This is a genomic window from Flavobacterium endoglycinae, assembly GCF_017352115.1.
GTDB classification, from domain to species: Bacteria; Bacteroidota; Bacteroidia; order Flavobacteriales; family Flavobacteriaceae; genus Flavobacterium; species Flavobacterium endoglycinae.
Map to the genome: position 1 here is coordinate 3,685,343 of NZ_CP071448.1, position 57,671 is coordinate 3,743,013.

Consider the following 57,671-nt stretch of genomic DNA (forward strand, 5'->3'; position numbering starts at 1 on the left):
AATTGAAATCCCTTCTTCATTGATCAAAATCTTGCGAAGGCGTGATATAAAAACGTCAAGACTTCTTCCCATAAAATAATCATCAGTTCCCCAAAGTGCGGTTAAGATCTGCTCTCTTTTTAGAACTAAGTTTTTATTGTCTAGAAAAAGTTTTAGTAATTCGGCTTCACGTTGTGTTAGACCAACTTTTTCATCGTCATTGAAAAGAATAAAATTTTTAGTGTCAAACTGATATTTTCCAATTTCATAAATTGATTTTTCAGTCTTATTATTTTTCTGGGAACGTTTTAAGAAAACTTCAATTTTCAAAATTAATTCTTCAATACTAAATGGTTTTACCAAATAATCATCGGCACCTAGACGAAGTCCTTTTATACGATCTTCTTTTAAAGTTTTGGCCGAAAGAAAAATAATCGGAATATCAATATCTATTTTACGAATTTCCGAAGCCAGTTCGAAACCATCCATTTTCGGCATCATAATATCTAGAATACAAATGTCGAATTCTTCTTCTTTAAAAGCTTCCAATCCCGCTTTTCCATTTAAACAATGCACTACCTCATAATTATTTTGCTCCAGATTATCTTTGGTCAAAAATGCTAAAGTTTCATCGTCTTCGGTATAAAGTATTCTGAATGGCTTCATTTTTTATAAGGAATTGAAAGAGTTATCGTAACTCCGTTTGTTACATTGTTTTCGGCTTTTATTTTCCAATTCTGCAAATTGCAGATTTCTTTTACGTAATACAATCCAAGTCCAAAACCATTCACTTCATTGCTTTTCTCGTTTTGTATACGATAGAATTTATCAAATATAAAAGATAATTTTTTAGGAGCAATCCCAATGCCATTATCTATAAACTCAATTTTTAGAGTTGAATTTTCTTCAGAAATTTTAACGGTAATTTCAGGTTTTTTATTGCAGTATTTAACCGCATTGTCAAGAAGATTGTAAACCAGATTTGCAAAATGAAAAACATCAGTTTCGAGAACATATTCATTAGAAATACTTTCTATTTTAATGCTTGCATCAGGATATTTTAGCTGAATATTTTCAATCGTTTCTTCAATAACAGGAATTATTAAGACATTTTCTTTTTTTAATTCCAGCGGAGTATGATCAGACTTGGCAACACTTAATATTTTTTCAACATGATGATTCAGTTTGTTTCCTTGATTCACAATGATTTCAGCATATGTGTGCAATTTTTTATTCTCTTTAATGAGATTTTGTTCGCTCAAATATTTTGAAGCAATTAAAATGGAAGAAAGAGGGGTTTTAAATTCATGCGTCATATTGTTAATAAAATCACGTTGCAGCTCCGAATATTTTTTCTGCTGTAAAAGTGTTACAATCGAATACACATAAATCAATAATATAAGAATCAATGCAATTGAAAGTACAAACCAGAAACGCATTGAACTAAATAAATACGTGGTTTCATTAGGAAAACGAACCGCGAAATAATAAACGAGATTTTTATGTTTAGGGAAATAAACCGTTTTTTTGCATTCTGCTTTTTTCTTCGAAAGCGAAATATAATCTCCATAAATCATTTCGTCGCTCTGGCAATTGTACATCGCATATTCAAAATCGGTCGTGATATTCATTTTTTTGAATTCCGTTTTTAAATAGAATTCCAAAATATCAGGTTCGAAATCATTATCGACATTTACAATATAATAGTCATTTGCAATTTTCTGAACCGGATTTTGCACCGGAAGTTCGTGATTTGTGCCTTCGTATAATTTTTTAGCTACTTCAAGAAGAGCGATGTGCGCTTTTTGACTCAGCTTTTTCTGCTCAATTGTAAACGCTTCTTTCGTCCAAAGTAATTGCGCAACCAAAATACTGATAATCGCTACCAGTCCTAAAACAATGATACTATTGAGTTTGTTTATTTTCAAGAATAAAGAGTTTTCAAGGTGTAATATTAAGCAATTTTATAGTGAAAATAGGCGATTAACAAGTCGTTAACAAACATTTGAAACCGCTTAACAGCGATTTGTTCAAAGCTGAATTACTTTTGAAATGTAAAATTCGAACTATAAACCATTAAATATTTTAACTATGAAAATTATCAAAATTTCTATGCTGGCTGTAGCGTTAAGTTTAATGTCTTTTTCAGCGATCGCACCAGTGAAATCTTTAGTTTCTGAAACTAAAAAAGTTGAAACAGCTTCTACAATTGTTTGGAAAGCTGAAACAATTGATGTTGGACAAATTCCGCAGGGAACTCCAAAAGCAATTGTATACGAATTTAAAAACACAGGAAAAACAGCAGTTGTAATTACAAATGTTCAGGGTTCATGTGGATGTACTGCAACAGATTACACAAAAGAACCAGTTTTACCTGGTAAATCAGCAAAAGTGACTGCCACTTATAATGCGGCAAACAAAGGCGCTTTTACAAAAACAGTTACAGTAACAACAAGTGCTGAAACGGCTCCAAAAATACTTACTTTAAAAGGAACTGTTATCTAAAATAAAGGTTGGTTATAAAGTGAAAAGCCCTGAATACGTAGTCTATTCGGGGCTTTTTTTATGACAAAATATTATTTTTAGAATCATTTGATTTTACCAAAACTTTTCTACTTTTATTAAAAAAATCATTATGAAAATTTGGTGCAGATTTGCTATTATTACGCTCCTTTTTACTATTGTTTCCTGTAACTCAAAAGGAGATAAAAAAGAAGAAAATCAGAAGAAAGCAAAAGTCGTTATTCCCGAATTAAAACTTGTAATTGACAGTACGGCGATTGCTAAATTTTATGAAGCATATCCGAAACTGCAAAACTTTCAAGGTGAAGTCGCGTCTTTATACACTAAAAAACAATCAACCCAATTGTGGCTGGATAATAAAGGTGTTGTCGAGTTTGGAAATACTTTATATAATAAGTACAAAGAATTAGAAACCGAAGGCTTAAAAGCAAATTTTCCGTACAAGGAAATCAATTCTATTTTTGAAAATAATACAGATAATAAACTCTCAAAAGTCAACACCGACTTGATGATTACGAATTTGTATTTCTATTATGCCGAAAAAGTATACCGCGGTTTTGATGAAAAAACATCTCTTTCGTTAGAATGGCTTTTGCCGAGAAAAAAACTCAACTATCAGGTTTTAACCGATTCGATCTTCAAAAAATCAACTATAAATGATGATAAGAAGAGCAAGATGTTCAGCCAGTATTACAAACTTCGTGATGCTCTTCATCAATATAGAGAAATTGAAAAGAAAGGCGGATGGAAAACCATTGAAACTGATGAAGATTATAAAAGTTTAAAACTAGGCGATTCTTCAGCTGTGATTGCTCAAATTAGAGAAAGGCTTTTTATAACCGGAGATATTAAAGAAGATACCAAAAGTGCGGTTTGTGATTCGACGTTAATCAGCGCGATGAAAAAATATGAATTTCATCACGGTTATGCACAAAAGAACACTATATTATTGGAACATATTAATGATTTGAACATTCCAGTTTCTGATCGAATCAAAACCATTATTGCCAATATGGAGCGTTGCCGATGGATTGATCCAGAACTTGAAAAAGGTCAGAAATACATTGAAGTCAACATTCCTGAATTTAAATTGTACATAATCGAAGATGGCAAAATTGCTTTTACATCGCCGGTAGTGGTAGGAAAAGCAATGACCAAAACCGTTATTTTCAGCGGCATGATGAGCAATATTGTTTTTAGTCCGTATTGGAATGTACCGCCGAGTATTATTGCAAAAGAAATAAAACCCGGAATGGCGAAAAACAAAAACTATCTCGCTCAGAAAAACCTAGAATGGAATAACGGAGCGGTTAGACAACTTCCGGGGAAAAATAATTCGCTTGGTTTGGTGAAATTTTTATTTCCAAACACCAGTAATATTTATCTGCACGATACTCCTGCAAAAAGCTTGTTCGAAAGAGAAAGCAGAGCCTTCAGCCACGGTTGTGTACGTGTAGCAAAACCACGTGAACTGGCAATTGAATTGCTAAAAGTAGATCCGCAGTGGAATCCTGAAAGAATCGACAAAGCCATGCATGCCGGAAAAGAAAGCTGGTATACGTTAAAGAAAAAAGTTCCAGTTTATATTGGTTATTTTACAGCTTGGGTAGATCGTGAAGGAAATCTAAATTTCTACAAAGATATTTACGACAGAGATGAAAGTCTAATTAAACTTTTAACGGAAGAATAAAGTTTAAATTCCAATTTATAAAAAACAAATTCCAAAGTTGGATGTAAAATTTAAGTTGCCACAAATTGCACAAATTACAATTTTTAATTTGTGCAATTTGTGGTTTAAAAGATAGCTAAAAAATAAATTCGTGAATTCGTGGCTAACAAAAAAAACTTATTCCGATAAAACATCCACACATTTATAAAAACGTTTGGTATAATGGTCTGTATCAAGTGCTGTTATAGTTACTTGCTGTGCTTTTCCAGAAGAAGCATGAATAAATTTCGACTGCATGCCGTTGGCTTCACAGATAATTCCAAGATGACCAATTATGGTTCTGTCTTTATACCCATAAAAAACTAAAATATCTCCAACTTTAAATTCTTCAGGTTTTAAAGTTTTGCCAATGTTTTTATAACCGCTTGAACTTCGTGGCAATGTCTTTCCAAAATGGCTGAAAACATAACTCACAAATCCAGAACAATCAAATCCTAAAGCTGGATTACTGCTGGCATATTTATATGGCGTTCCTAAATGTTTTTTTGCAAAAACAATAATCGAATCGCGATTGATTTCAGTTTGAAGTTTAGTGTTTTCAACTCGTATTTGAGATTCTTTCTTTTGTGGTTTAAACGAAGAGAAGAAAAATACAGGCAGTAAAAATAGCAATAGGAACGTTCTCATTTTTTTAGTTTTATCTAAATTAAAACGCTAAATTTAAATTGTTATTTTATTTTAAAAAGAACAGAAACACCCTAAAAAGTACAAATATGTATGGTTAGCCTCCAAACGATGTGTTTATGTGGTGTTTTTTTATTGCTTTTTGACATTTTAGTATCTTTTTAAATATTTTCTTTCTAATATATTTGTGAATTGTATTTATATTTTAACAAATAAATTATGTTTCCCAAAAAAATAGCACTTTTAATTTTATTTTTGCTGATTTCGATTATTTCGACTTCTCAAACGCTAAATTCAAATAAAACTTTCTTATATCAAGGCCGAGTAGAAAAATTACAAAACGATGAGGTCATTTTAATTGGAACCGCTTCTTCGGTTTCCTTTAATTTTACAGGAACAAAATGTTCGATTTCCCTTCAAAGCGTCGATTCGTATGAACATCATAATTATGTTTCTTTAGTTTTAGATGGAAAATACTTGGGTAAAATCAGGGTTGAAAAAGGAGCAGTCCAGTCATTTCCAATACAAGTAACTTCCAATAAAAAAGAACATCATTTAGAAATCTATAAAAATACAGAAGCGCAAAGTGGTAATATTTTGTTTGCCGGGACAACTGCAAAACTGACTTCAATTTCATTTAAAAAGAAAAAGAAAATCGAGTTCATAGGTGATTCTATTACATGTGGTGCCGCCAGTGATGGTTCTGATGTTCCTTGCGATCAAGGAGAATATTTAGATCATCATAACAGTTATTATGCTTATGGGCCAAGAATTTCCAGAGCTATTGGAGTTGATTATTTAATGAGCTGTGTATCTGGAATTGGAATGTACCGAAACTGGAACGACGAAAATAAAGACGAAGCTATAATGCCTGATGTTTATCAAAATTTATATTTAACCAAAGACGCTTCAAAACCTAAATATGATTTTGCTTTTCAGCCAGATATTATCAGCATAGCTTTAGGAACCAATGATTTTTCGGGTGGAGACGGCAAAAAAGAACGCTTGCCTTTTAATTCCGAAAAATACGTTTCGAACTACATCAATTTTATTAAGATGCTGTACAAGCATAATCCCAATGTGCAGATCGTAATTACCAACAGTCCAATGGTAAATGATGACAGATCTGTTGTTTTTGAAGATTGTTTGAACCAAGTAAAAAAAGCTTTTGATACTGATAAAACACACAAACCTATTCAGATTTTCAAATTCAAACCTATGAAACCAAAAGGTTGTATAGGACATCCAGATGTAGAAGATCATAAAGTTTTAGCTGTTGAATATGGACCATTTTTAAAGAAACTTTTAAATGAAAAATAAAATACTATTCCTTTTCTTTTTGATGATGTATGGTTTTGCAGAAGCAAATGTTACACTTCCGAATATTTTTGGAGATAATATGGTTTTACAGCGCAACTCTGAAGTGAAAATCTGGGGCTGGGGAAATCCAAAAGAAGAAATTAAATTAGTTTCGGGCTGGAACAATCAGGAATATAAAACCGTTGCAAGCAATCAAGCAAAATGGGAATTGACAATTAAAACTCCAGAAGCAGGAGGCCCCTTTACGATTTCTATAAAAGGGTATAATGAAGTGGTTTTAAAAAATATTCTCATTGGCGAAGTCTGGCTTTGTTCAGGTCAGTCAAATATGGAAATGTCGGCAAGCTGGGGAATCGATAATGGCGATGAAGAAGTGAAAAATGCTGCAGATCCGAATATTCGTTTTTTCACCGTTCCGAAATTAACCGCCGCAAGTCCGCAGAATAATTTACTCGGAAACTGGACGGAATCGACTCCAGAAACCATGAAATATTTTAGTGCTGTTGGTTACTTTTTTGCGAAACGCTTACGAGAAGATTTGAAAAATGTTCCAATTGGATTGATTTCTTCTAATTGGGGCGGAACTCCTGCGGAAATCTGGATGCCGGAAGAAGTAATAAATAGCGATCCCATTTTATTAGAAAATGCCAAAAAACTCAACGAACAGGAATATGGTCCGCATCAGCCGGGGCGTGCATACAATGCAATGATTCATCCAATTGCAGGATTTAAAATTGCAGGAACGCTTTGGTACCAAGGAGAATCAAATGTAGGTTCGCTGGTTTACGATAAAACTTTAGGAGCTTTAATTACTTCTTGGCGAAAAGAATGGAAAGAAAATTTCCCATTCTATTATGTTCAGATTGCGCCTTATAAAACGGGAACGAATAATTTTTCGAACGTAATGGTTCGTAATTCTCAACGAAAATTATTAAAAGAAGTTTCAAATACAGGAATGGTCGTGATTAGCGACATTTCAGATACGATCGATATTCACCCAAAGAATAAAAAATCTGTTGGAATTCGTTTGGCGAATCTGGCTTTGGCTGAAACCTATAAAACCAATTCTAATTTGGTAAACGGTCCATTGTTTACCGATTTTAAAATTGAGAAAAACAAAGTAATCGTTTCTTTTGATTATGCTGACGGATTGTATTTCAAAGACAAAAAATCAAATCAATTTGAAGTAGCTGGAGCAGATGGAGTTTTTGTTCCCGCCCAAGCTTCGATAAAAAATAATCAGGTGATTTTGACCAGTAAAAAAGTTGTAAATCCAGCGAAAGTGAGGTTTGCATGGGGAAATACAACGCAGTCGGATTTGTTTAACAAAGCAAACCTGCCTGCTTCTTGTTTTACGAGCGAATTTTAGAGTGTAGATTTTAGATTTTAACCACTTGTCAGGCTGAGCGAAGTCGAAACCCGCACAGCATAATTTAATCTCGCAAAGTCACAAAGGCGCAAAGTTTTTAAAACTTAGAACCTTAGTACCTAAGAAAAAACTAACTAACCATGAAAAATAAAAAAATAATAATTATTGGGGTCTTGTCCCTGTTTACAGTTGGAAACATGAATGCACAAAAAAAGCCGTATCTGGATAAAAATAAAACTATTGAGCAGCGTATTGATTTGCTTTTGCCTTTAATGACTTTAGAAGAAAAAGTGGGACAGATGAATCAATACAACGGTTTTTGGGATGTTACCGGACCTGCGCCAAAAGGGGGAACAGCCGAATTAAAATACGAACATTTGCGAAAAGGATTAGTGGGTTCAATGCTGACGGTTCGTGGCGTAAAAGAAGTTCGTGCGGTACAGAAAATTGCAGTAGAAGAAACTCGTTTGGGAATTCCGTTGATTATTGGTTTTGACGTCATTCATGGTTATAAAACATTAAGTCCGATTCCGTTGGCAGAAGCGGCGAGCTGGGATTTAGAAGCCATTAAAAAGTCGGCAGCGATTGCAGCTGATGAAGCTTCGGCATCTGGAATTAACTGGACTTTTGGTCCAAATGTCGATATTGCAAATGATGCGCGCTGGGGTCGTGTGATGGAAGGCGCAGGCGAAGATCCGTATTTAGGAAGCAAAATCGGTTATGCGCGTGTGAAAGGTTTTCAAGGAGAAACCGTTGCTGATTTGGCAAAAGTAAATACGATCGCCGCTTGTGCGAAACACTTTGCGGCTTACGGTTACGTTGAAGCGGGATTGGAATATAATATTGTAGATATCAGTAATTCTAAATTATACAATTCGGTTCTGCCTCCTTTTGAAGCAACGGTTCAGGCAGGAGTTCGTACGTTTATGAATTCGTTTAATACTTTGAACGGCGTTCCGGCAACAGGAAATGCTTTTTTACAAAGAGATATTTTAAAAGGAAAATGGAAGTTTGACGGATTTGTAATTTCTGATTATGCATCGATTCGTGAAATGATTGCACACGGATATGCCAAAGACGAAGCTGATGCCACGGCAAAAGCTGTAATGGCAGGTTCTGATATGGATATGGAATCTTATTTATATGTGGCAAAACTAGTGGATTTAGTAAAATCTGGAAAAGTAAAAGAAGATTTGGTTGATGATGCCGTTCGCCGAATTCTTCGTGTGAAATTTGAATTGGGATTATTTGATGATCCGTACCGATATTGTGATGAAAAACGTGAAAAAGAAGTTGTGGGAAGTAAGGCCAATAATGAAGGCGTTTTGGATATGGCAAAGAAATCGATCGTTTTATTAAAGAACGAGAAGAATTTACTGCCGCTAAAAAAATCAGGACAAAAAATCGCTTTGATTGGTGCTTTAGCAAATGATAAAAACAGTCCTTTAGGAAGCTGGAGAATTGCTGCTTCTGATGATACTGCAGTTTCGGTTTTAGAAGGAATGCAGCAATACAAAGACAATCAATTGGTTTTTGAAAAAGGTGCCGATTTATTAAAACAAAAAGCAACTTTTTTAACCGAAACAGTTTTCAATACTACAGATAAAACTGGTTTTGAAGCAGCGAAAAAAGCAGCAAAAAATGCAGATGTTGTCGTAATGGTTTTAGGTGAATACGGTTTTCAAAGCGGTGAGGGAAGAAGCAGAACTGATTTGAATTTGCCTGGATTACAACAAGAATTATTAGAAGAAATCTACAAAGTGAATCCGAATGTGGTTTTGGTTTTAAATAATGGACGTCCGTTGAGTATTCCATGGGCAGCCGAAAATGTTCCAGCAATTGTGGAAGCTTGGCATTTAGGAACTCAGACAGGAAATGCTGTGGCGCAGGTTTTATACGGAGATTACAATCCGAGTGGAAAACTGCCAATGTCATTCCCGAGAAATGTAGGGCAGGTACCAATTTATTACAACAAATACAGCACAGGAAGACCAACAGACAGCGATAAAAACGTTTTTTGGTCGCATTATATGGATGTAGAGAAAACGCCTCAATTTCCATTTGGTTTTGGATTAAGCTATACCACTTTCGATTATAAAAAACTGAAATTGAATAAAACGTCTTTTGCAAAAGGCGAAAAAGTTGAGGTAAGCGTTGAAGTTACAAACTCTGGAAATTATGATGGAAAAGAAGTCGTTCAATTGTATATTCATGATGAATATGCGAGTATCGTTCGTCCAATTAAAGAATTAAAAGGTTTTGAATTGGTGAATCTTAAAAAAGGAGAAACTAAAACCGTAAAATTTACTTTAACAGATAAAGAACTTGGTTTTTATGATAACGAAGGAAAATATCTTGTAGAACCAGGAACGTTTAAAATCATGGTTGGAGGAAGCTCTGATAAAGGATTGCAGGGTGGTTTTGAGATTCTCTAAGGTTCAAAAGCACAAAGTAACAAAGGTTCAAAGTTTTTTTAATCTCGCAAAGTCGCAAAGACGCAAAGATTTTTCAATAGCCCCTAGCTTTAGCTAGGGGAATAATAATAGAATTTGAAAAGGCTTTAGCCAAACTATTGTTAGTTTGGCTAAAGCCTTTTTCTTCTTTATTGTTTTTCTCATCCAGCTAAAGCTGGACGCAATTCAAACTTATATTTAAAAATTAAACTTTGCGTCTTTGCGACTTTGCGAGATTAAAAAAACATAACTTTTTAAATTAATAACTTTCGATATTTTTCTACCTTTAAAATCTATTAAAACTCCAACTTTTAAATAATAAACATGAAATATAACAGATGCGGCAGAAACGGATTATTACTGCCTGAGATTTCTTTAGGATTATGGCATAATTTCGGTTCAGTAGACAATTTTGAAAATGCAGAGAGTATTGCTATTGAGGCTTTTAATAAAGGAATTACACACTTTGATTTAGCCAATAATTATGGTCCAGTTCCGGGTTCTGCTGAAGAGAATTTCGGAAAAATACTTTGGCATAATTTTCAGGGAAATCTGCGTGATGAAATCGTGATTTCTACTAAAGCTGGTTATACGATGTGGAAAGGTCCTTATGGAGATTGGGGATCTCGAAAATATCTCCTTTCTAGTTTAGATCAGAGTTTGAAACGAATGAATATCGATTATGTAGATATTTTTTATTCACATCGTCCAGATCCGGAAACGCCAATTGAAGAAACGATGATGGCTTTAGATCATGCTGTTAGAAGCGGAAAAGCACTGTATGTTGGGATCAGTAATTATTCCGCAGAACAGACTCGTGTTGCGGTTGATGTTTTAAAACAATTGGGAACGCCATGTTTGATTCACCAAGCGAAATATTCGATGTTGGAACGTTGGGTTGAAGATGGTTTGTTAGATGTTTTAGAAGAAAAAGGAGTGGGATGTATTGCCTTTTCGCCTTTAGCACAAGGACTTTTAACCGATAAATATTTAAAAGGAATTCCTGAAAATTCACGCGCTCATAATCCAAACGGACATTTGAAGGAAGATGAGGTTACGCAAGAAAGAATTCAGAAATTAATTCAGCTGAATGAAATTGCTCAGAACAGAAATCAGTCTTTGGCACAAATGGCTTTGGCTTGGCTGCAAAAAGACAAACGAATTACTTCGGTTTTGATTGGTGCGAGTTCAGTAAAACAATTATGTAATAATATCGATTGTCTTGAAAATACGCAATTCACGCATGATGAATTAAATGCGATTGAGAAGATTTTAGCATAGTTTTTTGAAAAGTAAAATGTGATTGTAGAGACGCACCGCAGTGCGTCTTATGCGTATCGAATTTACAGAACCTAGACGCACTGCGGTGCGTCTCTACAAAAACAGGAAAAATAATATCGTTATTTCTTCAATTCTAAATTGTATTTTTTTACAATTTCTAAAGTTGATTTATCTCCGTTAAAAACAGAATTTAAACCTTGCGGTTCCTGCGGAGGATCTGTAGTTAACGGATCTCCAGGATTCCATTTTCCAGTTTCGTTTACTGCTTTTCCTTCACCGCCATAACCCCAAAAATTTGCTGCCTGCAACGGACCGCCATTTTTACGACTTTCAACTACTCTTCCAAAAATGTAGCTGTAAAATTGATCGCGGTAAACGGAAGGCGCACCAGCATTTAAATTTTCATTTTCTCTCGGAAGCCCAAATTCTTCAATAATAATAGGTCTTTTTAAGTTGTTGGCTACTTTAATATGGTCATCAATATATTTTCCTGTGTTTTCGATTGTTTTTGATATGGTTGCTTCGGCATTATCGGCTTTAAACCAGTTCCAGTTTTTTGGCCAAATGTGCATGGTTAGATAATCAATATTTGGGTTTTGATGCGTTCTTTCAAAAATTTCCATGCTGTCGTTCGAACTGTTTTTTCCTTCAGAACCTGTAGAAACCAAATGATTTTGGTCTAAACTGTCGATCAAATCGACAATATTGTTCAGCCATTTGGTGAATTTTGCTTCGTTTTCTGGCGTAAAAGTTCGTGGTTCATTTCCAACCTGCCACGCCATAATCGTATTGTCTTCGTTGTATTTCTTTTTAGAATAAACGTTAGTTCTTCCAATAATAAACTTCACATGATTGCTCAGTGCCTCCATACAAGGTTCGCAGCTGTGAAACTGTTCTGTATACGACATAAATTGAGGCCATGTATTCGGTGGAATATTTGGAACTGGAACTGGACCTTTGCCATTCCATTCTAAATATTGCGACATTCCTCCCGACCATTCCCAGTTATTGGTCAAGTACAAAACCGCATACATTTTGCGTTTGCTCATTTCGTTAATCAAGAAATCCAAACCGTCCAATAAATCTTCATCATATTTTCCTTGTTCGTATTGCAAAGCCGGACGAACGGTGAAATCATATTTTCCGCCATCGGCACCAACCAAAATACGTAAATTATCGATTCCGTTTTTTTTCATGAAATCCAATTCACGTAAAAGTCTTTTACGGTCACCTATTTTTTTAGAAGCCAGCATACTTCCGTACCAGTAATTGGTTCCAATATAAGCGTAAGGTGTATTGCCTTTGTAAAATTCGTTTCCTTTTACGGTAATTCTTTCCTGCGCCTGACAAGCCATTACAACAAAAATCAAGGCTGCAGAAAGTGTTTTGAAAAAATGGTTTTTCATAATTTATATTTTAAGGAGCTAATCCTGCTATCCGTTACAATCTTTTGTGGCGAACCCCTCCACAAAAGGATTTTCACTCCTATCAGGGCTAGGGCTATACGTTATTTTAGAAGTTTTGATTTTAACTTCAAACTTTAAACATGAAACAAAAACTATTTCGGCATTTCATACATTTTTGGCAGAGAATTTACCAATGCTGATTTTGTTTTTAAACTGTACGTTTTGAAATCTGCTGTGTTTGAAACCGAACCGTTTGGAACATAATAACCATCTGTATTATTATTCCAGAACATAACGTAACTTATTTGAATGTCATTTTTAGTTAAAGCACTGTACAATAAAGTCGAAAACCAATCAGTAATGGCTGGATTTGTGTTGGTTACACGATAACCAGTTTCGGTTAAGGCTGCGATTTTGACTTTTGCTTTAGCATAATCAGAAAGAATTTTTAACTTAGAATTCGCTTTGTCAGATCCAGTTTGTCCTTGATTATTGAAATCTCCGTAATTGTCCATTCCAATAATATCAACATATTTATCGCCCGGATATCGGCTTAAATAAGCAGTTTCCGTTGTATACGAATTGTCAGGAGAAAAGGCATATAAAATGTTATGAACGCCTTTTGTATTTTTTAAATAATCAACGGTAAACTGATACGCTTTTTTGTATTCATCGGCCGTGCAGTAATCCGCTCCCCACCAGAACCAGTTTCCGTCAAATTCGTGAAAAGGTCTGAAAATAATTGGAATCAATTCGCCGTTCGCACCTTTAAGATTTGAAACAACACTGGCAACTTTGTCTAATTTTTTCTTGTACCATTCGTTGTTGGCTCCGCCAGGTAAAATACTTTTAAAAGCCGTTGCCTTTTGTTCCGAAGTCATGTCGGCCGTATAGAAAGATTCATCATTATACGGTTCTCTCAAATGCCAGCTAAAGGTGTTGATTATGCCTTTTGCGTAAGCGTTTTTAACATCTGATGTAATTTTAAGTTCCTGTTGATAGAACCAGTTATTGGCTTGTTCGTTATTGTTTTTATCAGTGATGAACATAAAATCAGAACCCAGAACGGCAGGATCAAAACCCGTGTTTTTTTTGATATCAGATTCTCCGCCTGCATCTTGGTAAAAACTGTTGAAAGCATCCTGTTGTCCAATTGCAGTTTTGGTTTTCGCCAGTCTTTTTAAATTATAAAATAGGGCAACAGTCTCTTTCGTAGCATTGGCGTCGACCATGTAGGTTGCTGCATTTGATGTGGTTAAAGGATCGTCTTGCATAGGATAATCGATTATAACTTCGTCAGAATCTTCTTTGTCTGAGGAACAGCTTGCGAGGGTTAAAATCGAAAGACTGAGAAATGCTATTTTAAGAAATGTTGTTTTCATTTTACGTTTTAATTCGGTTAATAAGTTCCAAACAGGCTCTGCCGTTGTGATAAGGGCATTTCCAAAAACCTGCTTTGTCTTTTTGCATTACAGAATAATCGCTGTAAATTCCCCAAAACCATTCGCCGTTTTCTGTGTCGAGAATGTATTTTTTGGTGAATTCCCAGTTTTTGTACACAATATCCAGATATTCTTCTTTACCGGTTAATTGGTACGCATTATAAAAACCAATTAAGGCTTCGGCTTGCGGCCACCAATGTTTTTCGGCAATTAATTCTTTTTTTTCTGGATCGTATTCGTACCATAATCCGCCATCAGAATCGATTCCTTTTTTTGTGGCTTCGGCAATTTGGATTGCGTATTTTTTATAATTGGCAATTAAAGTTTCATCTCCAGAAATTTCAGCACATTGCTGTAAAAGCCAAGCTGCTTCAATATCGTGTCCGTATGAAATAACGTCTGGTTTTTCGACCCATTTTTCATCAAAAAACAAACGAAGATTTCCAGTTTCGGTATTAATAAAATGTTTTTCAATGGTTTCGAGAAGCTCAATCATACTATTTTGAAGCGTCTTGTTTTTCCACACTTTATACAAATTCGCATAGGCTTCAATAATATGAAGGTGCGTATTCATCGTTTTCTTCTCGTTGGCGTCTTTTTCGCTTAAACGCAAGTCATCAATGGGTTTCCAGTCTCTTGTAAAAGCTTCCAGATACCCTTTGTTTACAGGGTCATAACTATAATCTTGAATTTTAGAATATAAATTAATGGCAATTTCTAAAGCTTTTTCATTTTTAGAAATGGCATAAAATTCAGATAATGCGTAGATTGCAAATGCCAGCGCATAAATTTGGTTTTTGGTATCTTTTGGAGTTTTATCGGCATTGATGCTCCAAAAAAGACCGCCAAATTGATTGTCATAAAAGTGTTCAGACAGAAACTCAAAGGCTCTTTCAGCCAGTTTTTTGTGGTTTTCGTTTTTTGTGGTCTGATAACTGGCTGAAAACGTCCATAAAATACGGGCGTTTAAAACTGAACCTTTTTCTGAATCTGCTATAATGTGATCGTTAAAATCAATCTGGCCAATGAAACCTCCGTTTTGATTGTCGATGGTATTTTTTGACCAATATTTAAGAATAGAATCCAGTTCGGTTTCTAATTCTGATTTTAACTGTTTTAATTTTTTTGACACTTGGAATTATATTGCGTTGTTTTTTTCGATTTGGCTGATGATCGTTTCTACAGAACCTGCTGAAATAAAGGTGTCTGCTGGCGCATTCGTTACATAATCGACTAATTTTTCTACAGAAGAAACAGCAACATGCATTCTGGTATCTGATGAAGCGTAATACACATACACAGTTCCGTCTGCATCTTCAATCCATCCGTTTGAAAATAATACATTCGATACATCGCCGACTCTTTCTATTCCTTCCGGTCCCATAAAATGTCCAGCTGGAACGTGCGTCACTTTCGAAATATCATGTAAGTCAGTCATGAACATATATAAGGTGTAGCGTAATCCTGCAGCGGTATTGCGAACTCCGTGTGCCAGATGTAACCAGCCTTTTGACGTTTTGATAGGAGCAGGGCCAAGACCGTTTTTTAATTCATAAATCGTATGATATTGTTTTCCAAAAATTATTTTTTCGTCTTTTACAACTGGATTCGTCATATCGTCAACATATCCTAAACCAATTCCGCCGCCTGAACCAACATCAATAAATCCATCCTGCGGACGTGTGTATAAAGCGTATTTTCCGTTTACGAATTCGGGGTGTAAAACCACATTTCGCTGTTGTCCTGTATTTGAAATTAAATCAGGAAGCCTTTCCCAATTGATTAAATCTTTTGAACGCACGATTCCTGCATTGGCTACAGCCGAACTTGTATCGCCTTTTGGAGCTTTTGGATCTTTTCTTTCGGTGCAGAAAATACCGTAAACCCAGCCGTCTTCATGGTTAATTAAACGCATGTCATAAACGTTTGTATCGGGTTCTGCAGTCTGCGGAATCACGCAAGGTTTGTTCCAGAATTTGAAATTATCGATTCCGTTTGGACTTTCTGCAATAGCAAAAAATGATTTTCGGTCAATTCCTTCTACGCGTACGGCAAGAAGATATTTTCCGTTCCATTTCATTGCTCCAGCGTTAAAAGCGGCATTCATCCCAATTCGTTCCTGTAAAAACGGATTTGTTTTTTCGTTAAGATCAAAACGCCAGTTCAACGGAACGTGAGCAGCAGTTACTACAGGGTTTTTATAACGTTCATAGATTCCGTTTCCTGCTTTTTCTTCAGGAGTGTTTTTTTTCTCGATGAGCGCTTTATGTTCGTTTTCTAATGCCGTTTTTCTTTGTTGAAATGTGGCTGAAGAGGTTATTGTTGTCATATATTTTTGATTTCGGTATCTTATTTTTTAGTTTTTAGGTTCTCTTTTTTCGTTTAAATCTTGTTCTATCGTCTGCAGTTTTTCTTCAGATAAAGGATAGAACACAATAAAAGCGACTGATATGGCTGCTGCTATTGCAGGAAGTATGCTTAACATTAATTGAATTCCGTGTTGGGCTGTTGCGGTTTGTTCAACATTGGCTTTAAAACCGTAAAAACCTAAAAGCCATCCAGCGCCGGCTCCGCCAATTGTCCAGCCGAATTTTTGTGACATTGATGATGCTGAGAAAACTAATCCAGTGGCACGACGGCCTTGTTTCCATTCTGAGTAATCAGCGCTGTCCGCGTACATTGACCAGATTAATGGGAATATACATCCGGCACAAATGCTGATTAAAATTTGAAAACTCATGATTAGGAAAACATCTTCTTTCCCGAAGAAATAGAAAATTATACTCAAAATTGAAGCGAGTGCCATAGCGCCAAAAAAGGTTTTCTTTTTACCAATTTTATTAGCAATTGGTGTTGCAATAATAACTCCGATAATATTGGCGGCTTGTCCTAAAACCAAATAAATGGAAGTGGGAGTCATGTGAAAATCACTTCCGAAAAGTGAAAAATCAAAGTTTACAGCACTGCTTACATAATATTTGAAGTAATATACTGCTGCACCATCTCTGATAGAGTTGAAAACTAAAGTTCCTATTCCAGCACCTAATAAAATCCACCACGGTTTGTTTTTAATTAAGTCTTTTAAATCTTCTTTTAAATTAGATTGTTCGTTTTCAATAGGTTTTATTCTTTCTTTTGTGAAGAAGAAACAAGCCCAGAAAAAAACGGTGGTAATAATTCCGAAAACCGTAATGGTAGCCAGCCAGCCCGTTTTTGAATTTAAATTTCCTCCAAAATAGTTTACCAATGGTTCGATTAGCCAAAGTGCTAAAAGACTTCCGCCGAACGCGAAAACCATTCTGTAGGATGATAATGTGTTTCTGTCTTTTCTGTCTGATGACATTACTCCTAAAAGTGAAGCATACGGAACGTTGATTAAAGAATAAATCATCATCATTAGAGAATAAGTTACGTAGGCGTAGATGATTTTTCCTTTTTCGTCAAAATCAGGGGTATAAAAAGTTAAAACTCCAATTACGGCAAAAGGTATAGCTACCCAAAGTAAATAAGGCCTGAATTTTCCCCATTTTGTTTTGGTCCTGTCGGCAATGATTCCCACAATCGGGTCAAAACAAGAGTCCCAGATTCTGGTAATCAGGAACATTGTTCCCACTACAGCCGGAGCCAGACCGAAAACGTCGGTATAGAAAAACAGAAGATACATGCTGAAAATTTTCCAGAACATAGAGGAAGCGGCATCTCCAAGTCCGTAACCGATTTTTTCTTTTAATTGAATTTTGTCGTGCATTGGTTGGTTTTTAAGGTTTTAGTTTTGAGTTTAGTTTTAAAGTTTTTTGATGTCTTTTTCAAATAAGGTTTGTTTCAGATGGTAAAAATCAATGAAATCTTTTTCGCTGATCTGGCCTTTAAAAGGTGCATAATAATGCATTTTCTGTTCTTTTTCCTGCCAGCCGTGATTTCGCCACAATAAAACATATGAAATTTTATAATCGCCAATCGCTTTTAAAAGCGTTCCTGTCCACCATTTTGGATCTGGAACGGCTTCGTAACCTGCTTCGGCAAGAGCAATGGGTTTGTGTTTTTCAAGTCCAATTTCATTTAGGATTTTAAATTGTTTTTGCACTTCTTCAATAAATTTCTGACCGTCTTTATCATTATTATTTTGGTATGAATCAAAGCTCAGCATATCCACAAAATCATCACCGGGATAATTGGCTAGAAAATCTTCTTTAGAATTAAAACTGCTTGTGTTATAAATATAAATTAAATTATGAACGCCTTTTTGCTGCAGGTATTTAAAGGTAAATTTCCAAATTACTTTAAATTCTTCGGGAGTACAGTTTCCTTTTCCCCACCAAAACCAGCCTCCAGTTAATTCATGAAAAGGTCTGAAAACTATTGGAATTTGTTTTCCTTTTTTATCTTTTAAGGAAAGAAAAAAATCGGTGGCTTTGTCTAGCCATGAAAGGTATTTTTGATGGTTTTCTGCACCAGGTAAAATGGTTTTTACAGCATTTGGAGTGTTATCCCAAGCATTTTTTCCGGTTGCAGGATTATCAAAGTGCCAGCTTATGGTCGAAATTCCTCCTCGTTCATTGGCTTCAATAATATATTGTTTCATTTTGCCAAAAGGTACGCCGTCGATATTATTGCTGTCTCCTTTTTCTAAACCGGCAATATCCCATCCGTAAACGGCAGGATAATCGCCTACAACGTCTTTTATGTCACTTCTTCCGTTTTCGTATTTCCAGTTTACGCCATACGCAAGATCATCCTGATGTCCAAATAAGAATCCTTTTTGAGTAATACGGTTGAGTTTTTTGTATAACGAAACCGTTTCTAGTGTTGCTTTTTTATCTGAAAGTGACAAATTCGTATTACTTTTTATAGATTGAGCAGAACATGAAGTTCCTAGAAATGCGGTGATTAAAAACGTGTAAAAGTATTTCTTCATATTCGGAAATATTGGGCTTCAATGTACTTCTTTATGATTGCTTTTTGTGTTGCCAATCAGTTCTAAAGTTGGTTTTGGTTAGTTTGTAATTCAGTATTGTTTCTGGGATAAAATTATTAAAACTATAAAAAGATTAAGTATTAAAAATGATTAATGATTATTATTAATACAGTTTTTGTAAAGTTGATAATTCTATTTTTCAAAGATAATTGTATGTTTCTCGTGTAATTAATATTATTTTATCAATTATATATCATATTATTGCAGGACTAAACTAACTAAAACTAACTTTAATAATGGGCAACGATAAAAATTTTTATAGAGAGATCGCTCCTCTTTCTGCTGGAGACAGTTTTTTGGTGTTCGATCGAGTGAAAGACAGTTTTGATTTTCCGGTGCATTATCATCCTGAATTTGAGATCAATTTTATTTTGAACGGAAAAGGAGTCCGACGTGTTGTAGGAGATAATATTGAGGAAATAGATAATGTTGAACTCGTTTTGATTGGTCCTAATTTGTATCACGGCTGGGAATTAAATAAGTGTACCAATAAAAAGATACATGAAATTACTATTCAGTTTCATAATGATCTTTTTCATGAATCGCTGCTTGCCAGACGCATTATGAATCCAATTCGTGATATGTTTAACCGTTCTATTCACGGAATTTTATTCTCTAAAAAAACAGCAGAAGAATTAACACCAAGATTGGTAAGGCTTTCTAAATTAGATGGCATGGATTATTTTTTGGAAATCACATCCTTATTATATGATCTTGCTAATTCGAGAAACCAGCGTTTGCTTTCTACATATACAGTTGATTATGATAAGTTTGATGATTATGATAAAATGAAACTGGTGTATGAATATGTACAGAAGCATTTTGCCGATAAGATTACTTTAGAAGATGTGGCCAATGTGGCGAGCATGTCTATAATTTCTTTTAACCGATTTATAAAAAAGCGTACCGGAAAAACTTTTGTCAATTATATTAATGATATCCGAATAGGATATGCGGCAAGATGGCTGGTAGAAAAAGATATGAGTGTTTCTGAAGTAGCTTTTAAATCCGGATTCAATAATATTGCGAACTTCAATCGCAGCTTTAAAGCTATTAAAAATTGTACTCCGAGTCAGTATCGTGAGGATTTTTCTGGTTTAAAGCGTATTTTATAGTGATACTTTTTTTTCACTGAAGTATATTATTTTTAACGAAAACGTTTGATTTTTATGTTTTTGTTAACTTTTCTTTATAATTAGCGGTTGATTTTACTAATGTCATTGCGAATAATTTAATTTTTACCATAATTTTTTTTGATATGTGTTTTTTAAATGAGTTATAGTAAAAATATTATCATTAAATGATGGAATACTATCGATTTGATAATTTCTTCTGTTATAGATTTGTTAAATAATTTAGAAAATAAATCACGCCCTTTTATTACTAATTATGAAGAAACAAATTTAAACTAACCAAACACTTATTATGAAAAAACTAATGACTAACTTTATTCATTGGAACGCAAACCACAGTGCTGTTCCTTTGATTTTCTTCTTGTTACTGACCAGTAATTTTATTACCGCTCAGGTTAAGGTTTCGGGAACAGTCTCTGATGAAAAAGGATTATCGATTCCTGGTGCCAATATTTCGATTGCCGGCTCTAAAGTTTCTACTTCAACAGACTTTGACGGAAAATATTCGATCGATGTTCCTGCAAATGGGACTTTACTATATTCTTTTATCGGATTCAATACACAAAAAGTAGCTGTTGATGGTAGAAAGACTATAAATGTAATTTTAAAATCGGCTGCTGAAGATCTTAAAGATGTAGTGGTAATTGGTTACGGTACTCAAAAGAGAAAAGATGTAAACAGTGCTATTTCGAGCATTAGTTCAAAAGATATCGAAAACTTAAAAGTAGTTTCTTTTGATCAGATGATGCAGGGTAAAGCGGCTGGGGTAGTCGTAAATAGTAACTCTGGCGAACCGGGAAGTAACGTTTCGGTGAGAATTAGAGGGGTTTCGTCTTTAACAGGAACAAACGAACCTTTATATGTAATTGACGGCGTGCCAATGTCGGGAGACGCGAGAAACTCATCTACATCTGGAAGAAATGCTCAGGGAAATTCGAACTTCTCTAACAATGGTAATATTACACAAAGTCCGCTGGCACTTTTAAATCCAAGTGATATCGAATCGATTGATATTTTAAAAGATGCTTCTGCAACAGCTATTTACGGTTCTCGTGGAGCAAACGGGGTTGTAATTGTTACGACAAAATCAGGTAAAAAAGGAACTGGAAAATTGTCTTTTGAGAATTCGTATACGATTAGTAATCTTCCTAAAAAGCTTCATTCTATGAATCTTCAGGAATATGCTAGACATCAAAATGCATTGTCATCAGTTTATGATCCAACTTCTTACAGACCCGAATTTGCACATCCAGAACTTTTAGGAAAAGGTACTGACTGGCAGGATGCAATTTATGAAACGGGAGTGATGAGTTCAAATCAGTTATCATTTTCTGGAGGGAAAGAAGGAATTAATTACTATATCTCTGGAGGTGTTTTAAATCAGGAAGGTATTGTGATTGAATCTGGTTTTAAAAGATACAACTTTAGAACTAATATTGATGCTAAAGTAAACAGCTTTATTAAAGTTGGTGTAAACGTAAGCGGTGCTATAACTGATGAAAAACTAACACTTAACGGACAGTTTAACGGAGTGGTAGCGACTTCATTATTGGCAACTCCAGATGTGGCAGTTAGAGAATTATCAGGTGCTTTTGCAGGTCCTCCTGCGGGTGGGGCAACATCGTTTGTAAATCCAGTTGCAACTTCTTTATTAGGTTCCAATACTTTAGTGAGAAAAAACTATTCAGGGAATTTTTATACTCAAGTTGATATTGCTAAAGGGTTAGAATATCGTTTTGAAGCAGGTGGCTATATTTATGATAACTTAGGCCAGCGATTTGATCCAATGTATTCTTTAGGAAATGCAGTAAAAAGTTTTGCCAACTTGTATTATAATCCTTCTTCAGGAAATTCATGGAACTTAAAAAACATGCTTACCTATAGAAAAACAATTAATAAACACAATTTTACAGTTTTAGCAGTTCAAGAATCGAATAGAGCGCACTGGGAAGGATATACGATTACAGGGTATGGTTATAAAGATAATAACGATAAATCGTTAGCCGCTTCAGACTTATCAAAAGCCGTTACAAGCGGAGTTTATTCTGGTACTCAAACGCTGGCTTCTTATTTAGGAAGGGTAGTTTACGATTATGGCGACAGATACGGACTTACAGCTGCGGTTAGAACTGACGGATCTTCAAAATTCTTTGTGGGTAATAAATGGGGTGTTTTCAGCTCTGCAAGTGGTTCATGGAAACTTTCAAACGAAGCTTTCATGGAAGGAACTAAAAAATATGTTGACAATATTAAATTAAGAGCAGGTTGGGGACAGACAGGAAACAACCAAATTGGAAACAATTTATATGATTCTAACCTTCACTTAATTAACAGTACAATGGGAACTTCTTATCTTCCATCAAATACGGCTAATAAAGATTTGAAATGGGAGACTCAAGAACAGACGAATTTAGGATTAGATTTTACTTTATTTAATTCTTCACTTTCTGCCACTGTTGATGTGTATAAAAAAGTGTCTAAAAACTTCTTGTATCAAGTGCCTCTTCCAAACTTCCTTTCAGGCGGTGGAGATTACGAAGGAGGAGTTAATCCTCCATACTTTAACTTAGGAAGTATGCAGAACAAAGGTCTTGAGGTTACACTTACCTATAACAAGCAGTTTACTCCAAACTTTTCATGGAATGCCAGTGCCAACTTTACTAAATATGTAAATGAGGTTACAAATATGGCGGGATTAAACATTGTAAAAACAATGGGAACACTAGCTTATAATACTGTAACGGTTTCTAGAACTCAGGAAGGTCTTCCAATTGGTTCATTTATAGGGTATGAGGCGACAGGGATTTACAGAACCGATCAGGATTTATTGACTTACGGACACGATAATGGTTCTGGAACAAAAGTAGTTTTGAAAAACGGTACCAACTCATTATTGCCTGAATTCCAAAAAGGAGATGTAATTTATAAAGATCAGAATAATGATGGTATTATTGATACTAAAGATTTAGTGACAATTGGAAATCCAAATCCAAAATTTACATACGGTTTTACGAATAACTTCAAATACAAAAATGTTGATTTGTCTATTTTTCTTCAGGGAACTGCTGGAAATAAGCTGATGAATTTAACTCGTATGTCGGGTACATTAAACAGTAATTTAGGAACTAACTATTTAACAGAAGCGGCAGATTTTTATTCAGCGACAAATACTGATGCTGCTTTGCCAAGACCATCTGCTTACAATGATATTAATAATGCAGTTTCTTCAAGATTTATTGAAGACGGATCTTATTTAAGAATTCAGAATGTGACTTTAGGATATTCACTTCCTTCAGATATAATTTCAAAAATTAAACTCACAAGATTAAGAATTTATGCTTCTGGTCAAAATCTATACACTTTTACAAAGTATAAAGGATATGATCCTGAAGTAGGTTCATACAATCAGGATGCTTTATTATCTGGTGTAGATAACGGACGTTACCCAGTGCCAAGACAGATTTCTTTTGGTTTTAATGTTGAATTTTAATACGAAATAATATGAAAAATATAATAAAAAGAAGCGGTGCTGTTGCTTTAACCATAATTACGTTAATGTCTTCTTCTTGCTCTCAGGACTTTTTAGATGTACCTGCAGAAGGAGTGCCAACAATAGGAAATTATTACGATTCTGATGTAAAACTAGATAATGCCAGTAACGGACTTTACGGTATTGTATGGTTTAATATGAATAAAGAAGGATTTTATGGTATTACCGATGTTATTTCGGGAAATATGTATGCAGGTCCTTATAATGAGTTTGGAAAATTTACAGATTTGAGTTTTACCAGCAGCCAGTCTTTTATTGGTGATTCTTGGAGATCATGTTTTGGAGCAGTTGCCAATTGTAATTCATATATTAATACATTACCGCAAAGTGTTGGCCCAAACGTTTCAAAAGAAGCTTTGAACAATGCAATGGGAGAAATGCATTTTATTAGAGCTTTTGCTTATTTCTTCTTAGTAAGATTATGGGGAAATGTGCCCATTATCGAAAACAATGCTGATTATTCTAAAAACTTCGTGATTCCAAGTAATCCAGTTGAAGACGTTTATAAATTTATTGAAAACGATTTGAAATTCGCTATCGATAATTTAAGATCAAAAAACAGAGGTTCTGATTACGCGGCAAATGCACACGTATCCAGCGGATCTGCAAAAGCACTTTTGGCAAAAGTATATTTGTATCAAAAGAAATACGATCTGGCCAAAACAATGGCTCAGGAAGTAATCAACAGCGGAGAATTTAAATTATTAGGAGGAGACGAACTGCCAACAAAATCATTTGCTGATTTATGGCTTCAGAAAAATAATAACAACGAAGAATCTATATTTTCATGGCAATGGACAGGAGCGGGAACGTATTTCGAAGGAAACTTCTCTAATACATTATTTGCACCAGAAAACAGATTGGTGGAAACTTCTTATTCAGGTCAAATTGCACCTTCGCAAGATTTAATTCATAATGTTTATGAGCCGGGAGATAAAAGAAGAGCAGAAACATTTATGCTGCCTGGAGATTATTATCCAAACTTGACTTATGCACAGACACTGGCAGTAGATTCGCCAAAACTTTTAGGGTATACTTTTGAAGAAGAAAATGAAGCGCAGAATTCAGGAGCTGGTTTGAAAAAATACGTTATCGGAAAAGAAAATTTACCACTTACAGGACCATTCAATGCACCATTTAATGGAGAAAGCAGTATGAATAGCTACATGATGCGTTATGCTGACCTGCTTTTAATTCATGCCGAAGCTATATTAGGTTCGCAATCAGGAAGTACTTCAGATCCAGCTGCTTTAAAATCGTTTAACGCAGTTCGCAAAAGAGCTGGTCTGCCCATTAAAGCTTCTATTTCGTTTGATGATATTTTCAAAGAAAGACGTGCCGAATTAGCCTGCGAAGGTGACTATTATTTTGATCTTGGACGTTTGCCATTTGCGAAAGCAAAAGCAATTTTAGAAGCACAAAACAGAGGAGATAAAGTAACGCCAAAACACATTACCATTTCGGCATCAAATCTTTTACTTCCTTATCCTGCAGATGATTTAATTAAAAATCCAAAATTAACAGAAGTAGCACCGTATACTTTTAAATAATTTTTAAAAATAATAGTATGAAAAATATAAAAATTGTTTCGTTAACAATAAGTATGGCGTTGATGCTTTTTCTGACGCTTTTTACTTCATGTTCCAGTGATGACAGTGCTGAAGTATATACGGGTGCTCCTGTAATAGAGTCTGTGATGCCTTCAGGATATAATGCAGATGGAAGTCTTAAACCATTAACTCCTGTAACCTTAGTAGATCCAAAAAACTATTATGTCATTCATGGAAAAGGTTTACTTACTACAAAAAAAGTATACTTTAATGACTACGATACCTATTTTAGACCAACATTTGTAACAGATACTGATATCATTATATTAGTCGATGAAAATACGCCTTACGCGAATGCTTCTAATCAGTTAAAAGTAGTTACAGATAGAGGAACGGTGGTATATAATTTGACTGTTGCGCCTCCAGTGCCTACATTTAGCGGTTTTAATTCTATAAATTGTTCAGAAGGAGATCAGGTAATAATTAAAGGTAAATACTTCTTAGATCCTGTAGTTACTTTGGCAGAAACACCAACACAACCTGCGGTTCCGGTTACGATAGTATCTTCAACTTTAGAGCAGATCGTGGTGAAAATCCCAGCAAATGCTAATCACAGATATCTTTCTGTAGCTAATATCTCCGGAACAGCAACTTCAAAAGAAGCCATAGGAACAGCATTGTACGATGATGTATTATATGGTGTACAATGGGGAGGTCCGTGGGCAGGAAAAGGTGTTAATTTTGATTTTGGCGGAGATTCTTATCAAGGCCAAAAATCTTGGCAGTGGGAATTCGGTCAATGGGATGGCGGAAATTGGGGCTTCAATGTTGATTTAACTCCATACAAAGCATTGCGTATTGCTATTAAAGGTTCAAAAACGGGTAGAGTTAATTTTAGTGTAAATGGCGGCGTAAATTATGTTTTGCCAGTTACAACTTCGTGGGTGTATATGGAAATTCCTTTTAGTGATTTAGGAAATCCAACCAGTCTTACTATGCTTACGTTTCAAGAATCAAATAATGATGGTGGTAATACCGTATTATTCGACGATATAGGATTTGTATTAAAATAAGAGATTTTCTTTTTGAGTTAGTTTGTGTGATATTCCCTAATTAAAAAATTAGGGAATATCTTTTTATAATAGCTTTAAATAATATTAAAATGAAAAAAATAGTTTTAGGATTGACTTTACTGGCTTCGGTTTTAGGTTTTGGTCAGGGAAATACACATACACAATCAGCAGGAAAATTTGAAGGTCTGGCCATGACACCGCCAATGGGCTGGAATTCATGGAACACTTTTGCTACTAATATTGATGAAAAACTGGTAAAAGAAACCGCCGATATTATGGTGTCATCAGGATTAGCTGCGGCAGGTTATACGTATATTGTATTAGACGATGGCTGGATGACCAGAGAACGTGACGCAAACGGAGATTTAGTTCCTGATCCAGTTAAATTTCCAAACGGAATGAAATCACTTATTGATTATGTTCATGGCAAAGGTTTAAAATTTGGTTTGTATAATTGCGCCGGAACCAAAACCTGTGCCGGCTATCCTGGAACACGCGGATACGAATATCAAGATGCACGTTTTTATGCAAAATTAGGCGTCGATTTTTTGAAATATGATTGGTGTAATACCGAAGGGATTACCGCTAAAGAAGCATATACAACTATGAGTAATGCGTTAAAAACTGCAGGAAGACCAATTGTTTTCAGTCTTTGCGAGTGGGGCGACAATCAGCCATGGGAATGGGGGAAACCAGTTGGAAATCTTTGGAGAATTTCAGGAGATATTTATCCTTGTTTTGACTGCGAATTCAAACATCCAGAAAATTGGTCATCATGGGGATTTATGAAAATAGCCGAAATGAGAAAAGACATTCGTAAATATTCTGGTCCCGATCATTGGAATGATTTTGATATGATGGAAGTAGGAAACGAAATGAATCATACCGAAGATAAATCGCATTTTGCAATGTGGTGTATGTTATCGTCTCCATTATTTACGGGAAATGATTACCGAAAAATGAACAAAGAGACATTGGCTCTTTTGACCAATAAAGAATTAATAGCTATTAATCAGGATAAATTAGGAATTCAAGGATTTAAATATTTGGCAGAAGACGGATTGGAAGTTTGGGTTAAACCCTTATCAGATGGAAACTGGGCTGTGACATTTTTAAATAGAAGCGAAGTTGCTAAAAAAGTTAATTTTGACTGGAAGAAAAATACATTCAAAGATGCTGATTTTGGCTATGAAGCGGACTTTAATAAAGTAACTTTCAAACTAAAAAATCTTTGGACTCATAAAGAAGCCGGAACCACCAAAAAGAACTTTACAGCAGATTTGGCTTCTCACGATTGCATAACATTGAAATTATCTCTTTAAAATAAAAACAAGATGAGGTTCAAAACAATAATACTATATATAGGTGTATTACTGATGTTTTCTATTTCGAATGCACAATTTGTAAAGAAACATGGTTTTTTAAGTGTTCAAGGCACTCAATTAACAGATCAGAATAATCAGCCAATTGTTTTAAGAGGAATGAGTTTTGGCTGGCATAGTATGTGGCCGAGATTTTACAATGAAAAAGCCGTAAGCTGGCTAAAGAAGGATTTTAATTGCAATGTTGTTCGTGCCGCTATGGGAATTGAATTAGGCGAGCATTCTTATAGTAAAGATCCGCAATTTTCAAAAGAAAAAATCGAAGCGGTTATAAAAGGAGCCATACAATCAGATATATATGTTATTGTTGATTGGCACAGTCATAACATCAACCTGAACGAAGCAAAAGAATTCTTCGCTGAAATCTCAAAAAAATATGCCAAATATCCCAACATTATATATGAGGTATTTAACGAACCGGATTATGAAACTTGGCAGGAAGCTAAGGATTATGCCGAAGAGATAATTAAGGTAATTAGAGAAAACGATCCTAAGAATATTATTTTGGTAGGATGTCCGCATTGGGATCAGGATATTGATCTTCCAGCGGCGGATCCAATTTTAGGTTATACTAATATAATGTATACTATGCATTTTTATGCCGCAACCCATGGCAAAAAGTTAAGAGACAGAACCGATGCGGCCATAAAAAGCGGTCTGCCAGTATTTATATCGGAATCTGCCGGAATGGAAGCTTCTGGAGACGGACCTTTAAATATAAAAGCATGGCAGGAATATATAGATTGGATGGAAAGTAATAAACTGAGCTGGATAACTTGGTCGGTTTCAGATAAAGACGAAACCTGTTCTATTTTAAAGAAATCGGCAAAATCTGAAGGAAAATGGAAAGAAGAAGATTTAAAAGAATCGGGAATCAAAGTTCGAGAGTTTTTAAGAAAATATAATAAGGAATAAAATTTAAGCGGTAAACCATAAAGCCTGTTCAAAATTGAGCAGGCTTTTTTTATGTTTTAAAGGAGAAAATAATACTGCTGAAAGTCTTTTTGATTATAGGTTTGCCGTATATATTTTTGTAAGAATTTTAACGTGGTGTTACTGGTGGATTTTTATACTTTTAATTTGATTCTGTATTTGAATACATTTTTTATGTTTTGATTAATACCCTATTTTTTAATGGGGTAGTTTTATTTTTAAGTGATTTTTTAGGTTTTTTTAGTGTTTTTTATGTCTTTGAATTTTGTTTTACCCTTATTTTTTGGTTGTTTTTACTGAAATTGTGTTATTGAATTTTCAAAAACAAAACGCTGTAAATGTCAAATATTGATTATTGGCTCTTTAATTTTTGTAATCCATAATTCTTTAGCGAAATCGTCAAAAAAGTACTTTTCAATGATTCTACTCATGCAAAAGTTAATAAATTCGCTAATGAAAATATGAGGTTTTAGAGCACAGATTCAAGACTTCCAGAAAATGACTTATACTATGAAATAGATATATAAAGGATTAACTAACCAAAATCAATTTAATAACTAAAACCAATTAACACATGAAAAAAGTATTTTACATTTTAGCTGCGACGTTAACAAGTTCATTTGCTTTTGCTCAAGATGAAGAATCACCAACTTCACCAGCAACAACTTGGGGCGGATCTGCTGATGCTTATTACAAATATGATTTTTCTAAACAAATGAATGGACTAACGAGCTTTACCAACTCACAGGATTCATTTGAATTAGGAATGGCTTCGATCGAAGCAGGTCATAGTTTTGGAAAAGGATCTGTTTTCGTAGACTTAGGTTTCGGAAAGAGAGCAGGAGAATTTTCATATAATGAGACAACAGATAAAGATATAAATGCTAAATTCTTAATTAAACAATTATTTTTCACGTATCAAATTACAGACGAATTCAAAGTAGTTGCGGGTAGTTTTGGTACACATATCGGATATGAAGTATTAGACGCTGTTGATAATAAAAACTACAGTATGTCATATGCTTTCTCTTACGGTCCGTTCTTTAATACAGGGGTTAAAGCACAGTATACTTCAGGAAAATTTACAGCGATGTTTGGTGTAACCAACCCAACAGACTTTAAATCAGCGATGGATGCAGGATCAACTCAAAAAACATATATTGGACAGATTGGATATATAGGAGAAACAGGGAGTGCTTATTTGAACTTTACATCAGGAAGCAGCAATCCAGCTTCTGATGAAAACAAAACACAGTTTGATTTCGTAGCTTCTAAAACTATTACTGATGCATTTGCTTTAGGGTTTAACGGAACTTACGCAAAAACTAAAAATGATTTTGACAGCACTTTAGATGGTGAATGGTTCTCATTAGTAGGATATGCTAATTACTCATTCAGCCCATCATTGCTTTTAGCTTACAGAATGGAATATTTTGATGCTAAAGATGCAGCTCCAAGTTTAGGAACCCTAACAGGATCTAGCGTATTTGCTAACACAATTTCATTAAACTATAAAGTTGGAAAACTTACAATAATCCCAGAGTTTAGATACGATGCTGCTTCTGAAGATATCTTCTTAGATAAAGACGCTGCACCAACAGGAGGATCATTCTTCGGATTAATTGCTACAACATACTCATTCTAGAGATAAAGATTGATATTTTTTTTTTTTTTTTTGGAGCTGTCGAAACATACTAATGTTTTGGCAGCTTTTTTATTTTGGAAGGGGGTTAAGTTGTGGGTTATTAGTTATGAGTTGTGGGTTATGAGTTATAAGTTATGAGTTATAAGTTATGAGTTATTAGTTATGAGTTGTGGGTTATGAGTTATAAGTTATGAGTTATGGGTTTGAGTTGTGGGTTTGAGTTGTGGGTTTGAGTTGTGGGTTTTTAAGTTGAGGATTTAATAAAAACGTTATTCATTTATCTCCTTGATTTGCTTTTATGAAAGATGTTTTATTTCGAAGGAATGTATGTGTACTTGCATAAATAATTTGATTGGGATTTAGGTGCTTCTGTAGAATAGTCTGATTTAATGGAAATATAAGCAACAAAAAAAAAGCGCATTCTATTGAATAAGAATGCGCTTTTCGTTTTATTATTTAATGCCTATTGAATCTGCTTTTTATAAATTGAATAGATCGTGTCAATTGTTTTTCGATCTAGAGTTGGGGTAGCATCAGTTTGAATATAGTGTAATTTAAAAGCTTGAATTGCTGCCGAAAGATTCTTAGTGTTATAACCAATAATTCGTAAAGCAGGTTCGATTTTAAAATCAAATGGAGCTTCTTCTAAAACAGCATCTGGCCAAATTCCAAAACCTTTTTCAGCAAGTGTTTTCCACGGAAATAAAGCACTTGGATCTTGTTTTCTTCCTGGTGCAATATCGGCATGACCTAAAAAGTTTTGAGTCGGGATGTTGTAGTCTTTTTTCAATTTTGTCAAAAGCGCTACTAAACTGCTGATTTGTGCTTCTGTAAAGGGTTTAAAACCATTATTGTCAAGTTCGATTCCAATGGAAGATGAATTTAAATCAGTATTTTTTCCCCAGGAAGAATTTCCGGCATGCCAAGCTCTTAAATAATCATTCAGCATTTGAACCACTTTTCCATTTTCCGAAATAATGTAATGAGAGCTTACCTGTGTTCTTGTTTTGGTAAACGTATTAATAGTCTGCTGAAGAGAATCCTGAGCAGTATGGTGAATAATTACAAAACTCGGTTTTCTTAAATTAAAATTTACAGTGCCAATCCACTCAGTGCTGATTCCGTTTAATAAAGAAGTCGATCCTGTTTTTGATAATGTATCTTTTACAATGCCAAGCTGAGATGCATATGTAGTATCAATAATAACAGGGCTTACAGACGGAATTGTTTGTGCTTGTTTACTTGTAATTTGGTTTTCCAGCGTTTTAAGCTGCTGGTCGTACGCTTTTTCAGTAGTCTTGTATGGATTTGTTGAGCAAGAAGTAATTATAATTGCTAAAATCAGACAACAAAAATGTTTTTTTGTCATAATTAACTTATTTATATATAGAGTTAAAACGATTATTCTTGAATTTTCGTATCTGAAATATCTTTACTTTCTTTTTCTTTTGAGTCTTTTGAATCCTTATCTTTTTTCTTTTTTGATTTTGTTTTTTTGATTTCTTTAAAATTATCCATGAAAGCAGTATATTTTGGTATCTGATCAGGATTTAAAAAAGCAGTTACTTTTTTATTGGTGCTTTCTCTTAAGGCTTTAATCTGCTCGATTTTTTGATCTTGACTGCTGCTTTCATTTTTCAATAAAACGCCTTGTTCTCTCATGCTGTCTGCTAAAACATTTGTAATAGCAATAACCTGTAATTCGTCAAGATTTACTTCAGGTTTCATTTGTTCTACGATCATAGCTGCCGTTTCTTCAGCAGGAATTTCTTTAGGTTTGCTGGTGTTTGGCTGTGGACCTCCCATCATGCTTCTATCCATTCCCATTCGGTTACCGCCATATCCGTTTCCGTAGCCATTATTATAGTAACCATTTCCGTATTGAGCTGAAGCAAAGTTGAAACAAAATAAAGTAAAAACTAAAATAATTAAGTTTTGAGTAAGTTTCATAAAAGTAATTTTGTTGGGTTAGCAATTCTTTCCTGTAAAATTAAGCAGGTTCTCCGTATAAATCAAATTCTGTTGCTTCAATTATCTTGATATTAACAAATTCGCCTGTTTTTACATAATGCTTAGATGCATCAATTAAAACTTCATTGTCAACATCCGGACTATCAAACTCAGTTCTACCCACAAAATGCGCGCCTTCTTTTCGGTCAATGATACATTTATAAACCTGACCTACTTTTTCTTGGTTTAAATCCCATGAAATTTGAGATTGTAATTCCATAATTTCATTGGCTCTTGCTTGCTTTACGTCATCTGGAACATCGTCCTCTAACAAGTAAGCATGAGTGTTTTCTTCGTGAGAATATGCAAAACAACCCATTCTGTCAAATTTCATTTCCTGAACGAAATCTTTCAAAATCTCAAAATCTTCCTGAGTTTCTCCAGGATATCCAACAATTAAAGTAGTTCTAATCGCCATTCCTGGAACGGCTGCACGGAAATCTTTTAAAAGTTGTGTAGTTTTGGCTTGTGTAGTACCGCGACGCATCGATTTTAAAATAGAATCAGAAATATGCTGTAGCGGAATATCAATGTAATTACAAATTTTTGGTTCGCGTTTCATGATTTCCAAAACATCCATTGGGAAACCAGTTGGAAAAGCATAGTGAAGACGAATCCACTCGATTCCTTCTACTTTAACCAAAGCTTCTAAAAGTTCTCCAAGATTTCTCTTTTTATATAAATCAAGACCATAATAAGTTAGGTCTTGAGCAATTAAGATTAATTCCTTAACACCATTTTTAGCTAAACCTTCAGCTTCTTTAACCAATTTTTCAATGGGCTGCGAAACGTGAGAACCGCGCATTAACGGGATAGCACAAAAACTGCATGGTCTGTCGCATCCTTCGGCAATTTTTAAATAAGCATAATTTTTAGGAGTTGTTGTTAATCTCTCTCCTAGTAATTCATGTTTATAGTCTGCTCCTAAAGCTTTTAATAATTGAGGTAATTCAGTTGTTCCAAAATATTGATCCACATTTGGAATTTCTTTTTCTAAATCAGGTCTGTAACGTTCAGACAAGCATCCTGTAACGAAAACTTTATCAACTAATCCTTTGTCCTTTTTATCAGCATATTCCAAAATCATATTTACTGACTCTGCTTTTGCATTATCAATAAAACCACAAGTGTTGATTACAATAATGTTTCCTTCATCCTTAGCTTTTGCTTCGTGAGTTACTTCTTTTCCGTTTGCACGAAGCTGACCCATAAGCACTTCACTATCATATACATTTTTTGAACACCCAAGAGTGATTACGTTAATTTTGTTCTTTTTTAAAGACTTGGTTCTCATACTTTTATAAATTGGAGTGCAAAATTACACTTTTTTATTCAAACACCGCTTGTTTCAGTTTTTTTTAGATGTTTTTTATGAAGCTGTTAGATATAAAAAAATCCGCCAAGTAGCAACCTGACGGAAATTCTCATTCATCTATTTAATTTTAATTACAATTCAAATAATAAGGTCAAAGAAACATTATTTAGTTTCGATGTTATATTAGCACCATCGGTAAAGCCTTGCGAGAAGAATCCTTGATTAGATTTTCTTTCTAGATATGAATACGCTAAATCTAATTTAGTTGCGCCAAAATTATAACCTAAACCGGCAGAATAGCTGTTTAAATCGCCAATTGTAGTTCCGTTTTTATAAGGACTACCTTCAAAACGATATCCGCCTCTTAAGCTTAATTGTTTTATTTTGTATTCAGCACCAACTCTTAATTCTCCATTATTAGTTAACTGATTGCTAAGATCACTGTTTACTCCTCTAAAACCTGCATCGCTTGTTGGTTTATATTTAGTGTTGCTGTAGTCTTTAATGGCGTAATCAACACTTATTAATCCTGATTTTCCAAAAACATATGCCGCACTGAAAGTTACTTTTCCTGGTGTTTGTAATGTGTAAGAGTCATACACGTTCACAATATTAGGATTTACAGTTTTATAAAGTTCAGGTCCGCCACTTGCTTGTCTTGTTGTGGAAATACTTTGAGAAAGCTCGTCGTATAATTCATACCAAGTGTTAGATTCATAAGCTAAACCAACTCTAAATTCTTCTGTAACTTTTGCAATTGCTCCTAATTGAAAAGAGAAGCCATTTCCGTAAGTGTATAAATCATTATTGAAACGAAGATTTGATATTGTTTCAGTGGATACTAAAGGATTAGAATTGTCTTCATAAAAACTTGTCGATCTTCTGTAGTCTGTAACGTGAACGTTTAAGTTTGCTCCTAAATAAATTCGGTCATTATATGACGTAGCAATATTGAAGCTTAATTTACTATTATATCCTCTTGCGTAAATCTCATTTTCATGATAATAATTTCCGCCTGCAGGAACATTGCTTGTATATTGAGTGTTATTATCGTTGTTTGCTACTGGGTTAATTACAAAACCATAATAACCAAAATAAGCTTGTTGTTCATTGTAAAATTGATCTCTATAATCAATACCTGTTATGTCTCCCAAAGGAATTCCATTAGCATATGCTAAGAAATAATTAGAAATACTGTTGGTTGGGTTGGTTCCGGCTGAAAATACATTGTTGTCAAAGTTATTAGTGTTTTCGTAGCTGGCTCCAATTGCTATTTTGTTCCATCCTCTATTATTTGGATTTCGGTCTTTAAAAACAAAAATACCTCCAGCCTGATTTAAAATGAAAGAATTTTTTTTATCAGAAGTTTGAGTTCCAAAATAGTCAGAATTGTTTTTTATGTTTTGATTACTTAGTGTTACTCCAACCTGATTGTTATTGAAAATGGCAGATCCTGCTGGATTGACACTAATAGCGGATAAATCTCCTCCAACTGCTCCAAAAGCACCACTCATGGCTCTAAATCTGGCAGTTCCAGTTAAATTGTCTTGTGCATAACGCATCGCATCTGAAACTTCCTGTGAATATGACGCGCTGACAGTTAGTCCTGTAATGATTAGGAAAAATATTTTTTTCATTATGATTTTTGTTTAGTGTGTGATATTAGATGGGTAAAAGAAGGAAATTGTTACCTTCTTCCACCACCGCCTCCGCCGTAAGATCTTCCGCCTCCGCCTCCGCCGCCAGATGATCTCATTCCTCCGCCTCCGCCACTATTCATAGAACGTGATGGGCTAGGAGAGTAGCTTCTTGATGGAGTGTTACCACTATTGTTGTAACTTCTATTAGTCGTGCTTGATCTGTTAGAATAATTGTAGTTACCGTTTGTGTTTCCTTGAGAGTAGCTTCTTCTGTTTGAGAAGGTCGGACTTGAGCTGTCGTAAGTTCTGCCATTTACAGAACTTCTTCTGTAGTCAGAAAAGCTGTTAGATCTGTTGGTGTAATTTCTGTTGGTGGTGTAACTGTTTCTGTTAGTAGAGTAACTTCTATTAGAAAAGCTTCTGTCTGAAATGTAATTTCTATTCGATGCATATCCTCTATTATAAGCGTAGTTACGTCCTCCGTAGTAAGCTGCAGATCCTCTTCTTCCGTAGTTGTAAGAGTAGTTAGCGTAGTAACGAGGTCCCCAGTAACTTGGGTATCCCCATCCTCCCCAATAACCTGGGTAACCGTATCCCCAAGCGTATCCAGGATACCCCCAGTAGCCGCCGTAGTAACCACCCCAGTAACCTCCATAACCCCATCCGTAATATGGGTATCCCCATCCAAGGCCGAATGACCATGTTGGGTTGGAGTAAACATTTACTGAAACGTCTGAATTACTGCTTCCCCATGCTGGATAAGCGGTAACAGCTGCAGTTTGTGTACTGTCGTTTTCCGAATAATTGCCATAACTGTCTACATCTGTAAAGATTTCGGTAGGCTGATTATCGTCTTGTAACGATCTAAAATAATCTTTGTATTGATTGTTTGTTTCTGTGGTATTTGATTGAGCATATCTGTTGGAGTAGTTACCGTACACGCCGTCATTGTCATGATAAGATGTATTTTGGTAAGAACCACATGATGCTAATAGAAAACTCAATAATCCAATTAAGTAAAAATGACTTGAGTTTTGGCGGTGAGTAGTATAAGTTTTCATATCTGTGGTGTTTTTTATTGTTGCACATTACAAAAATAGTTAGTTTTGTCAAACTATTTAGTTAAAATTATTAAAACAAAATTTGTGCCAAACTATATAAATATATGAGTAAGAACCTTACTACAAGATCAGAAGATTATTCTAAATGGTATAACGAACTGGTTGTAAAAGCAGATCTGGCTGAAAATTCAGGGGTCAGAGGTTGTATGGTAATCAAACCATACGGATATGCTATCTGGGAAAAAATGCAGGCTGAATTAGATCGTATGTTCAAGGAAACTGGACATCAAAATGCTTACTTTCCTTTATTCGTGCCGAAAAGCATGTTTGAAGCAGAGGAAAAAAACGCAGAAGGATTTGCAAAAGAATGTGCGGTTGTAACGCATTATAGATTAAAAAATGATGAGGAAAGACCTGGGAAATTAATGGTTGATCCGAATGCAAAATTAGAAGAAGAACTTATTGTTCGTCCTACAAGTGAGGCGATCATTTGGTCTACATATAAAGGATGGGTTCAGTCTTATAGAGACTTACCATTATTAATAAACCAATGGGCCAATGTGGTTCGCTGGGAAATGCGTACGCGTTTATTTTTAAGAACTGCCGAATTTTTATGGCAGGAAGGACATACAGCACACGCAACAAAGGCTGAAGCATTAGAAGAATCAGAAAAAATGATGAATGTGTATGCTGATTTTGCTGAAAACTTTATGGCAATTCCTGTTGTTAAAGGTTTTAAAACCGAATCAGAACGTTTTGCTGGTGCAGATGAAACATATTGTATTGAAGCATTAATGCAAGACGGAAAAGCACTGCAAGCGGGGACTTCTCATTTCTTGGGACAGAATTTTGCAAAAGCTTTTGATGTGAAATTTGCAAATGCAGAAGGTAAACAAGAGCACGTATGGGGGACATCATGGGGAGTTTCTACTCGTTTGATGGGGGCTTTGATTATGACGCACTCTGATGATCAGGGATTGGTATTGCCTCCAAATTTGGCGCCAATACAAGTTGTAATTGTCCCTATTCATAAAACAGATGAACAATTGGCGGAAATTACTACTGCAGTTAATGAATTGACAGCTAAGTTAAGAAAGCTGAAAATTTCGGTTAAGTATGATGACAGAACAACTCAAAAGCCAGGATTTAAATTTGCTGAGTGGGAATTAAAAGGTGTGCCTGTTAGAATCGCTGTTGGCCCAAAAGATTTAGAAAACGGAACTTTTGAGGTAGCAAGACGCGATAATTTGACGAAAGAAGTCGTTTCTAACGAAAAAATCGTAGATCACGTAAATAATCTTTTAGAGCAGATTCAAGCAGACTTATTTACAAAAGCTTTAGAGTATCGCAATACTCATATTACAGAAGTAAATAATTTTGAGGAATTTAAGGAAATTTTAGAAGGCAAAGGAGGTTTTATTTCAGCCCATTGGGATGGAACTCCGGAGACAGAGGAAAAAATAAAAGACTTGACAAAAGCGACTATTAGATGTATTCCTTTGGATGCTGTAGAAGAGGCGGGAACCTGTGTGTTTACTGGGAAACCTTCTGCTAAGAGAGTGCTTTTTGCTAAGGCGTATTAAAAATTTATATATTTTTTTGCATTAGGTGTTGCGTAAATAAAAATTAGATGTATCTTTGCATCCGCAATACAGAAGCATGGTCCGTTCGTCTATCGGTTAGGACGCCAGGTTTTCATCCTGGTAAGGGGGGTTCGATTCCCCCACGGACTACAAGTTATATTACATATTGAAAAGTTTCCAAACTTAGGAGAATTATGGTCCGTTCGTCTAGGGGTTAGGACGCCAGGTTTTCATCCTGGTAACAGGGGTTCGATTCCCCTACGGACTACAAAATTAGTTGTAAATAAGTTTTGTAAAACAAAAATTGGTGTCTCGGTTTTTGTTTTATTAGTTAAAACCAAAGTGATTGTTTTTTGCAATTGTGGGAGGTTTTTCTTTTTTAACTAGTATTTATAATAATTATTACATCTAAAATTAAAAGAAATGGCAAATCATAAGTCAGCATTAAAAAGAATCAGAAGTAACGAAAAAAGAAGAGTTCTTAATAGATATCAGCACAAAACTACTCGTAATGCTATTAAAGCATTAAGATTAGCTACTGATAAATCTGATGCGACTGCAAAATTATCAACTGTAATTTCTATGATTGATAAATTAGCTAAAAAGAACATCATTCATGATAATAAAGCTTCTAACTTGAAGTCTAAATTAACTAAACACGTTGCTAAATTGTAATTAAACAATTTATCTAAATTATATTAAAGTCCTCTTAAAGAGGACTTTTTTTGTTTATATCTGTAATGAAACTCCAATTTTAAATATATTAAGATTGGAATTTTGAGTTTTTTAGTATTGAATTTATCTGTTTTATGAATTAAAATCGTTATCCCATTTTTTTCTTTAAATATTCCAGCATCGCCTGTGTAATTGGTTTTGAAAGAAAATCTATTATAATAGGATATTTTTTTGCTTTGGCAAGATCTTCAGGATCTATAGTGGATGACAGTACAATTACTTTTGCACTGTTGAATTCAGAATAAGCTTGAGAAGTAAAATGATCTAGAAATTCCCAGCCACCCATAACCGGCATGTTTAGGTCTAGAAAGATTAATTCAGGTTTCTTACTGATTTTGTTGTTGTATTTTAAGTTATTGAAATGGCTTAAGGCCTCTTCACCATTATGAGCGCTAATGACTTCTTGGGAAAATGAAGATTTTGCGATTACTTTTTTGCACAGCATTAATGTGATTGGATCGTCATCTATACATAAAATCTGCTCAAACATATATTAGTTTTTAAATGTTATAGTAAATGTTGTTCCTTTATTGACTTCGCTGTCAATGCTGATTGTCCCTCCCATCGTTTCTACCTGTGATTTTACCAAATATAAGCCTAATCCTTTACTGTCGGGATAATTGTGGAATCTTTGGTATAGTCCAAAAACTTTATCGCGATTTCGTTCCAAGTCAATCCCGATTCCGTTGTCTTTAAAAGTTAATACAGCTTGATTGTCAATTTGATCAGCAACTATTGAGATTTTTAACTTCCTATTTTCAGATTTATATTTTATTGAATTCGTTAATAGGTTAAGTAAAATGCTTTCAATATAAGCTTTGTTAGTGTTAAGAAGCGGAACTTTGTCAAATTTTAATTTAATAATAGGTTTATGTAATTCTATTTGAAAAGATAATTGGCTGAAAACATTTTCAAAAACTTCTTTTAAAGATACTTCTTCTTTCTGCATCGAAGGGTTATCTTTAATAATGATGACCTTTACAAGATCGTTAATGGTTTCATTTAATAAGTGAGTCGATTTGGTAAAGCCGGCTAGAATTTCTTTCAATTCTTCATCTTCGATTGGAATATCTTCTATTAAATTTAAAAGTCCAATTAAGTTAGATAAAGGTGCTCTTAAATTATGCGAAGTGATATACGAGAACTGTTTTAGATCTTTATTGTTTTGAGTCAGCTCGCGTATAAGGTGTTCTTTTTCGGTTTCCAGTTTCTTTTCATCAGTAATATCTCTTTGAATGGAAATCCAGTGGGTTATAATGTCTTCATTGTTAAAAATAGGAATCATGGCAAACCGAACCCAGTATTCTTCCTGTGTTTTAGTGTAGGTTATGGTTTCAATTACACACTCTTCTTCATTTTTAATGGCTCTAAGGAGTTTTTTTAATTCCTCCGAATCAGATTTTGGACCTTTAAAGATGTTGGCAGATTTTCCAATTATTTCATTAGATCTGTAGCCAGACATTTGAGAAAAGGCTGGGTTAACATAAACAATTCTCGGGATTTTACGGTCAACAGAGTTGGCTTCGGTAATTAAAATAGAATCTTTAGATTGAGTAATTACTGTTTCTAGAAGTTTTAATCGCTGTTCTTCTTCTTTTTGTTTGGTGATGTCCTGAATGGCTCCAATCATTCTGATCGCTCGTCCGTTTTCATCTTTCAATAAAAATCCACGGTCAAGGACATACTTGTAAGTTCCATCGGCACATCTAAAACGGTATTGATCTTGCCATTTTTCTGTTTTTTGTTCAATGAAAGAATATAATTTAATCGACATTCGGATACTGTCTTCTGGATGAATTTTGTCAAACCACCATTTTGAAGTTTTTCCAACTTCTTCTGGTTTATAGCCGAAAACACTTTCAATTCCCTTATTCCAGTTGATGCTGTCTTCTGGAATTTTCCAATCCCAAATAGTATCACTAGTCGCTTTTGCTACTATGTCATACTTTTCATTTGATTCCTTAATTTCTTGATTGGTTTCCTGTAGTTTTTCAAAAACAGAAATATTTTTATTTTCATTTTTAGAAAGTATATATTTGAAAATAAATCCAGTAGTTAAAATAATAAAAGCGTCTTTCAGAAGAAATAAAAAGGAATATTTTGGCTCAAAAAAGTATTTAGTAATTATGTTGTGGCCTGCTGCAGCCACAATTAGCGATATGATAACGTAAACAAGAGTAATTTGTATAGTTTTACTTTTCATCACTCAAATATAGTTAAATTAACTATAACTATACAATAAGAAAAGTTCATTTTGGCACCTAAATTAACACTGGATTAACGAACTAATTACTTGGATATACGCAAACTATCGCAGAAACGTTTTTTTTATCAAAATAAAGTGTACTTTTGCACCCATTAAAAAACACAAATGGAATCTATTAGAAATATTGCAATTATTGCCCATGTCGATCACGGTAAGACCACTTTGGTTGATAAAATTATGTATCACTGTCAATTATTTCGTGAAAACGAAAATACAGGTGATTTAATCCTAGATAATAATGATTTAGAGCGTGAGAGAGGTATTACTATTACTTCAAAAAACGTTTCTGTTCAATATAAAGGAACAAAAATCAATATTATCGATACTCCTGGCCACGCGGATTTTGGAGGTGAAGTAGAACGTGTATTGAACATGGCTGATGGTGTTTGTTTGCTTGTGGATGCTTTTGAAGGTCCAATGCCGCAAACGCGTTTCGTATTGCAAAAAGCGATTGACTTAGGTTTAAAGCCATGTGTGGTTATCAATAAAGTGGATAAAGAAAACTGTACTCCTGAAGAAGTTCATGAAAAAGTTTTCGACTTAATGTTTGAGTTAGGTGCAACTGAAGAACAATTGGATTTCCCAACTGTTTACGGTTCTGCTAAAAACAACTGGATGTCAGATGACTGGAAAGTTCAAACACAAAACATTGAGCCATTATTAGACATGGTAATTGCAAATGTTCCTGCTCCTAAAGTTTCTGAAGGAACTCCTCAAATGTTGATTACTTCTTTAGATTTCTCTTCTTTTACAGGTCGTATCGCTATTGGACGTCTAGAAAGAGGTGTTTTAAAAGAAGGAATGCCAATTTCTTTGGTAAAAAGAGATGGGAAAATCATCAAATCAAGAATTAAAGAATTACATACTTTCGAAGGTTTAGGCCGTAGAAAAGTTGATCAAGTGGTTGCAGGAGATATTTGTGCTGTAGTAGGTATTGAAGGTTTTGAAATTGGTGATACAATCGCTGACTTTGAAAATCCAGAAGCTTTACAGACAATTGCTATCGACGAGCCAACCATGAGTATGTTGTTTACAATTAACGATTCGCCTTTCTTTGGTAAAGAAGGTAAATTTGTTACTTCTAGACATATCCGTGAAAGATTAACAAAGGAGCTTGAGAAAAACTTAGCGATGAAAGTTGGAGAAACTGATTCTGCTGATAAATTTATGGTTTTTGGTCGTGGTGTACTTCACTTATCTGTTCTTATTGAAACAATGAGAAGAGAAGGGTACGAGCTTCAAATTGGTCAGCCGCAAGTAATCATCAAAGAAATTGATGGAGTTAAATGTGAGCCAATTGAGGAATTAACTATCGATCTACCAGAAAATCTTTCAGGTAGAGCAGTTGAATTCGTTACAATCCGTAAAGGTGAAATGCTTTCTATGGAAGGTAAAGGCGAGCGTATGATTGTTAAATTTAATATCCCGTCTCGTGGAATTATCGGTTTAAGAAATCAATTGCTTACTGCTACAGCTGGTGAAGCTATTATGGCACACCGTTTCATTGGATACGAACCATACAAAGGAGAAATTCCTGGACGTAACAACGGTTCATTAATCTCTATGGAAAATGGAAAAGCAATTCCTTACTCTATCGATAAATTACAAGATCGCGGTAAATTCTTCGTTGATCCAAACGAGGATATCTATGAAGGTCAGGTAATTGGAGAAAATACTCGTAGCGATGATATGACAGTTAACGTTACTAAAACGAAAAAACTTTCTAACGTACGTTCTTCAGGAGCTGATGATAAAGCTAGAATTATTCCAGCTATCAAATTCTCTTTAGAAGAAGCTTTAGAGTACATTCAGAAAGATGAGTATGTTGAAGTTACTCCAAAATCTTTACGTTTAAGAAAAATTTACTTGAACGAAAATGATAGAAAAAGATTTAAAATCTAATACATTTTAAATTTCGATATAAAAAATCCCAAATTCCAATTAAGGAGTTTGGGATTCTTTTTTATAATTTAGTTTGGACTTTAGAATTTCAAACATTGGATTTTTAGTACATTATCTTTTCAAGCTAAAATGACCTTTAATATTTCGGCCATCTGCAAAAAGTAAGGAAAACCAATAATCATCTGACGGGAGTGGCTGACCATTGAAAATCCCATTCCATCCTGTACTGCTTTGGTTCATTTGTTTTAGCAGTTTTCCGTATCGATCAAAAATAGAAATGGTATAATTTGGAAGAATATTTGAATTACTGATAGACCATAAATCATTATAACCATCTCCGTTTGGGGTAAAAAATCTAGGATAATCAATAACGTATACAATGAAAGTATTCGATATACCGCATCCATTTTTATCTCGCGCAACCGCATTATAAATTCCCGGAAGTATTCTTGTGAATTCCGGATCATTCTGAAAAGTGACGCCATCAAGTGAAAATTCATAACCACCAACACCTGTATACTGAATCAAAATAGCATTATCATTACCTGAAAAATCTTTTACCACCGCATCAGTAATAATAGCAGGTTCAGATAAAATAACTTTAAATGTCTTAATCTTTTCGCATCCATTTACATCTTTTACAGTTACGGTATAATCTCCTGGATTAGTAATTATAATAGAATTAGAGGTTTCTCCGGTGCTCCATAAATAACTGCTGAATCCTGCTGTGACTGATAAAGTTTGATCGTCTCCTTTACATACATATACGGATTGATCTTCAAAATTGGGCGGATCAAATGTATTGACAACCAAATTTACAGCTGTAATGGCATAGCAATCTGGACCATTAACTACTCTGGCATAAATGGTTTGATGGTAAGCAGTTGTGTTTTCAAAAATGTTAGGAAGTGGATTTGTTTCGGCTAATGCATCTTCTGCTGTTAAATAATAAACCGCCTTAAGTCCCGTAGGAAGTCCTGTGATGATTTGAGGAGTAACTTCTCCATCTAAATCAAAATGATAAAGTCCATCTTGAGTTCCATCACCGTCGCAAGTACTGATTGGATTTGGATTAGCAACTGCTGTATTTGAGATTTGAAGCGTAACTTCTGCAATTTTATAGCAGTCAAATTGATTTTCTAATCGAGCATAAACAATCTGATTTGCAGTCTTATTGATGTAACTTTCAGGAGTTGCAATTGGATTTGTTTTATTTTGAGCATCAATGAATGTTTCATAATAACCTTCGTTTGAGATACTGGAAACATTATTTTTAACCATGTTATCAACTTTATTGATGTTGAAAATAGAAAATCCGTCATTATCATCGTCACATTGAACGATGGTTGTATTGGTAGAAAGAATTTCAGGAGCATAATCTATTTGGATCTCCCCAATTAGAGTACAGCTAGAAGGGCTCAACGTAACTTCAACACTGTATTTTCCGCTGTCTGTAACAGTGTAAGTTGGAGTAGAAGCAACCTGTACATTATTCTTAAACCATTTATATGAATATGCTGGAGATAACTTTGGATCTAATAAATACGTATCACCATAACATAACGGATTAGCATTAGAAGAAGTTCTATTTGGGCCAAAATCAATTTTAGAAGCAAAACTTCCGGCTTGTAAAAAAACAGCCGAATCATAATACCTGTTTTTGTCATCGGCAATAACCAATTTTATATGATAGGTTTTTCCTGCTGTAACATTGGTTTGTGCATTCATAACAACTGTCTGGCCCGCATAATTTACTGGACTTGAATTGTTATTTAAACCATTAAAATAATGTTCATTGATTGCAGGACAGCCATCATAACGGTCGCCATTTGGAGCAATTCCTCCTTCAATTTTTGGACGTACATTTGTAGAAGAAAGCGGAGTTGAAGTGTTGGGTAAAACTGCTAAGTTCTTATAAGATTCAGAAGTTCCCACTTCTTTAATTAAAAAAGCAAATCCATCTGAATATTCGCAGGGATAAAAATATTGATATTCGTTTGAAGCAAAAATATAATTGAAACTTAAAAAATCAGTAAGTGGTACAAAATCAAATTCTATTGAAGTAGCATTTATAGAATTAATACCCAAAATTTGATTCAAATCTGTATCGCCAACCCAAGCCGGATTTCCTCCGCCCATATCACTAAAATAAGGGCCAATTGCTTCAGTACTTGTAGAGGTAGTTAAAATGATGCCTTCTTTAAAAGGAAAATTACTTGTCCCTGCACTAAAATAAGCAAAACTGTTTTTTCCGGGTGTGTAGGTATCTCCAATTCCAGTTGTATTACTAACAGCAGCACATGAGCTGTTTACTAAAACATTCTCAACGAGCTGCTGTGGTGTTCTTTGATCGTCAATTGTTATTGCTTGTGCCTTTACCTTGACAGATAAAAGACAGAGCAATAATAAAAGTATAAATCTTTGTAACGAATCCATAGTATAACAAATATACTATAAATCCCGACTTTTTAGTAGTTTGTAAGAAAAGTAAATGAATAAAAATGTCCAGACTGATACAATAATAACGGCAGCATAATCAACTCCATATTGTCCGTCTAAATCAACTCCCATTTGCGAACTGATATTTCTAACAACAGAAAGACGCGGGCCGGGATTAACAATTAAGTTAGACATTGATTCTAAGGGAAGAAACTGTGTGATTTTATCGCCGGTGTTACTATCTGGGAAAATTTTAAAAACTAAAATTCCTTTGAAGATTCCTTCAAGAATACTCCATACCAAAAGAAAACCTAGTGCAAAAGCAGAACGTTTTACCAAAATTCCTAAAAACAAACAGAAAGAAAAGAAACCTGTAAGCTTTACGAAAAAGGCTAAAAGATAATCCAAATCACTGAAAATAATTCCAAACTCAGTATACGATGAAAAGCTTAAACCCAGTAATAAACTCATTATAAAAACAAAAACAGTAGAGCAGAAAGCAAATACCACAACAGTAAGAAATTTTGAAAGAATGAATTCTTTTTTGCTTAAACCGTCAATTAAATTTTGTTTTAAAGTTCCGTAACTATATTCATTGGCCATCATAGAAACAATTACAATAGCAAGAAAGAATTTTAGCCAAGCAGCAACATAAGTATTAAAATGCCATATAAACGGAAAATTAAAAATTCCCATTTCGGCAAGATGAAATTTAAAAGGGCCAATGTCGAATTTTATCGAAGCTATTAAGGCAATAAACGAAAGTAAAATGAAATATGTGAGCGTAAGAACACGGCTGGCTTTGTTTTTCCAGATTTTTTGTAATTCTATTGAGATAAGTCTTTTCATGGCTTAGTTGGTTTTTGAAGTAGTGTTTTTGGTTAAGGCTAAAAATTGAGCTTCCAGGCTGGTTTTACGTTTTACCAGATGACTTAAAACAATATTTTTTGAGAATAAAAACTGGTTTAATTCTGAAGCAGCAAGATCAGATTTTAAGTAAACCAAAACCTTTCCTTCTTCCTCCGTAATTCGGTCTATAGCCGAATGATTTTCCAGAGCTGATTTTAAAAGAGTATTATCATTTGATGAAATTTCAAAAAAGCCTTCGTTAGCCGACATCGCATCAACGGAACCTGAATATAAAATTTCACCTTTTCGTAAAACCACTACATGCGAACATACTTTTTCTACTTCATCCAGCAAATGCGAAGCCAGTAAAATGGTAGTTCCCTGTGCTGCGATTTCTTTGATGATGTCACGAATCTGGTGAATTCCCTGCGGATCTAAACCATTTGTAGGTTCATCTAAAATTAAAATTTCTGGATCATTTAAAAGTGCCGAAGCAATTGCCAGACGTTGTTTCATTCCTAAAGAAAAAGTGCTGAATTTTGAATCCTTTCTTTCGGTAAGACCAACCAAATCAAGTTTTTCAATGATTTTAGAATAATTAATACTTTTGATTTTACAGACAAGCTTTAGATTTTCTTCTGCTGTCATGTACGGATAAAAGTTTGGGCGTTCGATAATCGCGCCTACTTTTTTCAAAGCTTCATGAGTTTCTATCTTTCCATCAAACCATTTGTAATTGCCTGAGGTTTTATTAACAACATTTAAAACAATTCCTAAGGTTGTAGATTTTCCACTTCCGTTAGGACCTAAAATTCCGTAAACGTGACCTTTTTGTATAGAAAAAGATACATTTTTGAGCGCCTGAATACGTCCGTATTTTTTGCTGAGATTCTCGATAGTAAGTATGGTTTCCAAATTTATTTCGGTTTTAGTTTTTAGTAAGACGAATCAAGTTCTATATTGTTACGTTAAATTTAATTTTCTCTAAATTTGTACTAAAGATATTCAAAATGAGTGAACCTTTAATGGTGTTAAAGAAACCTTCTTATCCTTTAACACAACCACTTTTAAGTTATTTGGAGAGATTTGAACGTATTTCGAAAGTTTCGATTTTTTACGATGACTTATTACGCTTTTCCGGTTCAATCAATGTATATGATAAAAATGACAACGATACTTTATGGATTCGGGTATATTACGGCGAATTTGAAAGAGATGAAATTGATTTAAATCTAAAAAAAATCTATTCTCTTCTGCATTCAGATGGAAACAGCGAAATCATTCAATATCTAAATGTTGATGCGATTGATTACTGTACTTTCGGAAATTCGAAACCTTTCCGAATCAAAGTCCGAAATATTCTCAACGATAACTACGTTCATTTCTACATTAAAAAAGCAGATGCATCTAGAATTTACGGACTTGAATTAGAAGATATTCTTTCGCCAGATAAAATCAACTTTTTAGTGTATAATGATACATTAATTGAAGAACATATTATTGGGATTCCAGGCGATGTTTTTATGGATACATTATTGGATAAATGTACCGAAATGGAAAAAGCCCAGATTGCCAAAGAGTTTGTAAAATTCAACGAACGTTGTATGATTAGGCTTTTAGGAGATATGCGGGCTTACAATTATGTAATTGTTCCTATTCACGATTTTGATCAAGTAGTCTATAAAATCCGTCCGATTGATTTTGACCAGCAGTGTTACGAAGGAAATTTTAAAGTATATCGTCCGCAGTTTTTCAAAGAAAATTTTCCAATGATTCAGCTGATTAAAGAAAAATTGGAAGAACGTTCTATTATTCAATACAAAGATGAAGAAAGAGCGATTTTAGCAAAACGTATTCACTCGGCCGAAACCAGAATTAAAAAATTACTGAATATTATGTGCCACGATACCATTTCGACTCAGGAGCATTTAAACCAGTTAAAAATGGAATTGTACCGATATACCAATGATATGAAGTTTAAAAATGCCAAATCAATGGGGCATATTATGCATGCTGCGTTTGAGTTTATTACCCGTAACTTTAAGAACACAAACCTAGTGTAATCGATCTAAACTTATAAGACATAAATTTATGAAAAAGACCTTTTTAATAACCATTTCAATTGTTTTATTAGCCTGTCAGCAGAAATCTGGTTCTGATTTAAAAGAACTGTATTCGCTTCCCAAAAAATTAAAAGAAGTTTCGGGAATTACCTATTTTCCAGAAACCAAACTGATTTACACTTTAGAAGACAGTGGCAATAAAAACGCAATTTATGCTATTGATTCAAAAGGGAAACTGGCAAAAACTATAAAAATTGAAAATGCTGTAAATGTTGATTGGGAAGATATTACCAAAGACAAAGCAGGGAATATCTACATTGGAGATTTCGGAAATAACGATAACGAACGCAGAGATTTGTGTATTTATAAAGTGGCCAAAAATCAGTTAAATAAAGATCAGGCTTCCGCCGAATATAAAATCTCATTTTCGTATCCGGAACAAAAAGAATTTCCGCCAAAGAAGAAAGAAATGTTTTTTGATGTAGAAGGTTTCTTTGAGCAGAATGGTTATTTCTACCTTTTCACTAAAAACCGAAGCAAAGGTTTTGATGGAACTGCTTTTATCTACAAAATCAAAAATGCTGCAGGAACTCAGAAAGCAGTTAAAATTGGAGAATTTAAAACCTGTAATAATTACAATCATTGTGTATTGACGAGCGCGACAATAAGTCCAGATGGAAAAAAAGTAGTTTTATTAAGCCATGATAAAATTGTTTTATTTAAAGGTTTCAAAGGAGATTTATTCCACAAAGGCACACAAACTGAAATTAGCCTAAATCATTTCTCTCAAAAAGAAGCCATCGTTTTTAAAGACAACAACACTTTGTTGATAGCTGATGAAAAAACAAATAAAATAGGAGGAAAGGTTTATGAGTTTGCTCTAAGTCGCTAAGATACTGAGGTGCTAAGAAAAGAGTAGCCACGAATTCACGAATTTTACTTAAATTATTCATGAATTCGTGGCTAAAAACCTTTGTCACTTTGTAGCTTTGTTCCTCTGAACCTAAAATTAAAAACTATATGCCGCTCCAAAAATCACCCTTCCAACTTCATCAGGAGATTTAAAATAAGATATTCTGGCTGTGATTACGTTGATTGCATTTAACCAAAGTCCGCCGCCGTAATCCTGATGCCATTTTCTTGAATTTTCACCGTCAAGCCAGATTCTTCCGTAGTCGAAACCACCCAGAATTCCGTAAGTCATTGGTGCGACAGTTTTTCTGATTTTTCCAATACTTAAACGCAAATCAGAACTTTGAGAGAAGTACGAACTTCCTAAGAAACGCTCATTTCTAAATCCGCGCAAATCAGTATCGCCGCCCAGAGCAGCACCTTGATAAAATTCGTAGTTATTATTTAAGATTGCTTTTCCTTTAAAATAAGTAGCCAAAATCAATTGTCCGTTATGATCAATTTTGTGCGTAAAACCTAAAACACTTTCCAGAGTAGGGAAGTTCTTTTTAGTTTCATCAAGATTGGTTGTCCAAGTTCCAGCAATCATAAAATGAATTCCTAAAGTTGGTTTTGCAGCAAAATCGGCATTTTTAAATTGATATTTTACTTTTAAACTTCCAAAATTCTGACTATTAAAGATATCAGGATTTACAATTCCAGGAATATTAATAAATCTATTTTCCGTGTCTTCAACTGTCATTCTTTCGAAAATAGGCTGAATACTAAATTCACTTCCATATCTTCCAACGTGTCTTATCGCCCCAGAAGCATTAAATTTTCGAATTCGGACACGATTATAATCCATTCCCACTTCCTTATTATCGTATGTGGTTTCGTTTCCGTAACCAAAATAATTCATCGCAAAATTTGGAGTCGTGTACAATGATTCAACGTCAATTACCCACTTTCCTAACAATCCAGGGAAATGTGCTGCATAATTAAACTCTAAACCGCCAGTTGCAAAATAATAAAAAGCATTTACTATGTGTCTTTGTGTATACGGATTCTGTTTGAAATTATTAAGCGTATAATTTAAATTAATACCCACTTTTACCCCATCATCAGGATTGAAACCAACATTAGGAAGTCCAGAAATCACATTGTATTTTGGTCTTTCATAATTGTACAAATTGACATCATAATCATCTGTCAACTGAGTCTGTGTTTTCGAATCAAGATTATACGTGTTTTCTTTTGATTTAAAATCATAGACAATTACCTTTCTTCCGTTTTCGATTGTATATGTATCATTGTTCTGACCACCAATTAGACGGATTTTAATTCTGGATTTCTCATTTCCTTTTACCTCAAAAACATCATTATCATCCAAACCATAAATCCATAAGTTTTTAGTTTTAGCATCCGTTACATTTTTGGTATAAACCAATTCATCGCCTTCTTTTTTAACTCTGAAAACCTGAATTTCAATTCCTTTTTTCACATTATGATTCAAAACAAACTTGTCTTTTTTGTCTGTTCCCGCAATCATAACCGTTTTGCTCAAAACATCAGAATAACGAACCGCATATTTTTGAAGATCTTTTTTTCTGTTTTTTAGTTTCGCTTTGATTTCGTCAATTGTTGCGTCTTGAACTTCTTTCGGCAGATTTTTAAAAGCAGTATCAATATCGCTGTCGCTTAAATTTTCCTGAATGTATTTCGCTTGTTCGACCCAGTCTTTTTCTGTTGCGGTTTTCAAAAATGCCAAATCCATAGGATAAGGTTCTCTGCTCAGCCATTTTACATTGTCAATTTTGTATTTGAAAGTTCGCATATGACGAAGCGCCGGAATATTCATTAAAATAGAAAGCAAAGCTCCATCGTATTTTACAAAAGCCTGATCACGATCTCGCGGAATAGGTCTGTAAACCACTTTTCCATTTTCCTTATATTCTGCCCAACGCCATTGATCGCTGTGTCGGTCCCAGTCACCCAAAAGCATATCAAATAAACGTGCCTTGATGTATTCTTTTTCATCAACCACATATTTTTCATCTTTATGAAGGTTCAGCATCATATCATCGGTGCCAATAATATTAGTTGGTTTTCCGAAGTTTTTCCCATCAAGATGATTATCTGCCGGTCTTTCTTCAACCATATACAATTGATCGCCAAAACCTGCATTAAATTCACCCAAACCATTTTGTTTTGGAATATAATACAAAATAGGATTTGTGTGTCTTAAGCCAATTTTATCAGACATACTTCCAATTGCAAAAGAAGAATAGGGATGTGAAGTCGTATAAAAATCAAATAAGAAATCTTCAGCATAAGTCTTTTCAAAATCGTTTACGACATACTGATCTTTAAAAGCAACCGACTGTAGAAAGACAGTAGCGCTTTTTTTCATGGCACGCATAACATATTCTCGACCCTGTGGATCTGACATTCGTAAAGAAACCGACTGATGTCCGCCGCCTTCGCGAATTGGTTTTAATCCGCCTTTTAAAGTATCTACCGTTGCAGTTGTAGCTTCAATTGGCATACTGTAATATTTTCTGTAATGCTGTCCGAATAAAAATTTGTGAAACAAACTTTTCTCCGTCATTTTTGGAGAATAGATTGAAGTTGTCACTTTTGAAGGGAAATTATTTGGAATATCAGAAGCCCAGTTGATTTCTTTTGCTTTTATGATTTCACGCTCGAAAAGCATTTTTTCTTTATTGTTTTCATTTCCAAAGAAATTAACTTTAGCATCACCAGTTTTGTATAAAGTTAAAGTGGCGTATCCATTTCCACCATACGAAAAATCAAACGGATTTATGGCTCTTGCCGCTTCTGATTTTGATCCCGCGCCGCTGATAATCTGCTGAATATTTTCTTTACTGATGTATTGTAGATTATGATCGTGTCCCGAAACTACAATTACATTTTTCTGCTTCTGCAAAAGCGTCTTAATTCTTTTGGCATAAATTGTATATTGTTTATTCTGAATATCCTGTGGACTTACTCCGGAAGTTTTTCTCAATAAATTAATAAAAGATCCAATTACAGGAAGCGGAATTTTTTTCTCTAAAGGGAACAATTGCTTTTCTAATGAAAATTGTCCGCCGTGAGTTCCATTGCTTAATAAAGGATGATGAATGGCCAAAACAACTGTTTTCTCCTGATTTTTATTTAAAATACTTTCCAGTTCATCAAAGAAATCTTCGCGAGTTTTAATTTCGCAGTTATCATTTATAGTAGGGTGATCGTCCCAGTCTTCCAGGAACCACTCGCTGTCAACAGTTATTAACGCAGTAGTACTATCAATTTTTACATCTTCAATAGGACAGGTTTTTCTTGGCAGAAACGCTTTTTTATCATTTAAATATTTGGTCACAAAATCGGCTTGTTTTTCAAGACCTTTTATGCCGCTGTACCAATCGTGATTTCCGGGAATAAAAATGGTTTTACCTTTAAAACCTTCTGCTATTTTTAATTGGTTAGTCAATTTTGTTTCAGCTAAAGCCTTGTCTTCGGCATGTTTATCAGCAGGAAAACCTTTAGGATAAATGTTATCTCCTAAAAAAATAAGTGTCGATTTTTTATTGGCTTTTTTAAGTTTTTGATGTAAAAGATCAAGCGTTTGTTTGGCCTGTTCTTCATCTGCATTTCCAGCATCTCCAACAAGAAAAAACGTGTGTGCAATTTTTAGGGTATCTGTTGCGTTTTGTGTTTCGTTGGCGCTGACATTTTTTCCATATTGCGGCTTATGCGTCGCACAGGAATAAACAATGAATAGTGCCATTATTGCTGCTAAATAGTTTTTAATCGTAGCAATAAAATGATTATCCAAAAACAATTTCATAATTTAGTGGTATAAAAATATTCTTTATGAATCTAATAGAACAATCCGAGGATTTCGTCAGTAATTTACTCAAAGATAAACTTTCTAATTTATATTCTTATCATAATTTTAACCATACTTTCACCGTAGTTTCTGCGGTAAAAGAGTTGTGTAAAAAAGAAGATGTAGTAGGCGATGATAAAGAGGCACTTTTGGTTGCCGCTTGGTTTCATGACACGGGATATGTGAACGGATACGAAGACCACGAAGAGAAAAGTATTAAAATCGCGGCTGATTTTTTAAAAGAAAAAGGAAAATCTGCGGAGTTTATTGATAAAGTTTCGGGTTTAATTCTGGCTACTGCTAAAGAATATCAGCCCAAAACTCATTTGGAAAAAATCATTAAAGATGCTGATTATGCTCATTTAATGGGAACCGAGTATACTACAACCTGCGAATTGCTTCGATTGGAACTAAAAAACACGGGAATTGTAAGTTTTACAAATGCTGAGTGGACAAAAGAAAACTTGAATTTTCTGTTGAACAAACACCGTTTTTATACTGATTACGCTTTGAAAAAATGGCAGCCTTTAAAGGAAAAAAACCTGCTTTTGATTCAGAAAAAAATAAACAAACAGGAATTGAAAGCCGCTGCAGCGATCGAAGCAGAAAACAAAAAGAAAGGCAAAGACGAAAAACCAGAACGCGGTATTGATACTTTGTTTCGTGTTACACTTGGAAATCATACACGATTAAGCGGCATTGCCGATAGTAAAGCTAATATTCTATTGTCTGTCAATGCGATTATTATTTCGATTGCACTTTCTACAATCATCCCAAAATTAGATAGTCCAAAAAATGCACATTTAGTGGTGCCGACATTTGTTATGCTGATGTCAAGCGTTATTACGATTATTTTTGCAATTCTATCGACACGACCAAAAGTAACTTCGGGATATTTTACCCGTGCTGATGTAGAAGCCAGGAAAGTAAATTTGATGTTCTTTGGGAATTTCTATAAAATGCCTCTTGAAGATTATGATTGGGCCATGAACGAAATGATGAAAGACCGCGATTATTTGTATTCGACCATGATAAAAGATTTGTATTATCTTGGGTTGGTATTACAGCGAAAATATAACCTACTTAGAATTGCTTATAATTTATTTATGTTCGGAATTATTATTACAGTGATTTCGTTTGTGATTGCTTTTAAATCAATTTAAGTTTTTGAAACACATAGAAACATAGATTTTTGTTTGTGTAAAAGAATATAGAAAGAAACTAATTTCTAACACATAAATCAAAATATTGAAGGCTTTGTCGAAGTTTAAACTTTGACAAAGCCTTTTTAAATTTTAAAGAAATGACTATGTTTTTTGAAAGCTCAATTATTTAGTTGAGCTCATCTAATAAATCCTGATAAGTTATTTTTTTTACTGCAGAACTTGTTGTGTTATTAATCACTTTTACACGAATTGCTCGTAAACCAGAAACTCCCTGAAGATCTTCAACTTCAAATTGTTCAATTGAAGGTTCAAGTATTTTCTTGTGTTGCAGGTATTTAATGTATTTTAAATATTCTGCTTCTTCGCTGTTTTGAGAATATACAATAGTGATTTTCTCTTTTTCAGTAATTCTTTCGTTTGTCCCTTTAATATTCGATTTGTCAATTCGTTTTTTAACGACTTCATATCTAGCATTGTAAGTTCCGTCAACATCAAAACGTTTTTCATCCATTCTGAAACGGATAGAAAGCGGCTGGCTGAACACTAATATTAAAGAAGTCACATCCAATTCGTAAGGGAGCGATTCTTTAAGCTGATGATGTTCTAATTCCATTTCGCATAAAGTCTGTAACTGCCACAAACGAAGATTATGCAAATACATAATATCGAATGGTTTTGTTGGCGAAATCGAAGATCCAATGTACAAATTATGTTCTACACCATCGGTTTTAAAACGCTCATAATAATGCGGATAAATCTGTTGCGCTTCAACTTGTTTTTTATCTAAAACAGTAGCCAGTCTTTTATTGATAATAGACATGGCATTGTCAAATTTCTTTCTTTCCTGATAAAACATTCCCGTTTTTTCGTCCAGACTTTCAAAATACAATTCTTCTAATTTTTCATTTTTAGCATTGCCTTTGGTGTTTTTCAGGATTGGGTGGATTTCTTCTTCAATATAACGCTGAATATGTTGCTCCGTATCAGCTTTTAAAGGGAAATCAAGTTCGCTTCGAAGTGATTCCAATTCGAATTTACGTTGTTCCAAAAGAACCAGATTTGAATTTGGTTTCTGATTATCAAAAATTTCCAGAAGCGCTGTAAGCTGATTTTTTAAATCAATTTTAACCGTTTCATTTCGATGTTCAGACGAGCTTTTAATATCGATCTGTCCATATAATGGAAAAACATTTTTAAAGACAATTTCTTTGAAAATATAATCTTTCGTATGATTTATATTTTGGAAATAATTCTGAGATTCTTTTTTGAATTTCCAATACACACTTGGGTGAATTGTAGTGTATTCACGCTGAATAATTGCTTCAATCTGATGCTGCATATCAGTATTATAACGATCAATAGTATCGGTTAAATACGGCAGAACCAAATCTAGTTTTGTAGCGTTGACGCTGTTTAAATCTCTTGGGTTTTCTGAAACTAATTCAACGATTCCTAATAAATGATCGTCTTTGATGACAGGTGCAAAAACACAGCTTTGAATACCTTGTTTCAGTAAATGTTCGCCAAGTCGTTTGTTGTTAGATTCTTCGATGAATTTTTTGACATTCGAAATCACAAAAGGTTCTTTATTATCCAGTAGATTTTCAAATGAACATCCAAAAAATGCATTTTTACAATCCATTTCCTGATCTGATTTTAAAAGATAACTTTCCATGTGATTATCAAACTTCATAGGTCTGATAAACTTTTCTTCTTCAGGATTGTAGATTATAAAACCAACTTTTAAACTCGGAATCTTAAAGATAGATCTAAAGATGTTTTCTACAATATCTGTAGAAGTTACTCTCGAATTATCTGGTTTTAATAAGTTACTTTTTAAAGTCGAAATAGCACTTTCTGTAGTTGCGTCAAACAAAGAAACAATTCCAAAACCTTTTAAAATCCAGCTCCCAGGAGGAAACTTTGATTTCCATAATTCTATGTTATTGTAATTGTCAATTAATTGATCAATATCATTTTGAGAAAGTTCAACTGATTTTTCGGTTGGAATAATCTCCATAAAATCAGCATTGTACATAATTCGGTAATGTCGTTCTACGCCTTCTTCATCTGGAATATCATAGAAAAAGGGTTTGTTAAAATCTATATTTTGATTGTAGTGATACGCTAATATCAAACAACAGTTATTAATATAGAATTGATGATCGTCGAAATCACGAATTTCCATATAAAATTCATCTCCCGCATTACGCAGAATTTTTTTGAAACGCTCTGTATAATTGAAAGAAATATTCTGAAATGGAATTGTAATTGCTTTTATTTCGTTGTGAGTCAAAGCCGTCGGAAATAAATCGGCAGCGATATTTTTAATTAAAGCTTCATTTTTTCTGATCGTAGCAAGATCACGAATTCCAGTTCTAAATTCTGGAAAAGCTTCAACTTCTCTTAAAATGGCTTTGGCATAGTTAGATCGGTAATCTACATCAGATAAAGCAATTTCTTCAAAGGATTCAATTAGTTTATGAAATGAGATTATCGTTTCGAAAGGACTTTCTTTGGGTACGTGTCGATCCATCTGATAATTTTTTAGGTTACAAAATTAAGCATAAATTAAGAATGTGCGACATTTTATAATTTGTTTCATTTATAGTTCTATAATCAAAGTCCTTTGTTTGTAAGGCTTTGTAAAAGGCAATAATTATTTTAACTAAATATTAACATCGTTAATAACGGAATGATCGTTCCGTTATTATATCTTTGTACCATAATAATTAAATAATCAATAACTTAATCTAAAATAAAAATGAAAAATTTAGAAAACAAAGTTGCTATAGTAACAGGTGGAAACAGTGGAATAGGATACGCAGCAGCAGCTGATTTAGCAGCAAAAGGGGCAAAAGTAATTGTAACAGGCAGAAACAAAGAAGCTTTATCAAAAGCCGAAACTGAATTGAATGTTACTGGAATCGTAGCTGACCAATCTGATTTAAAATCGATTGATAATTTGGTTGAAGAAGTAAAAGCAAAATTCGGAAAAATTGATATTGTATTCCTAAATGCTGGTGTTGCTTCTTTTGCTCCAGTAGAACTTGCTCCAGAAGATCATTATGATACGATTATGAATGTAAACACAAAAGGAGTGTATTTTACCGTTCAAAAACTATTGCCAATTTTAAATGATGGCGGTTCTATTATTTTTAATACTTCGGTAAATGCACATCTTGGAATGCCAAATTCAAGTGTGTATGCAGCAAGTAAAGCAGCGGTTTTATCTTTTAATAAAGTGCTTGCTGTAGAGTTAGCACCAAGAAAAATCAGAGTAAATGCGGTTTCTCCTGGTCCAGTTGAAACTCCGCTGTATGGAAAGTTAGGTTTGCAAAAAGAAGAAGTAGAAGGGTTCGGAACTGTTTTGGGTGAGAAAATCTTGTTGAAACGTTTTGCTCAATCAGCTGAAATTGCCAAAACAGTTTCGTTTTTAGCATCAGATGATTCTTCTTTCATAACAGGAACTGAAATTGTGATCGATGG

Annotated in this window: 41 protein-coding genes and 2 tRNA genes (2 of these 43 running past the window's edge); 22 read left to right on the forward strand and 21 right to left on the reverse strand. The window is 34.2% G+C overall.

Annotated elements, in window-relative coordinates; genetic code table 11:
* Both J0383_RS16415 and J0383_RS16420 read right to left on the reverse strand, forming a co-directional pair.
* A protein-coding gene (locus J0383_RS16415; protein ID WP_207295061.1) for a response regulator transcription factor crosses the window boundary here: on the reverse strand, window positions 1–645 show its 5' portion. 42 nt of this gene lie to the left of the window's left edge; 645 of the gene's 687 nt are visible here — the first part of the coding sequence; its start codon is at window positions 643–645; its stop codon lies beyond the left edge, outside the window.
* Complete coding sequence (locus J0383_RS16420) at window positions 642–1,907, reverse strand: sensor histidine kinase (protein WP_207295062.1); 1,266 nt, start codon at window positions 1,905–1,907, stop codon at window positions 642–644. The genes J0383_RS16415 and J0383_RS16420 overlap by 4 nt, the downstream gene beginning before the upstream one ends.
* Window positions 1,908–2,070: 163 nt before the next feature.
* Between J0383_RS16420 and J0383_RS16425 the strand changes: the two genes are divergently transcribed.
* On the forward strand, window positions 2,071–2,484 hold the full coding sequence (locus tag J0383_RS16425) for a DUF1573 domain-containing protein (protein ID WP_207295063.1): 414 nt from the start codon (window positions 2,071–2,073) through the stop codon (window positions 2,482–2,484).
* A 130-nt stretch (window positions 2,485–2,614) separates the two neighbouring features.
* A complete protein-coding gene (locus J0383_RS16430; RefSeq protein WP_207295064.1) occupies window positions 2,615–4,192 on the forward strand; it encodes a L,D-transpeptidase family protein in 1,578 nt (525 codons plus the stop codon).
* Window positions 4,193–4,348: 156 nt separating this feature from the next.
* Here the strand turns inward: J0383_RS16430 and J0383_RS16435 are convergent, their stop codons facing one another.
* Entirely contained in the window at window positions 4,349–4,858 is a 510-nt protein-coding gene (locus J0383_RS16435) for a C40 family peptidase (protein WP_207295065.1), read from the reverse strand.
* Between the two features lie 216 nt (window positions 4,859–5,074).
* Here J0383_RS16435 and J0383_RS16440 point away from each other — a divergent pair, with 216 nt between their 5' ends.
* The 4 genes from J0383_RS16440 (at window position 5,075) to J0383_RS16455 (ending at window position 11,278) form a co-directional block, all read left to right on the forward strand.
* Entirely contained in the window at window positions 5,075–6,175 is a 1,101-nt protein-coding gene (locus J0383_RS16440; protein WP_207295066.1) for an SGNH/GDSL hydrolase family protein, read from the forward strand.
* A complete protein-coding gene (locus tag J0383_RS16445) occupies window positions 6,165–7,544 on the forward strand; it encodes a sialate O-acetylesterase (protein ID WP_207295067.1) in 1,380 nt (459 codons plus the stop codon). The genes J0383_RS16440 and J0383_RS16445 overlap by 11 nt, the downstream gene beginning before the upstream one ends.
* Before the next feature lie 140 nt (window positions 7,545–7,684).
* Window positions 7,685–9,979 (forward strand): beta-glucosidase BglX, encoded by a 2,295-nt coding sequence (gene bglX / locus J0383_RS16450; protein WP_207295068.1) that lies wholly within the window; start codon window positions 7,685–7,687, stop codon window positions 9,977–9,979.
* A 342-nt stretch (window positions 9,980–10,321) separates the two neighbouring features.
* The gene (locus J0383_RS16455) at window positions 10,322–11,278 is read left to right on the forward strand and encodes an aldo/keto reductase (protein WP_207295069.1); all 957 of its coding nucleotides are present in this window, start codon (window positions 10,322–10,324) and stop codon (window positions 11,276–11,278) included.
* A gap of 119 nt (window positions 11,279–11,397) precedes the next feature.
* On the opposite strand, the gene J0383_RS16460 is transcribed toward J0383_RS16455, so the two are convergent.
* From J0383_RS16460 to J0383_RS16485, 6 genes are all read right to left on the reverse strand, one after another.
* Window positions 11,398–12,684, reverse strand: a complete 1,287-nt coding sequence (locus J0383_RS16460; RefSeq protein WP_207295070.1) for a glycoside hydrolase 5 family protein — start codon at window positions 12,682–12,684, stop codon at window positions 11,398–11,400.
* Between the two features lie 152 nt (window positions 12,685–12,836).
* Complete coding sequence (locus J0383_RS16465) at window positions 12,837–14,066, reverse strand: glycoside hydrolase family 26 protein (RefSeq protein WP_207295071.1); 1,230 nt, start codon at window positions 14,064–14,066, stop codon at window positions 12,837–12,839.
* A 1-nt stretch (window position 14,067) separates the two neighbouring features.
* A complete protein-coding gene (locus tag J0383_RS16470) occupies window positions 14,068–15,258 on the reverse strand; it encodes an AGE family epimerase/isomerase (protein ID WP_207295072.1) in 1,191 nt (396 codons plus the stop codon).
* Window positions 15,259–15,264: 6 nt separating this feature from the next.
* Window positions 15,265–16,455 carry a glycoside hydrolase family 130 protein gene (locus J0383_RS16475; protein ID WP_207295073.1) on the reverse strand — a complete coding sequence of 397 codons (1,191 nt, stop codon included), beginning with the start codon at window positions 16,453–16,455 and terminating at the stop codon, window positions 15,265–15,267.
* Between the two features lie 27 nt (window positions 16,456–16,482).
* Window positions 16,483–17,874 (reverse strand): MFS transporter, encoded by a 1,392-nt coding sequence (locus tag J0383_RS16480; RefSeq protein ID WP_207295074.1) that lies wholly within the window; start codon window positions 17,872–17,874, stop codon window positions 16,483–16,485.
* Window positions 17,875–17,910: 36 nt separating this feature from the next.
* Window positions 17,911–19,041, reverse strand: a complete 1,131-nt coding sequence (locus J0383_RS16485; RefSeq protein ID WP_207295075.1) for a glycoside hydrolase family 26 protein — start codon at window positions 19,039–19,041, stop codon at window positions 17,911–17,913.
* 296 nt (window positions 19,042–19,337) lie between these two features.
* Between J0383_RS16485 and J0383_RS16490 the strand changes: the two genes are divergently transcribed.
* The 7 genes from J0383_RS16490 (at window position 19,338) to J0383_RS16520 (ending at window position 30,367) form a co-directional block, all read left to right on the forward strand.
* Window positions 19,338–20,216, forward strand: a complete 879-nt coding sequence (locus J0383_RS16490; RefSeq protein ID WP_207295076.1) for a helix-turn-helix domain-containing protein — start codon at window positions 19,338–19,340, stop codon at window positions 20,214–20,216.
* Window positions 20,217–20,526: 310 nt separating this feature from the next.
* Window positions 20,527–23,724 carry a SusC/RagA family TonB-linked outer membrane protein gene (locus J0383_RS16495; RefSeq protein ID WP_207295077.1) on the forward strand — a complete coding sequence of 1,066 codons (3,198 nt, stop codon included), beginning with the start codon at window positions 20,527–20,529 and terminating at the stop codon, window positions 23,722–23,724.
* An 11-nt stretch (window positions 23,725–23,735) separates the two neighbouring features.
* Window positions 23,736–25,334: a RagB/SusD family nutrient uptake outer membrane protein gene (locus J0383_RS16500; protein WP_207295078.1), complete on the forward strand. Its 1,599-nt coding sequence runs from the start codon at window positions 23,736–23,738 to the stop codon at window positions 25,332–25,334.
* Window positions 25,335–25,351: 17 nt separating this feature from the next.
* Entirely contained in the window at window positions 25,352–26,407 is a 1,056-nt protein-coding gene (locus tag J0383_RS16505) for a hypothetical protein (protein ID WP_207295079.1), read from the forward strand.
* A gap of 89 nt (window positions 26,408–26,496) precedes the next feature.
* Window positions 26,497–27,729, forward strand: a complete 1,233-nt coding sequence (locus tag J0383_RS16510; RefSeq protein ID WP_207295080.1) for a glycoside hydrolase family 27 protein — start codon at window positions 26,497–26,499, stop codon at window positions 27,727–27,729.
* A gap of 12 nt (window positions 27,730–27,741) precedes the next feature.
* Entirely contained in the window at window positions 27,742–28,704 is a 963-nt protein-coding gene (locus J0383_RS16515) for a glycoside hydrolase family 5 protein (protein ID WP_207295081.1), read from the forward strand.
* Window positions 28,705–29,296: 592 nt separating this feature from the next.
* The gene (locus J0383_RS16520) at window positions 29,297–30,367 is read left to right on the forward strand and encodes an outer membrane beta-barrel protein (RefSeq protein WP_207295082.1); all 1,071 of its coding nucleotides are present in this window, start codon (window positions 29,297–29,299) and stop codon (window positions 30,365–30,367) included.
* Between the two features lie 463 nt (window positions 30,368–30,830).
* Here J0383_RS16520 and J0383_RS16525 read toward each other — a convergent pair whose 3' ends face one another.
* The 5 genes from J0383_RS16525 to J0383_RS16545 form a co-directional block, all read right to left on the reverse strand.
* A complete protein-coding gene (locus J0383_RS16525; protein ID WP_207295083.1) occupies window positions 30,831–31,736 on the reverse strand; it encodes an N-acetylmuramoyl-L-alanine amidase in 906 nt (301 codons plus the stop codon).
* Window positions 31,737–31,768: 32 nt separating this feature from the next.
* Complete coding sequence (locus tag J0383_RS16530; protein WP_207295084.1) at window positions 31,769–32,317, reverse strand: hypothetical protein; 549 nt, start codon at window positions 32,315–32,317, stop codon at window positions 31,769–31,771.
* A gap of 40 nt (window positions 32,318–32,357) precedes the next feature.
* Window positions 32,358–33,671 (reverse strand): 30S ribosomal protein S12 methylthiotransferase RimO, encoded by a 1,314-nt coding sequence (gene rimO, locus J0383_RS16535; protein ID WP_207295085.1) that lies wholly within the window; start codon window positions 33,669–33,671, stop codon window positions 32,358–32,360.
* A gap of 152 nt (window positions 33,672–33,823) precedes the next feature.
* Window positions 33,824–35,329, reverse strand: a complete 1,506-nt coding sequence (locus J0383_RS16540) for an OmpP1/FadL family transporter (RefSeq protein ID WP_207295086.1) — start codon at window positions 35,327–35,329, stop codon at window positions 33,824–33,826.
* A 50-nt stretch (window positions 35,330–35,379) separates the two neighbouring features.
* Window positions 35,380–36,393 (reverse strand): hypothetical protein, encoded by a 1,014-nt coding sequence (locus J0383_RS16545; protein WP_207298757.1) that lies wholly within the window; start codon window positions 36,391–36,393, stop codon window positions 35,380–35,382.
* Between the two features lie 104 nt (window positions 36,394–36,497).
* Here J0383_RS16545 and proS point away from each other — a divergent pair, with 104 nt between their 5' ends.
* The 4 genes from proS (at window position 36,498) to rpsT (ending at window position 38,651) form a co-directional block, all read left to right on the forward strand.
* Entirely contained in the window at window positions 36,498–37,976 is a 1,479-nt protein-coding gene (proS, locus tag J0383_RS16550; protein ID WP_207295087.1) for a proline--tRNA ligase, read from the forward strand.
* Between the two features lie 78 nt (window positions 37,977–38,054).
* A tRNA-Glu gene (locus tag J0383_RS16555) sits at window positions 38,055–38,126 on the forward strand.
* Between the two features lie 46 nt (window positions 38,127–38,172).
* Window positions 38,173–38,244, forward strand: a tRNA-Glu gene (locus J0383_RS16560).
* 155 nt (window positions 38,245–38,399) lie between these two features.
* Window positions 38,400–38,651 (forward strand): 30S ribosomal protein S20, encoded by a 252-nt coding sequence (gene rpsT, locus J0383_RS16565; RefSeq protein ID WP_089052957.1) that lies wholly within the window; start codon window positions 38,400–38,402, stop codon window positions 38,649–38,651.
* Window positions 38,652–38,799: 148 nt separating this feature from the next.
* Here the strand turns inward: rpsT and J0383_RS16570 are convergent, their stop codons facing one another.
* Both J0383_RS16570 and J0383_RS16575 read right to left on the reverse strand, forming a co-directional pair.
* Complete coding sequence (locus J0383_RS16570) at window positions 38,800–39,201, reverse strand: response regulator (RefSeq protein WP_207295088.1); 402 nt, start codon at window positions 39,199–39,201, stop codon at window positions 38,800–38,802.
* A 3-nt stretch (window positions 39,202–39,204) separates the two neighbouring features.
* Window positions 39,205–40,914, reverse strand: a complete 1,710-nt coding sequence (locus J0383_RS16575) for a PAS domain-containing sensor histidine kinase (protein WP_207295089.1) — start codon at window positions 40,912–40,914, stop codon at window positions 39,205–39,207.
* 168 nt (window positions 40,915–41,082) lie between these two features.
* On the opposite strand from J0383_RS16575, the gene typA reads away from it, so the two are divergent.
* Complete coding sequence (gene typA / locus J0383_RS16580; protein WP_207295090.1) at window positions 41,083–42,879, forward strand: translational GTPase TypA; 1,797 nt, start codon at window positions 41,083–41,085, stop codon at window positions 42,877–42,879.
* 111 nt (window positions 42,880–42,990) lie between these two features.
* Here typA and J0383_RS16585 read toward each other — a convergent pair whose 3' ends face one another.
* The 3 genes from J0383_RS16585 to J0383_RS16595 are packed head-to-tail and all read right to left on the reverse strand — an operon-like array spanning window position 42,991 to window position 47,082.
* Window positions 42,991–45,315 (reverse strand): T9SS type B sorting domain-containing protein, encoded by a 2,325-nt coding sequence (locus J0383_RS16585; RefSeq protein WP_207295091.1) that lies wholly within the window; start codon window positions 45,313–45,315, stop codon window positions 42,991–42,993.
* 15 nt (window positions 45,316–45,330) lie between these two features.
* The gene (locus J0383_RS16590; RefSeq protein ID WP_207295092.1) at window positions 45,331–46,167 is read right to left on the reverse strand and encodes an ABC transporter permease; all 837 of its coding nucleotides are present in this window, start codon (window positions 46,165–46,167) and stop codon (window positions 45,331–45,333) included.
* A 3-nt stretch (window positions 46,168–46,170) separates the two neighbouring features.
* Window positions 46,171–47,082 (reverse strand): ABC transporter ATP-binding protein, encoded by a 912-nt coding sequence (locus tag J0383_RS16595; RefSeq protein WP_207295093.1) that lies wholly within the window; start codon window positions 47,080–47,082, stop codon window positions 46,171–46,173.
* 95 nt (window positions 47,083–47,177) lie between these two features.
* Between J0383_RS16595 and J0383_RS16600 the strand changes: the two genes are divergently transcribed.
* Both J0383_RS16600 and J0383_RS16605 read left to right on the forward strand, forming a co-directional pair.
* Window positions 47,178–48,230, forward strand: coding sequence for a hypothetical protein (locus J0383_RS16600; RefSeq protein WP_207295094.1), 1,053 nt, complete (start codon window positions 47,178–47,180; stop codon window positions 48,228–48,230).
* Window positions 48,231–48,258: 28 nt separating this feature from the next.
* On the forward strand, window positions 48,259–49,122 hold the full coding sequence (locus tag J0383_RS16605) for an SdiA-regulated/phytase-like domain-containing protein (RefSeq protein ID WP_207295095.1): 864 nt from the start codon (window positions 48,259–48,261) through the stop codon (window positions 49,120–49,122).
* Between the two features lie 117 nt (window positions 49,123–49,239).
* On the opposite strand, the gene J0383_RS16610 is transcribed toward J0383_RS16605, so the two are convergent.
* The gene (locus J0383_RS16610; protein WP_207295096.1) at window positions 49,240–52,974 is read right to left on the reverse strand and encodes a metallophosphoesterase; all 3,735 of its coding nucleotides are present in this window, start codon (window positions 52,972–52,974) and stop codon (window positions 49,240–49,242) included.
* A 26-nt stretch (window positions 52,975–53,000) separates the two neighbouring features.
* Here J0383_RS16610 and J0383_RS16615 point away from each other — a divergent pair, with 26 nt between their 5' ends.
* Complete coding sequence (locus J0383_RS16615) at window positions 53,001–54,179, forward strand: Pycsar system effector family protein (protein WP_207295097.1); 1,179 nt, start codon at window positions 53,001–53,003, stop codon at window positions 54,177–54,179.
* 169 nt (window positions 54,180–54,348) lie between these two features.
* On the opposite strand, the gene J0383_RS16620 is transcribed toward J0383_RS16615, so the two are convergent.
* Window positions 54,349–56,718: a GAF domain-containing protein gene (locus tag J0383_RS16620; protein WP_207295098.1), complete on the reverse strand. Its 2,370-nt coding sequence runs from the start codon at window positions 56,716–56,718 to the stop codon at window positions 54,349–54,351.
* A gap of 228 nt (window positions 56,719–56,946) precedes the next feature.
* Between J0383_RS16620 and J0383_RS16625 the strand changes: the two genes are divergently transcribed.
* A protein-coding gene (locus J0383_RS16625; protein ID WP_207295099.1) for an SDR family oxidoreductase crosses the window boundary here: on the forward strand, window positions 56,947–57,671 show its 5' portion. 28 nt of this gene lie beyond the right edge of the window; 725 of the gene's 753 nt are visible here — the first part of the coding sequence; its start codon is at window positions 56,947–56,949; its stop codon lies beyond the right edge, outside the window.

Coding starts and splice junctions, on each gene's coding strand:
- J0383_RS16425 (WP_207295063.1), top strand. CDS start 2,071: ATGAAAATTATCAAAATTTCTATGCTGGCTGTAGCGTTAAGTTTAATG.
- J0383_RS16430 (WP_207295064.1), top strand. CDS start 2,615: ATGAAAATTTGGTGCAGATTTGCTATTATTACGCTCCTTTTTACTATT.
- J0383_RS16435 (WP_207295065.1), bottom strand. CDS start 4,858: ATGAGAACGTTCCTATTGCTATTTTTACTGCCTGTATTTTTCTTCTCT.
- J0383_RS16440 (WP_207295066.1), top strand. CDS start 5,075: ATGTTTCCCAAAAAAATAGCACTTTTAATTTTATTTTTGCTGATTTCG.
- J0383_RS16445 (WP_207295067.1), top strand. CDS start 6,165: ATGAAAAATAAAATACTATTCCTTTTCTTTTTGATGATGTATGGTTTT.
- bglX (WP_207295068.1), top strand. CDS start 7,685: ATGAAAAATAAAAAAATAATAATTATTGGGGTCTTGTCCCTGTTTACA.
- J0383_RS16455 (WP_207295069.1), top strand. CDS start 10,322: ATGAAATATAACAGATGCGGCAGAAACGGATTATTACTGCCTGAGATT.
- J0383_RS16460 (WP_207295070.1), bottom strand. CDS start 12,684: ATGAAAAACCATTTTTTCAAAACACTTTCTGCAGCCTTGATTTTTGTT.
- J0383_RS16465 (WP_207295071.1), bottom strand. CDS start 14,066: ATGAAAACAACATTTCTTAAAATAGCATTTCTCAGTCTTTCGATTTTA.
- J0383_RS16475 (WP_207295073.1), bottom strand. CDS start 16,455: ATGACAACAATAACCTCTTCAGCCACATTTCAACAAAGAAAAACGGCA.
- J0383_RS16480 (WP_207295074.1), bottom strand. CDS start 17,874: ATGCACGACAAAATTCAATTAAAAGAAAAAATCGGTTACGGACTTGGA.
- J0383_RS16485 (WP_207295075.1), bottom strand. CDS start 19,041: ATGAAGAAATACTTTTACACGTTTTTAATCACCGCATTTCTAGGAACT.
- J0383_RS16490 (WP_207295076.1), top strand. CDS start 19,338: ATGGGCAACGATAAAAATTTTTATAGAGAGATCGCTCCTCTTTCTGCT.
- J0383_RS16495 (WP_207295077.1), top strand. CDS start 20,527: ATGAAAAAACTAATGACTAACTTTATTCATTGGAACGCAAACCACAGT.
- J0383_RS16500 (WP_207295078.1), top strand. CDS start 23,736: ATGAAAAATATAATAAAAAGAAGCGGTGCTGTTGCTTTAACCATAATT.
- J0383_RS16505 (WP_207295079.1), top strand. CDS start 25,352: ATGAAAAATATAAAAATTGTTTCGTTAACAATAAGTATGGCGTTGATG.
- J0383_RS16510 (WP_207295080.1), top strand. CDS start 26,497: ATGAAAAAAATAGTTTTAGGATTGACTTTACTGGCTTCGGTTTTAGGT.
- J0383_RS16515 (WP_207295081.1), top strand. CDS start 27,742: ATGAGGTTCAAAACAATAATACTATATATAGGTGTATTACTGATGTTT.
- J0383_RS16520 (WP_207295082.1), top strand. CDS start 29,297: ATGAAAAAAGTATTTTACATTTTAGCTGCGACGTTAACAAGTTCATTT.
- J0383_RS16525 (WP_207295083.1), bottom strand. CDS start 31,736: ATGACAAAAAAACATTTTTGTTGTCTGATTTTAGCAATTATAATTACT.
- J0383_RS16530 (WP_207295084.1), bottom strand. CDS start 32,317: ATGAAACTTACTCAAAACTTAATTATTTTAGTTTTTACTTTATTTTGT.
- rimO (WP_207295085.1), bottom strand. CDS start 33,671: ATGAGAACCAAGTCTTTAAAAAAGAACAAAATTAACGTAATCACTCTT.
- J0383_RS16540 (WP_207295086.1), bottom strand. CDS start 35,329: ATGAAAAAAATATTTTTCCTAATCATTACAGGACTAACTGTCAGCGCG.
- J0383_RS16545 (WP_207298757.1), bottom strand. CDS start 36,393: ATGAAAACTTATACTACTCACCGCCAAAACTCAAGTCATTTTTACTTA.
- proS (WP_207295087.1), top strand. CDS start 36,498: ATGAGTAAGAACCTTACTACAAGATCAGAAGATTATTCTAAATGGTAT.
- rpsT (WP_089052957.1), top strand. CDS start 38,400: ATGGCAAATCATAAGTCAGCATTAAAAAGAATCAGAAGTAACGAAAAA.
- J0383_RS16570 (WP_207295088.1), bottom strand. CDS start 39,201: ATGTTTGAGCAGATTTTATGTATAGATGACGATCCAATCACATTAATG.
- J0383_RS16575 (WP_207295089.1), bottom strand. CDS start 40,914: ATGAAAAGTAAAACTATACAAATTACTCTTGTTTACGTTATCATATCG.
- typA (WP_207295090.1), top strand. CDS start 41,083: ATGGAATCTATTAGAAATATTGCAATTATTGCCCATGTCGATCACGGT.
- J0383_RS16585 (WP_207295091.1), bottom strand. CDS start 45,315: ATGGATTCGTTACAAAGATTTATACTTTTATTATTGCTCTGTCTTTTA.
- J0383_RS16590 (WP_207295092.1), bottom strand. CDS start 46,167: ATGAAAAGACTTATCTCAATAGAATTACAAAAAATCTGGAAAAACAAA.
- J0383_RS16600 (WP_207295094.1), top strand. CDS start 47,178: ATGAGTGAACCTTTAATGGTGTTAAAGAAACCTTCTTATCCTTTAACA.
- J0383_RS16605 (WP_207295095.1), top strand. CDS start 48,259: ATGAAAAAGACCTTTTTAATAACCATTTCAATTGTTTTATTAGCCTGT.
- J0383_RS16610 (WP_207295096.1), bottom strand. CDS start 52,974: ATGAAATTGTTTTTGGATAATCATTTTATTGCTACGATTAAAAACTAT.
- J0383_RS16615 (WP_207295097.1), top strand. CDS start 53,001: ATGAATCTAATAGAACAATCCGAGGATTTCGTCAGTAATTTACTCAAA.
- J0383_RS16620 (WP_207295098.1), bottom strand. CDS start 56,718: ATGGATCGACACGTACCCAAAGAAAGTCCTTTCGAAACGATAATCTCA.